A 57,671-nucleotide genomic window follows, 5' to 3' on the forward strand; every position below is an offset into this window, starting at 1 on the left:
CTTTGAAAAGCGAAATGTCGCTTAGCTAAGTGTCCAGTCTGACTGGAGCAGATCATACATCGATATGTTACTTATGTCTAGAATTAGGCCTGATTATCAATATTAGTGAGCAGAATCTGTTTCATTCGACATTAGTCAACAAGATAGCTATTACTCAAAGCCCGTATGCATAAGAGCTTTGTATCCAATTAAAGCTAGAAGCACCTAAAGGATCAACAAGTGTAGGTCATTTTTATTGGTTTTTAAGCTAGATAAATGAATTAAGATACTAAGAACTATGATTTTCTTTAGAGGGAAATACAGTGTTGTATTGGTAATGAGCTACATTTAAGTAACGCGGAGAAATACCGTGTCAATGCTGTATGAAGACTATCGGAGGAGGAACTAGTTATTGTTAGAACCAACAATCAGTGAACAAATACAATGGCCATGTGATTTACCACAAGACTTTATAGACAGCCTACTCGAAATCGCTGTTTTAAAGACGGGCATACATAGCCTAGAAATTACGAAAAAATTTCAAAACCTACCGGGCGTTTTCTATATTCTTAAGGGCTCAGCAGGTATCTGCTTTTCAACTGAAAACATGAAAAGCTTATCTGGTGGTGTTATTGGAAGGGGAGATTGGATGGGTGCTTTGTCTATACATGCTGACTACAACCTCTTTGCAGTGGCAGAAGAAGTCGAGCCTATCACTATGGTACTTTTTCCTGCAAGTAAGGTATTAGAGCTCGCAGAGCGGAAGTGCATGGTTTACAAATGGCTACTTCACTGTGGAACCAAAGCGCAATCTATTTGGATGCAGGCTTACTTATCCTCGATTCATGAAAAAGAGCAGAAAACCATTTACGTCTTGTTGGAACTTGCGGCACGCCAGACCAATATCGCGGGGGCAACCGTCAGCATTAATATTTCACAAATTCAACTGAGTTCGATAACAGGCATATCAAGACCTAGGCTAAACGAAGTTCTTAAAGGGATAGAGCAACAAGGCTTGGTTAAGATACAAAGAGGAAAGGTGTTTATCACCGATGTTAAGGGCTTGTATGAGCATATTTCACCGATGAATTTGATGATACGAAATCCTGTCACTGAGATTAAGTCCTAACATGTGTATAACAAGAGCGAACTGAGTCGAACTTTTCTCTCATTATTGTTAAATTTACCAACACTTAATGGGTATTTCACAACAAAATTAGCTTCTGTGTTCTTTTGGGAACATACATTGTTTTTCCATATCTATAACTTCCTCGCTAGATTTATAAATTGAAATAAAGCGGAATAGAATTGTTATGAAAATGGCTGTATTGGAATATAAAGTATTGGGGCTTGGTGATTGGATTAAAACAAGAGTTTCTAGCCGCTGTGCGCACTTACTGGCAGCAGAATACAAAGCGCTAGGATGGCCAACAAAAGTAGATGGAAAAGTGTTATCGACTGAGTCGGCTTAATCAATATAAGCCTAAATCATCTAGATGAAGACAAAAAAGAAGCTGGCAGTGTGCCAGCTTTTTTCATTTTTAAATTCAGACCATTGAGCTACTTGTTCACGTAATCTTTGAATTTCTGCTTGGTTTCAGCATCGGCTTTTTCGTACCAGAAATACAGCATTTCTTCAGCAGTATTCGCCGCATTCGCATCAATCTTTGCTGGTAGAGTGACTGGTTGTACTACAGTCGCAGCTGTGCCTGTACTAGCTCCTAGTGTTAGTGCAGCGACACCTCCTTTCTGGTTGTATTCCTTTGCTTCTTGAGGAAATTTACGACCAATCTGCATACCATCTTTCAATAGCTTGTCTTGCTTAACACTGATTGTATTTTGGTTCTCATCAACTAATTTCCAATCTAGGTTCTCAAAGCCTTTCTTTGCTTCAGCGGTATTACGGTATTTAGGCATATCAAACGTTAATACGGCGTTTGTCGTGCTAAAGGTTGCAATAATAGCATCGCTATCAACAAACTCGCGGTCGTTACCTTTATCAAAAGCAAGTTGATATTGGAATACGATTTGGTTTTGGCCATCTGGAACGGTGAGGGTTTTATGAGATGAAAATAAGCTGCCATCTAGGTCAGGCTTGGCTTCATTTACTGCCAGAATATCAACACTTGATGGAACTTTGATTTCAACGTCAGCTAATACTGCTGGTGCAGCAACGATAGTTGAAAGTAGGGCAATGCTTTGGATTGTCTTCATAATCATACAGTTGTTATGGTTAGTTAAATTACAATCGCACGGTAAGAACTCCAATTCAAGTCGTGTCATAAGGATTTGAAAAAATTTGCGAAATCTTAACGCAACAGTCATATATCAAGGTTCATATTGACTAGTGTGAGTTCTTATTTTTGAAAAATGAGCGGATAGCTTTGATATGAATTGTATTAGTTGACGGTTAGCGCCTATATGTTCTTTGTATTGGATACTAAAAAGCCGAGATAACGTTTGAGCTATCACGGCTTTGTTTGGCTTTACTTGGAGAGGGAGCGTTAGCTAGTTATTACTTAGCTTGTGCTGCTGCCGCTTCTAGTTGCTTAAGTTTACCTTGAAGCATGTAAGCATTCTGGTTGAAGTTACCAGGGTTCAACACTTGGCTTTGCTGCATAGGGTAGTCAGGTAGCGTGTTCATGAACTCTTGCACTTTGCCGCCTACAGGTACGAATAGCCACATGTTGTCTGCCATCCAACGTAGGTACATGCCAGATTCGTGTGGTGCTTTTTCGAATGGGTCAGCACGTAGGTGAACTACTTGAGGCCAGTTTGGTTGGAAACGCACAGCATCAACGATGTTACCATCCATAACAGCGAATGAAATCTTGAAGTCGTTCCAACGTACAGCATTTAGTTCAGCGTTAGCAGAGAAGTAAAGCATGCTGTCACGAGGGCCTTTCTCTTCTTTACCTTGGAAGTAAGGTAGGAAGTTGTAACCATCTAGGTGTACACGCCAGTTTTTACCGTTGTAAGTTGCACCTTTGTCAGACGCTAGCTTCTCAACCACTTTATCATCACCAGCAGCTGCTAGTAGCGTTGGAATCCAGTCTTGGTGACCCATGATGTCGTTGATCTTAGTTCCCGGTTTGATAGTGCCAGGCCAGCGAACTAGCTGAGGAACACGCATACCACCTTCGTAAGTTGTACCTTTCTCACCGTGGAAGTAAGTAGCACCACCATCAGGCCAAGATACTGTCTCTGCACCGTTATCGGTAGAGTAGATTACGATTGTGTTGTCTGCGATTTTAAGCTCATCAAGCTTGTCTAGAAGGATACCTACTTGGTCATCGTGCTCTAACATGCCGTCAGCGTAAATGCTGATACCTGATGCGCCTTGGTATTTTTCTTGTAGACGAGTCCACACGTGCATACGTGTTGTGTTGTGCCAGATGAAGAATGGTTTGTCAGCTTTCACTGCTTTTTCCATAAAGGCTAGAGATTCTTCTAGGAACTCTTCATCCGCGTGCTCCATACGCTTACGCGTCATAGGACCTGTATCTTCAATCTTACCGTCAGCAGTAGACTTGATTACACCACGAGGTCCGAAGTTCTTACGGAACTCAGGGTCTTTAGGGTAGTAGTATGTCTCTGGCTCTTCTTCTGCATTCAGGTGGTATAGGTTACCGAAGAACTGGTCAAAACCGTGGTTCGTTGGAAGGTGTTTATCTTGATCACCCATGTGGTTCTTACCGAACTGAGCAGTCATGTAGCCTTGTTCTTTAAGAAGGTCAGCGATAGTTGGAGCCCAATCTGGGATACCGTGATCAGAGCCTGGCATACCGATAGTTAGTAGACCTGTACGGAAAGGTTCTTGACCCGTTAGGAATGCAGCACGACCAGCAGTACACGATTGCTGACCGTAGTGGTCAGTAAATAGTGCGCCTTCGTTAGCAATACGGTCGATGTTAGGTGTTTCATAACCCATCATACCGTTGTTGTATGCACTGATGTTGAATACACCAATGTCATCACCCCAGATAGCAAGAATGTTTGGTTTTTCTGCTGCTGTTGCCGCTGAAGAAGCTGCTAATAAGCCAACACCTAATGCTAGTTTATTAATTTTAGTACCCATAAGGACTCCGATTCACTTTAAAGATTAATGCGTTAGAGCAACACATCGTTGGGCAAACATTAATCTCTAAAATCGGTCGTGTCTTTTTATAGTGGTTATAACTAATTGTTATGGGGTTATTGTAACCTTTTGATTTTTAGGGTTTTGGTGCTGTTTACTCATTTTGCCCTCTAACGTCATGTGTGATCCTTATCATGTTTATATACGTAAGTTCCATCGTCTAGTTGTGCGCGTCGCTGTGAAGAAAAATGACAAATAGATTAATAGTTTAGTGAATCTCGCGATCGTTCAAAAAATGGACTATACGTTGTAGGGCAGGATGCAAATAACTAACGAAGAGGTTTCTATGACAGCGAAATATGGCGTCAAACGTCGATTAGCGATTTTGGGTACTGCGATGATGGCGGCTTCCACCACCACATTCGCGGCAGAAAAACCGAATATTCTCGTCATTTGGGGTGACGACATTGGTCAATCTAATGTCAGTGCGTACACCTTTGGCTTAATGGGGTATCAAACTCCGAACATTGATAGCATCGCCAAAGAAGGCATGATGTTTACCGATTACTACGCAGAGCAATCTTGTACCGCAGGTCGCTCTACGTTCATTACAGGTCAAAGTGTACTGAGAACAGGCTTAAGTAAAGTAGGCTTGCCAGGTGCAGATATTGGTCTTCAAGCAGAAGATGCAACCATTGCTGAACTGCTTAAACCTATGGGTTACATGACTGGTCAATTTGGTAAAAACCACCTTGGCGATAAAGATGAATTTCTTCCAACAGCACACGGGTTTGACGAATTTTTTGGCAACCTTTATCACCTAAATGCTGAAGAAGAGCCTGAAAATGAAGATTACCCAACCGACCCAGAGTTTCGTAAGAAATTCGGCCCGCGTGGTGTTATCAAATCATTTGCTGACGGCAAGATTGAAGATACGGGCCCATTAACACGTAAGCGTATGGAAACCGTTGATGAAGAAACACTCGATGCCGCACTCGATTTCATGGATCGCGCTGTGAAAGCTGATAAGCCATTCTTCGTTTGGTGGAACGCAACACGTATGCACTTCAGAACGCACGTGAAAGCGGACAGTAAAGGTGTGACTGGTGTCGGTAACTACGCTGATGGTATGGTTGAGCACGATCGACACGTTGGGCAACTATTGAAGCAAGTGGATGAGTTGGGAATCAAAGACAACACGATTGTTTTTTACTCAACGGATAATGGCCCACACATGAACTCTTGGCCTGATGCGGGGACAACCCCGTTCCGTGGTGAGAAAAACACTAACTGGGAAGGCGCATACCGTGTACCAGCAATGGTCCGTTGGCCTGGTAAGATTGAACCAGGAACAGTATCCAATGAAATCATGCACCACATGGACTGGATGCCAACCTTCGTTGCCGCTGCTGGTGATGACCAAATCAAAGAGAAACTACTTAAAGGTCATACTGCTGGTGATAAAACGTTTAAGGTTCACTTAGATGGTTATAACTTCCTTCCTTACCTAACGGGTGAAGAAGAAAAAGGCCGTCGTTCAGAGATATTTTACTTTACCGATGATGGCGATTTAGCGGCGCTTCGTTACAACCAATGGAAAGCGGTGTTCATGGAGCAACGTGCAACGGGTACCATGCAGATTTGGTCAGAACCGTTCGTGACGTTACGTCTTCCTAAGCTGTTTAACCTGCGTATGGACCCATACGAAAACGCAGATATTACTTCGAATACTTATTATGACTGGTTGTTAGACCATGCTTATATGTTTGTCCCTGCGCAAGCGTATGTAGGCGAGTTCTTAGAAACGTTTGCCGAATACCCACCACGCCAAAAAGCAGCAAGCTTTAGCTTGGATCAGGTTATGGAGAAACTTCAAGAGAACCATAATAAGTAAGCTTTGGTTTATTGAAACTGATAGTTTGATGAAATTGCTAACATGAAAGAGCTCTTCGGAGCTCTTTTTTTATGCGCATATCGATGAGTCAATCCAGGTCGTGAATATGAATCACAACTATCGAGTCAACGGCCACTAAATAATTGTAATTTCATTGTTTTTACGTCTACCTTATTAAGCATAAGGATGTATAAAAACAAGGAATGTTATGTCTGCATGGTTGTGCTCGCTAGTGAACGGATTGAAACACCAGCGAGTTGCAGTATTATCCGCAATGTTGTCTTTACCTATGTTATCGATGCTGAGTGTCAATGTGTATGCAAATGAACAAGCTCCGACGACGACTGAAGCTTCGCTTAGTGGTTCAGAAATTTTAGATGCTGACTCTTCCAAGGCTACGTATGTCGGTTCTGAAGCATGTGTTGACTGTCACAGCGAAGAAGTGGAAGCGTGGCAAGGCTCTCATCATGATATGGCGATGAAACACGCGACTGATGAGTCCGTTTTGGGTGATTTCAACGATCAAACTGTGACTCATAAAGGAAAGCCCAACCGTTTTTTTCGCAAGGGTAATGAGTTTTGGGTCAACATCGAAGGGCCGGACGGTCAATTCAAAGATTACAAAATCAGCTATACCTTTGCCTTTGAGCCTCTACAACAGTACATGGTTGAGTTTGAAGACGGACGCGTACAGTTGATTCCTTTCGCTTGGGATTCTCGCACCGAGGACGAAGGCGGCCAACGCTGGTTTCACCTTTACCCTGATACCACCAACACCGATGAATTCTACTGGACCAATAGCGGTCAAAACTGGAACTTCATGTGTGCTGATTGCCATTCAACGAACCTAGAGAAAAACTACGACAGCGCGAGTAATACCTACAACACTACTTGGTCTGAGATTAATGTCGGTTGTGAAGCGTGTCATGGCCCTGCGAGTGAGCACGTTGAAAAGGCTCAGCTAGCAAAAGCTAACGGTGGAAAGGATGCTCCAGTCTCGGCGCATTATGGTTTTGACCGCGACTTGTCGAAGTCGGTCAAAGAGTGGATCTATCAAGAGGGTAATTCAACCCTGCAACCAAAAGACATCATCCATACCAATCAAGTTCAAACCTGTGCTCAATGCCACAGCCGTCGTACTCAGTTAAATGAAACGGGTGATCACGTTAACGGGTCTTTCTTTGATAAGTATCGCTTGAGCTTGATTACCCCAGAGCTTTACCATAACGATGGTCAAATCTACGATGAAGATTACGTTTACGGATCTTTCTTGCAATCAGTGATGGCTGAAAAAGGCGTCACATGTACTAACTGTCACGATCCACATACTGCAGAACTGAAAATTGCCGAAGAAGCGGTGTGTAGCCAATGTCACATTGCATCAGAGTACACGCCTGAAAAGCACACCTTCCACGAGGCGAATACCGAAGCTTCACAATGTACGACTTGTCACATGCCAGAGACGACTTACATGGAGGTCGACCCAAGACGCGACCACAGTTGGCATATCCCGCGTCCTGATATTAGCCAACACATTAAAACGCCGAACGTGTGTACTAGCTGTCATGAAGATCAAACCGACCAGTGGGCAGATAAGCAAATCGGTGAGTGGTTCCCAGATTCTAAGTATCGTAATCAGCAGCATTTTGCCGTTGCCTTTTATGCTGACTCAATAGGGCACAGAGGGGCAGAGGATGCGTTGGCATACTCGGCTCAGGACTCCAGCTTAAGCAATATCATTCGTGCATCGAGCTTAGAACGTTTGGGCGGCAATACGGGTAAGAATACGCTTATCTCGCTAGCAAGAGCGGTGAAACATGATGATGAAATGATCCGTTTGGGCGTTGTGCAAGGCTCGTCTGGTTTCCCATTCACTGACCGTTGGCAAATTCTAGAGCCGCTACTGAAAGACCCTGTATTGTCGATTCGTTCAGAAACCGCAGGTGCATTGGTACGTTATTGGGGAGAAATGAACCCTCTGCAGAAAGATCAAATCAAGCCTGCATTGGAAGAGTACATTGAGATACAGCAATTTAATGCCGATAGAGGATTTGGACGAACTAACCTAGGCAACGTTTACCGCGATCTAGGTCAGCACGATAAAGCGATTGAGTTCTATCAAGGTGCTATCGAGATTGAGCATTACTTCGAAAACAGCTACGCCAACTTGGCGGATTTGTATCGAGCGCAAGGTAACGAAGCAAAAGCGTTGTCGACGTTGAAGCAAGGTATTGAAGCTCAGCCGAAATCGAGTGTATTGCCATACAGCACAGGGTTATCTCTGCTTCGAGTGAAAGATTACGAACAAGCAACGGACTACCTTAAACAAGCCGCTGAAACTGCGCAAACCGACCCACAATATTGGTATGTGTACGGATTGGCTTTGGAGAAATCTGATGTGCTTGCAGCAAGTCAATCACTGCACAAGGCTTACCAATTTAGCCGTAACCCACAGCACTTGTATGCCCAGTGTGAAGTGTTGGCGCGAAACAGCCTTATACCGGGCGTACCAAAGGCGTTTGAGCAATGTATTTCATCACTGAGCAAGGTGGCACCGCCGGAGGCCATTAACCAATTGAAAGCTAAGTTTAAATAAAGCGATGAGGTGAGCTTGGCTATCGTGCTTGCTGCTTATTCCGCTTGTAATTAATTGTCTCGCTTATGAGCAATTATCACGTTTATAACTTATCGCGCTGATGAACAATTATCACGTGTATAACTAATAGTTATGGGGCTTGTGAGTAGGATGTACGCAGCCAGATTGAATTAAGGGAAGACCTATGAACCATGCGCAACAAGCAATAAACCAACTGATTGAACAAACAGAGAAAAGTGTTATCGGTCAGAGCCACGTCGTTCGGGCTCTGGTGATAGGGTTATTGACTAATGGGCATGTGCTTTTAGAGGGACTTCCCGGTACAGCGAAAACTCGTTCAGTGAAATCGCTGGCGAACCTACTGAACACCAGTTTTGGTCGAATTCAGTTTACGCCTGACCTGCTGCCATCAGATGTAACCGGTACAGAAGTGTATCAAGAGCTTGATGGAAAGCCTCAGTTGCACTTTCAACCGGGTCCTATTTTCAACTGTATTGTTTTAGCCGATGAAGTGAACCGTGCTCCTGCAAAGGTACAAGCGGCTCTGCTTGAAGCCATGGCGGAAGGAACGATTACGGTGGGTGGTCAAACTCATATCCTACCTGATCTATTCATGGTGCTCGCTACGCAAAACCCAGTTGAGCAAGAAGGTACGTATCCACTGCCTGAAGCACAGATGGACCGTTTCATTATGAAAGTCACGGTCGACTATCCAGAAGATGAAGCTGAACGCGACATCATTCGACTTGTGCGCAGTGAGGAACTCGGTAGCGAGACGAGTTCGGAATTAGTCACGCCACAGCATATTGAACCTGAATTGGTGCTTGAAGCGCGCCGCCAACTTCCAGACATTACCGTTTCCGATTTAGTTGAGAACTACATCGTGGCTTTGGTAATGGCTACACGAAAACCTGAGCGTTATCCAGAATCAGACTTATCGAAATGGATTGAAATTGGTTCAAGTCCTCGCGCTTCTATTTCATTGGATAAATGTGCTCGCGCTTATGCGTGGCTGCAAGGGCGTGACCACGTCACGTTAGACGATGTGCGTGCCATGTTGCCAACCGTATTAGGCCACCGATTCTCGTTGTCTTACGATGCATTGGCCGATGGTGTTGACCATCAAAGAGTGGTTGAAGAACTGCTTGATAATGTTGAGATTGGATAACTAGGGGGCGTCATGGCGAAGCCAACACAAGCTCCCAAACCGCAAGGCCTTGATCCTCGACTGTACTGTGACTATTCAAGGTTAGTGCGAATTCAGGCTCAAGCTGAGTCATTTTCACTGTTACCTCATTTAAAAGCGGGCAGCGTACTTTCGGGCAGACATAACTCTTTGTTCCGTGGTCGTGGTTTGAACTTCGAAGAATTACGTCATTACCAATTGGGTGATGATATCCGTAATCTCGATTGGAAAGTTACCATGCGAACGGGTAAGCCTCATGTTCGTAGCTATACCGAAGAGAAAGACCGTAATGTGATGATCTGTGTCGATCAGCGCAGTTCGATGTTCTTTGCCTCTCAAAACACCATGAAATCTGTTGTGGCTGCTGAAGTGGCGGCACTGTGTGGGTGGCGAGTGCTAAAAGATGGTGACCGTGTCGGCTTCGTTTTAGCCTCACACCAAAAACTGTTTCATACCAAAGCGCAGCGTTCACAGTCTGATTTACTGGCTCAGTTAAAGCATCTTACCAAGGCTAATCAAAGCTTAGACGTGAGTGTGAGTGACAGCGAGGGTGTTGGTTTTAGCCAGTGGATTGAACTGATCAAACGAATGAGACTCAAGCAATCAACCTTGATATTCATTAGTGACTGGCGAGACTGCCGAGAACAACATCTCGATCGACTAAAGCAGTTACAGCAACACAACGATATCTTGGCCATTATGGTCACCGACCCATTAGAACAGTCATTGCCTCAAGATCTTGCAAGCGCAAACTGGGTGGTGGGTGATGGTCGTTTTCAACTTAATCTGGATAGCCAATCTAAGGTAAACCTCGCGAGTGAAAGTCTTGCTCAGAAAGCGGCACTTCAGAAACAGTCCCTTGCTAAATTGATGGCGATGAAAAACCTCCCTTATATAGAATTAGACACGTCGGGCAATCACATATCACAGCTGCAGAAGCTAGTGGGAGGGCGCTAAATGGCTGTTGAACATACTCCTCCAAGTACCTATATCCTCCGCGAACTGCACGATGTAGCGATTCCTGACAGTGTGAGCTGGGCTCCTCAAACGATCGGCTGGAAGATCCTTGGCGTTATTCTGTTATTGGTCGCTATCTATCTGGCTTATCGTTTGGCGCAGAAATGGTGGAATAACCGTTATCGCAAAGAAGCGCTTCAAGAGCTCATGATATTGGATGCACGAGACAAAAATTCAACAGAACGAACCTTCAAAGTACTGAAAGTGGTACTTCGTTACCTAGACAGCAGTAATGCAAAGCTGTTTGGACAAGCCTATGTAAACCGTCTAAACGCTTATCTGCCTGGTCGCGCTAACACAAGTGAAAACAGCAATGCGTTCTTTGCCGATGAAGTTTCGGAATTATGGATGCAAAGCCTAATTGACCCTAATGTGCGTTTGAGCTTTGAACAGCGTTTAGAGGTAATTCAAACCGCGATGATGTGGCTAAAACTTCACAAGCCGAATGTACAGGTAACGGTTGAGGGGCAAGACAATGTTTGATGTTTTATCTGCCAGTTTTGAATTTGCGCATCCGCTGTGGTTTATTGCGCTGCCTTTACCGTTGTTGGTCTACTTTGCGGTGCCAGCTTATCGAACTAAGCAAATGGCGATTAAGGTGCCATTTTTTCGAGAATTGGTAGAAGCGATTGGGGAAGCACCGTCAGAAGGTGCAAGCCAGTTAACTCCAAGCTGGTGGCAACGAACCACGCTCATTATTACTTGGGTATTGGTCGTGTGTGCGTTAGCGAAACCAACCATTCTTGGTGAGCCACAGGTTCGCGAACAATTGGGTCGTGATGTGATGGTGGTGGTCGATTTGTCTGGCTCAATGGCGGAGCAAGATTTCACTTCTAAACAAGGCGATAAAATCTCTCGTTTAGATGCGACCAAAGAGGTGCTGGCTGATTTTGCGAAAACCAGAAAAGGTGACCGACTCGGTTTGATCTTGTTTGGTGATGCAGCGTTTGTACAAACGCCATTTACCGCGGACCAAGATGTATGGCTTGAACTGCTTAATCAAACCGATGTCGCGATGGCAGGGCAAAGTACGCACTTGGGCGATGCAATTGGCTTGGCGATCAAGGTGTTTGAACAAAGTGAAAAGCAAAGTGCTGCCGTTCAAGATTCAAACGTCGACACCAACGAAAAAGAGAAAGTCGTGATCGTATTAACAGACGGTAATGATACAGGAAGTTTTGTTGAGCCTATCGATGCCGCAAAAGTCGCCAAGGCTAAAGGCGTTCGCATTCACGTTATTGCGATGGGCGATCCACAAACCGTTGGTGAAGTGGCTTTGGATATGGAAACCATCAAACGAGTGGCTCAAGAGTCTGGTGGCGAAGCCTTTGAGGCGCTTAACCGCGACGAACTGACCAAAGCCTACGCTCAGATTGGTGAGCTAGAACCACAATTATATGAAAGTACCACTTATCGCCCTAAACAGGGGCTGCACCACTATTTGATGGCGATTGTTGTAGTGATGTATTTGACCGCATTCAGCTTAGCAACGATACGCCGAAGATCGCTGCTCGCTTCTTCGGCTAAGAATTTGAAAGGAGAGAGTGATGCCTGATTCTCTCACGATACAACAGTTCTTTACCCAGTTTCATTTTATCCGACCTTTGTGGTTGTTGGCCTTTATTCCGATGTTCTTCCTGTTATGGGTTCGTTGGAGAGAAGAGACCAAACCAACGTGGAAAGACATTTTACCTACACATTTACGTGATGCATTGACGATTGGCGAAACAGGCTGGCGCAAGCAACTACCGTTGAAGCTATTGGTGGTGATTGTGACTATCGCCATCATTATCTGTTCTGGCCCAACATGGCAGCGTGAGGCTTCGCCTTTTGGTGAAGACAAAGCGTCGATGTTGGTTGTGCTTGATAATAGTGAATCTATGCTTGCTAAAGATTTGCCTCCAAGTCGCTTGGAACGATCTAAGCAGAAAATTAGAGACTTATTGGCAGCTCGCAAAGGCGGTAATACGGGCTTACTGGTTTATGCAGGCAGCGCACACGTGGCGATGCCCGTCACGCAAGACAGCAAGGTGTTTGAACCGTTTCTAGCGGCTATCACACCCGATATCATGCCTGTTTCAGGTAAGTCAGCAGAGGAAGCACTGCCACTGATTAATCAGCAACTGTCTGGTGAGTTAGGCTCTTCTGTACTGTTGGTATCAGATGGTGTAAACCCAAGCACCATTAGGGCGTACGAGAGTTTCTTTAACGACAATCCGTATCAGTTGCTCATTCTCGCCGCAGGAAACAGTAATGTGGTGAGCGATAACCCTGTCGACCTAGATTCACTGCGTAACTTAGCGAGTAAGACGGGTGGACGAGTGATTGAAGTGACCGTTGATGATTCGGATATCCAACAACTGAACAGAGCGGTTGAAAGAAACATGCAGCTCAACGGCGAATCTTCAATGCCTTGGAAAGACATGGGCTATGGACTGCTTATTCCAATGGCTTTCATTATGTTGCTATGGTTCAGAAAAGGGTGGTTGGTGCAGTGGTGTGTCGTTGGTTTGATGATCACAAGCAGCATGTATTCACCAGACACTTTGGCGAAAACAGTCAACTTAACCGCTGAGAAACCAGTTGTGGTGGAGTCGGTTACTACTTGGGACAAAACAGCTCAATGGTGGTGGGACTTATGGTTAACGCCCGATCAGCAAGGTCAACGCCTGTTGAATCAGAAAGAATATCTTCAAGCTGCCAAACATTTTACTGACCCAATGCGAAAGGGCGCGGCTTATTACTATGCTCGTGATTTTAAGCTCGCTCACAGTGCGTTTTTGCAAACCAAAACTGACCTTGGTTTGTACAATGCAGCGAGTGCGTTAGCTAGGCAGCGTGAATACCTTGCCGCACGAGACCTCTTGAAATCATTAAGTGAGAAAGAGGACCTGTCACCAGAACTAAGAACGGATGTGGAGAACAATCTTGCTGTGCTTAGTGGAATTGTCGAAGAGGTAAACCGAACCAGTGAAAGCCAGTCTGGAACCACAGATGGCCCTGAAGAATCTTTAGAACTCGAAGACGATCAGCCGCGAACGGGTGATGGCGCTGAAGAAGAAACGGTAGCGGAATTGATGCTTAAGGAAACACTTAACGCGAATGAGATTTTGGGCAGCCAAGAGCTTGCCGACAAGTGGTTAAAGCGAGTAGAAGCCGATCCTAAGTTCTTCTTGAAATCCAAATTCCAAATTCAGTTAAGAGATCCTGCGCCTTCCATCGAACAAGCGTCAAAACAGGAGCAAACGCAATGAGTCGATATGATTTAGCTCTTGAAGCGATTCAATCAAAGCGAGCGCGATTCACAGCCCGCACATGGTTGTTGTCGATGACTCTTATGTTGAGTTGGTTTTTTCCTGCTGTTGCTTCTGCTGCCGATATCTTCGATCTGCAAAAAAGTGGTGACGTTGAGCTTATCGCTTGGATTGGCGAGAAACCCAAGTCAGGCGACAAAATAACGCCGGGCAAAGTCAGCGTAAATGAGCAGGTCATTCTGAACATTGAGGTGGCGACACCGCGCTGGTTAACGGGCGGCACTCGAATCGGCAGTATCGAAATCCCTAACGTTATCGCTAAGCAGCGTAACCAACTCGCGACGAACTACACAGAAAGAGTCGGTGGTACTACATGGTCACGTCAGCGTTGGGAATTGACGCTTTATCCGATGACTTCCGGTGAGTTTGTTATTCCAACCGTACCGGTTCGTATCCAAGTTTCTGCTCCTGATGGTTCAAACGTGGGCGGTACGCTTTACACGCAGCCGATTAAGTTTGAAGCTTCGTTGCCTTCAGGTTTACTCGATAATGAAACGCCTTGGTTTTCTGCGACAGAAGTAGATATAGAGCAGCAATGGCAACGCTCAAGTGAAGAGCTAAAAGTTGGCGATGCTATTACTCGAACTATCACGATTAAGGCAAAAGACAGCTTTTCTGTGTTGCTGCCAGATGTGCTAACCAATAAGTCCACTAAGCAGTTCCAAGCTTACCCACAGCCCAACCGTTTAGATGACACTCAAGAACGTGGTGATTATCGCTCAAGCCGAGTTGAACAGACTGTATATGTGATTCAGCAGGGTGGTGAGTTTACGCTGCCAGAGTTTTCATTTCAGTGGTGGGACAGCAAAAATCAACGCCTTGAAAACGTGGTGATAAAAGGCGAAGTGTTTGAAGCCAAACACACAGTCCAATCTTTCATCAAGGCCTACATGTCGGTGTTTATTACTGTTGGTTTGGTGTTGTTAGTCTGCATTGCGTTGATTGTTTCGGTTAAGCGTTACTACGCAAACCGCCCAACACCGAGTTGGCTGGTACTACGTCGTTTAGTTAAGCAAGGTAATTGGGCTGCATTAAGAACCTTTATCTACCGTCAATTGCGAAACCAAACCTCTCAGTTAGAACTGAATAAAGTGCAACTGGATAAAGCGCAACATGGTAAATCAAATGGACAAAAGCGTTGGCTAGAAGATAGCGAAGCCCTTCAACAAGGATGTGAAGATAAAAACGTATTCACTCGTTTATGGAAAGGGTTACGTAACTTGCCCAGTGACACATCAAACTCAAGCAATTCTCGTTCAATTGCCGCTCGCTTGAAAATCCCTAAAGCCTTGCCAAACTTAAAAGATAGAACTAAGTAGCAAACTTTAGTTATTCGCATCGAACATAATCGGCAGGTTCTCTACTATGGGGAACCTGCTTCTTTAATATGGAACTGTATGAAAAGTACCGAACTAAATCTAATTCCTATATTTGTTGCTATCTATGAAGAGCAGAACTTATCTAGAGCTGCTAATCGCATGGATATAAGCCAACCAGCAGTGAGTAAAGCACTTGCAAGGTTGAGAGATATCTATGATGAGCCACTGTTTCATCGCACCACATCAGGCGTAGAGCCAACCACATTCGCTATTGATATCTATCCTGCAATGGCCGCTGCACTTAAAAACTTTACTTCTACCTTATCCGCATCAAGAGACTTCGATCCTAAAACCTCAGGCCGCGTGTTTTCCATTGCCTGCGTCTCGGCGGCGAGCTACGAAATGATGCCAAAAGTCATGCGGTTAATCAGCCAAGTCGCACCAGGTATCGCGTTAGAGGTTCATCCTCTGTTTACCGAAGACTATGAGTCTGATTTAAGGCTGCAAAGACACGACGTGATTGTTGATATGACGCCTAAAGGAAGAACCATGCTTAAGCACGAGGTGATTTCTACAGAAGAGCTGGTGGTGGTGTGTAGTAGTGATCATCCTACGGTTGGCGATACCATCGATATGGAACAGTTCTTAGCACTCGAGCATGTGGTGGTCTCTAGGTGGCATGCGCGCAAAAGCTTATTAAGCTCTGAGCACTATAGTGACCTTGAGAAACGTAGAATCGTGTATCGCGCAGCGGGCGTTGTAGAGATGCTTCCTGTTATCGAAGGCTCTGAGTACATCGGAGTAATGCCTATTTCATCAGTGCGTTGTTTTGCTGAAAAGTACGCGGTAAAAACACTGCCATTGCCCTTCGAGTTGGAAGACCTCGATATGTGTATGATTTGGCATCCAAGCCGTACTAATGAACCAAGCCATAAGTGGTTACGAGCTAAGATCAAAGCGGCAGCAAAAGATGTAGCTAGTTAGTACGATAGAGGGCAGTGCAATGGAAAGTATTCGTGCGATTTTAAACGGAAAGAAAGCCAACACAGTGGCACTCTGACTATAGATAAAGGCTGCTTCACTGATGAGAACTTTGAGGTTGCTTTTTGTAACGGCAGCTTGGTCCGTGGGGGCAGCCCGAAGGCTACACTTGTTTCGTAAAAAATCGGTGAAGGAACTTAACTCACTGAAACTTTATTAATTTAAGGAACAGGCACTAAGCTTCTCTTTGGCTCTGCTCAGAGTTAAGCAAGAAGTATGACACCCAATCATCGATGGGCAAAGGTCGAGCAAAGAAATAGCCTTGAGCATATTTGCAGCCAATTTGGCGTAGAGTCTTTACATGATTTTGTGTTTCAAGGCCCTCTGCAATCACTGAAAAATCAAGTATTTGTGCAAGCTTGAGTACCGCGCAAGTAATCTCATAATCTACTTTCGAAGAATTTATGTCTTCAATAAAGCTTCGATCTAATTTGACGCAATCAGCAGAAAGATTTTTCAATACGGACAAAGATGAATAGCCTGTACCAAAATCGTCGATAGCGATTTTGTAACCTTTAGAATGAAGCAGCTCTATGGTTCTTGAGCAGGTTTCGAAATCTCGCATCATATCTCTTTCCGTGATTTCCAATAATAGCTGATGAGGCTGACAATCTGTTTCATCGAGTATCTCTTGCAGTTGTTCTGCTAGGTCAGTCATGTAGAACATTCTTGCTGAGAAGTTGATGGAGAAAATCACACCCTGAAGATTCATTCCCGCGCATTGCCACTCAGTGATCAGGTTTGCCACTTTCTTAAATACCCATTTATCGATGTCGATAATGAGGTCACTTTTTTCTGCTACTTCAAGGAAATCGACAGGGGGAAGCAGTCCCAATTTAGGGTGGCGCCAGCGAATAAGCGCTTCGGCACCAATGATTTCTTGAGAATTTAAGTCAACTTTTGGCTGGAAGTACACTTCCAGTTCGTCGTTGGTAATCGCTTGACGAAGTCCAATATTGGTTTCAATTATGTCATTAACTTCGTGAGTCATTTCATCTGCGTAGACTCGATATTGATCTCTACCATTTCGTTTCGCATGATACATAGCAGTGTCTGCGTTTCGAATTAAGGTTTCAAGGTTCGAACCATGGGTAGGATATTCACATACCCCTATACTTGCCGAAACAAAAATAGAAGTGTCATTGATGTAATAAGGCTTTCTTAATGCTTGATTTAAGCGTTCTGCAATGGGTTGTCCTTCTTCCAATCCTATATTCGAAAACACCACTAAAAACTCGTCACCGCCCATTCGCGCCACAAAACCTTTATCGCCCACTAAGTTGTTTAAGATGTGAGATACGTTAACTAACAAGTTGTCGCCCGAGGCATGCCCCAATGAATCGTTGATTGTCTTGAACTCATCTATATCGAGATAAAATAACAAGAAAGGTACGTTATGTTGACTGGATTGTTTGATCTCTTTGTCCAACTGCTTCGTTGCTAAAAGTCGATTAGCTAAGCTTGTCAGTGGGTCGTGATGAGCAAGGAAATCAAAGTTTTTCTTCTCTTCAGTGAGATCTAAATAAGCTTCTGAAAGCCTTGAAGCCATATCGTTGTATGCTTTTTCTAGGTGAGACCATTCGTCACGTCTGCCCAAATTGATTGGGTTTTTTAGGCTACCGGATTCTAAACGGTCGAAGCCATGTCTAAGCGCATTGAGTGGTTTTCTAATGTGGTGTCTAACAACGTGGCTAACCAGCAACATCGATAATACAAAGGCTGAAAAGCTGATAACAATTGCGTTAAGTCTTGATAAGCCAATCTCTTTTTCAAGTTGGTCTGTTAATTCTAAGGCTTGGCTTTGTACACGTGATTCCGTTTGTTCTACCATCTCCAACAAGTCACTTTGAGCAACTAACAGCGATGCCATCACCAACCAACGCTGTTCCAGATTTGCTCGAATGCGTTTTAAAGCCGCGTTGTATCGTTTCACTGTGCGGTGGATTCGTTTCTTCTCTGCGATAACCGCCGCCGTTCCAATATCAACGTTTTCTAAGTGGAGTAAAAATATGTCGAGCTCTTTCTCGACTTCGATAAGCAGAACTTTCTCCGTTTCTGGTGTGATACGGCTGTGAATGTCACCGACCATTTTACCCGAGGTGAGGAATGACTCTCGTAGCATGTTGATGAGGTCTAATTCATTGTTATAACGGATGAAATTAGGTTGGTCTAAGTGCTTTAGCTTGCTGTCGGCTATCGCAAATTCGAGTTGATCAAGTTGCTCGGCTAACGCAGCGTCGATTTGATTGGTCTGCTTGAGGATTCGATTTAATGCTAGCGAACTGCCTAAGAAACGATGGAAGTTATCGATAAAGGCGTCGATCTTCTGCGAGAACCCTTCGTTGGTCGAGAGATCTCTCAGCCGTTGCAGTTGGAAGTCAACATTGAACGCTTCTTCAGACAGTGTGGTTTCACTGAACAAAAAGGTCTGCTCCAGCAGCTTAACGCGAGAGGTTAAAGTGAATACGCGTCGGCTGATCTCTGAGTTAACAATCAAATCTGATACGTGTGTTGAGGTTTCCGTTTTGAGAGTCGACTCGACGTAATAGAGCGAGCGGATCACCATGATGACGGCAAGGCTCACAATCAATAGCGAAACCAGGTTCGAAATAATGAGCCGTTGGGTTATGTTTATCTGAGGTAGTTTCATTGTGGCTTCCAAATTTTCAGATATGCTTCACGGTAGCCATTTTTAGGGTCGTAGATTCCTTTGTCTGACTGGCTGATGAGTTCTTCAACATTATCGGGCGTGACGAGATGTACAGGGGCAGAGTAGCCACTTGGAGGCATCTGGTTGAATGCTCGGTTGAGCTCGTCGACAATTTGCCAACCTTGCAGATATAAGGGTTCAGGTACAGTAGCCAGTTGGAATTGACCGCTATTAATCCTTTTGTATGCGGCTTTGCTGCCGTCACCTGCCGAAATGTTTTGTGGTATTAGCCGATGCTCTTCGAGGTTAGATTCAAAAGAAGGGATAGCGTAATCAATGTACAGGTCGTTGATGGTTAAGATATGAGTGATTTTCTCGTCATACTTCTTATCAAGTTTCTTCAATGTCGCAGGCATCTGCTCGGCAATTTTATCGAGTGGTAAGTAGTTCAGCTCAAGTACATCACATGTACCGCAACGTTTGATGGTGTTGACCATCGCGTTAGCTTTTATCATCGCTATTTCATAGTTCGGGTCGGTAAACACAATGGTTTTTGCTCGCCCGTTTGAGTTTACGATCGCGAGTAGCGCTGCCACTTCCGCTACATCGAGAGGATCAGTGGTAATGTTGGTGTATAAACCTATTTCAGGATTGCCGCCGACAAGCTCGGTTGCGTGCCAACCAATGACAACAATTCCGAGATCTTCCGCTTGCTTCAAAATGGTTTTGTGTCGAACAGCATCAATACCGCCGAGAACAATGGCATCGGGTTCAAAGCTAATCGCTTTTCTGATAGCTGCACCTTGGCGTACTTCAGAGCCCAAACCATCAATGAACCTTAGATGCCAATTGATGTTTGAAATAGCCTCGGAGATGCCTTTACCCACCCCGTAAACACCACCATTACGTAAATCAGAGGCGACAAAAATAACGTTTTTTTCATGACGTACAGCAGGGCCTTGTATTGGACCATGCCAAGTGCTTTGGTTGGAAACCGCACGCATCACTTTTTCTTCAGCATATTTGAAGAAATCATCGTCATGATTACCCGCAAAACTCGGAGAGTAGCAAGTAGCAGCGAGCAACAAACTCGCAAAATTTAATCTCTTATTCATATGGCTTATAAAACGCTTTAACTTATAATCACCCTATATTTATAATATTGTTAATAAACATTCAAACATTTGGTAACAGTTATGCCGGGTCAAATTTATAAAAATGTTTTGCCAACCCTACTGACAGCGTGTTTTTGCCTCCCTTTGTACGTCAATGCTGATGGGGCAAGATCGGAAGCTGATGTAAAGAAACTTGAAAAATTTCAAGAGACTGTAAGTGGCGAGCCAATGTCATTAGCTCCGATGTCGGTAGAAAAACCGGTAAGAATTGCGCTGATTTATCCAAGTGCAGATATTTCTGACTTTTGGACAAGAAATTACACCGCATTGAAGGAAAGGCTCATTGCTTTGGAGCTGCCTTTTGAGATCAATGAGTTTACGTCCCGACAAATTGAGCACTCATTACAGACCCAATACACCGAGCAAGTCCTGAATTCTGAGATGCCTTATGACTTCGTCATTTTTGGTCCTTCTGAGCTTGGTATCCAAGCCGGTAACATTCAAAAACTGTCCGCTTCAAAAGATTTCAAAACCTTTATTTGGGCGTTCCACACACCAAATGAGAAATGGAAACATCAACCAGATAGTTGGTTCGATTTCTCGAGTGCGATGGGGGCTGAGGCTCTATGTGATCACGTAGTGAAAGAACTGGGAAGGGAGGTCGAATTTTCAGCAAATCGAGGTATCCCAGGAATAACAGATACTCAACGGTCACAAGGTTTCATTGATTGCGTAGAAGAAAAAGGCGATTGGTTAACGGTGTATGAGCACTTTGGGCAATATCAAAAAATCGGAGGTGCAGATGGGATTCGCCTGGTGCTAGGTAACTTCCCTGAGGTGACCATGGTTCATAATGCCAATACAGCGATGACCATGGGCGCGGTTGATGCGTTGAACCAAGCCGACATGTTGTCTGAAATCTATGTCACGGGTTGGGGCGGCACAGCGATAGAGATCGAGAAGATTCGTTCTGATGAGTTAGATGCCACACCAATGCGCATGAGTGATGACCTTGGCGTAGCAACTGCTGAAGCGATAAAGTTTCACTTAGAAGAGAGAGAAGCCGAAGTCCCGTTGGTTTACCTAGGCCGTATCACTGTTGTACATAATAAGATGAATAACGACCAACTAAATCAGCTAACCAAAGAAGCCTTTCGTTATTCGGGAAAAAATTAAGCTCGACTCAATCGGACCACCATTAATCAAAAGAGCCGCTTACCTGTTTCGACTGAGTCAGTCAGAAATGGATAAACGGCTCTTTTATTGGGTGGGTGCTGGATTTGAAATTTAAATGACGAAACCTTGGAGATTTAGTCTACTCAGTGATCTCTTGTAACACCTCTCCAATCGAGCCACTTGGTTGGGTGATCCCTAGCTTATTCGAAAGTGTTGGTGCAATGTCGTATGGCGTGATTGCTCGCGAGATCTTCTGAGCTTCAACATCGTAGCCTGCAAAAATAACCGGTACATGGGTGTCGTATTTCCACGGAGAACCATGAGTCGAGGCAATTTGAAGGCCTTCCATGTCGTTAATGTAGCTACGCGGTGCAAATACCACATACACGTCGCCAGAACGAGCTGGATGGTAGTTGTTTTTGATGAGCTGCATTACGTGCGTGTCCGGTACTCGGTTGGCTGCGATATCACTACTTGATACTGCAAATGCAACGCCTTTCACTTTTGCTATTTCATCCGCAATTACTTCTTGTACCTTAGCGAGGTCAAGCTTCTTCTCGGCGATTAAATCGTGATTCAGATAGATATAAGGCTGTGCATACAAACGAATCACATCTTTAGTTAAGCCGAATTCATCCTTCAATCGTTTCTCAACACCACTCGAGAGCAGTTTATCCTTATTAAAGTATTGAGCTTGATTGAAGCCAAGCGCATTTGCCGCAGGTGAAGATTCAGGAACACCGTGGTCGGCAGACAGCACAATTAATGTGTTCTCTAGCCCCACCTGGTTATCAACGGTTTTGAAAAGCTTAGCGAGAGTCTTATCAAGTCGGATTAGGTTGTCTTCTGTTTCTAGGCTTTCTGGGCCGTATAGGTGCACCACGTAGTCGTTTGACGAGAAACTCACAGATAAATAATCGGTTACGTCACCTTGTCCTAGCTTCTCTTGCATCAACAAGGTGCTTGCGAAGTTTTCTGTGATTTCATCACCAGCAGGGCTCACAGTAAGCGTAGTACTGAAGTACTTATAGCTTGCCGGGCCGTATGGGTGAGGGAAGGTGCGTTGGAAATCACCGAGTTTCACTTTGTGTTCGGTATTGTGTTCTTGCAGGGTGTACTGGTCACGCGGTAACGACAGTTCCCATCTCTGTTTTGAGTATTGAGCGGCAATGGCTTTTTCATTCCAGCGAGATACCCAAGCAGGATATTCGTCGTAGTAATAGTTGCTGGTCACAAACTCAGACTGTGCTTTAGAGAACCAAAAAGCTTTGCCACTGTGTCCTGCAAGCGAAATCGCGCCACGGTCTTTTACCGATACACCAAACACTTTCGATTTTCCGCTATTGGAAATCATAAGTTCGTCGCCAAAGGTGGTGGCGAGAATTGGCTCTGGAGAGCGGCCGTCACCTTGCGCTGTCTTTTGTGTTGGATCGATCTCGGTGGCTTTGTCGACACCCGCACCCGAAGTCAGCATGGCGTAGTTGCCATCTTCTACGTTATACACCAAACGTTCTTCGCTACGGTCATACCAAACATTACCTACCATGCCGTGTACGCTCGGTGGAGCGCCTGTTGCAAGCGACACATGTCCTACAATGGTTTCTGTGTTGCCGTGTTGGTAGTTAGCATTGGTGTAATAAGTACCGTCATCCATTAAGTAGCGAAAGCCACCTTCACCGAAGTTATGCTTATATCGCTCGATTAGGTCTGCGCGCAGGCCATCTACTGTGATTTGAAGGACTAGATCTGGCTTTTCCGCAGCCGAAGCAGGGAGGGCACAGAGTAACGCGAGTGTTAGTCCTGAAAGCTTGGTGTATTGCATAGAGTTTCCTTATTCACTGTTGCCGCAGAGTTCTAACGTTTGGCAGATTTCTAATGTTTGGCCAGATTTCTAACGTGTGTACAGTGCGAATCGTATTTTTAGTATTGTTGGTGAAGATTATTGAGTCATAACCATCGGCACCTTTAGCTGGTTCACATCTCTAGCTAGTTCACAGCTTTAGTTAGTTCGTATCCTTAACTAAACGCAAGCCCATGTCCGACATAGTGATCGATTGGCTTGCGAAGTCACGACGGTAACTTTCAGATTCATTTTTGTCATAAGCAAAGCTGCCACCGCGAACGGACTTATGCGATAAGCCTACGTCACTGTGTTTAGCGTTGTTTGGATTGTCTGTTGGACCAAATCGGTAGAAAGTGTCATCGAAGGCATCGATAACAAACTCCCCAACGTTTCCTGTCATGTCATATAAGCCTAGTTCATTTGGCTTTTTTAACCCGACAGGATGCGCGCTATTTTTTGAATTTGCTGAGTACCACGCAACTTCATCTAAGTTGTTGGAACCACTGTAAGTATAGCCTTTGCTTTTGTTGCCACCTTTCGCAGCAAACTCCCATTCAGCTTCAGTTGGTAGGCGGTACTCTTCGCCTGTTAGTTCATTCAACTGCTCAACGAAATAGTTCGCTTGTTGCCAGCTTAGGTTGTTGACCGGAACTTGCGGGTTTTGGAAATAACTGAGAGATGAACCCATCACCGATTCAAACAATTCTTGAGTCACCTCAAATTTCGCAATGTAGAAACTATCTACAGTTACATCACGGGCTGGTCGTTCTGCTTTGGTCGCCTCTGGGCTGTTTGAGCCCATGGTGAATGTTCCGCCTTCAACCAACACCATCTCTTGGTCAATTTTTTGAGCGATAGGGTGTGTAGGCACGCTTGCACAGCCGCTTAGATAAATAGTCATGGTGACGCCGCTAACTGCTGCTAAATGTTTGTAATTGATAAATTTCATCACGTGCCTCAAATGTTCGAAATAGGGCGTAATTCTAACGTTTTTGGTCATTCCTATTGGTTATAAAGGGTATAACATGCCACTGACTTAATTCGGAATTATGATGGGAACAAGACACTAAGATAGGTAGGTAAATCATGCACATTACTCAAGGTCCACAATATAACGGTAAAGCGTCTAAGCGCCTGCATGTTATGGCTAAGCCGATTGGCGCAGCGTGCAACATTGACTGTAAATATTGTTACTACCTAAGTAAGCAAGATTTGTTGGAGTACAAGAAAGGCAGTTCTCCAAGAATGGATGATGAGACGCTAGAGACTTACATCCGACAATACATTGAAGGTCAAAATACGCCAGAAATCATCTTCTCATGGCAGGGCGGTGAGCCGACCATGTTAGGTTTGGCTTATTTTGAGCGTGTGGTTGAGCTACAGAAAAAGTATCAGCCCGAAGGTGTGTTAATTTCAAATGACCTACAAACTAATGGCACATTACTGAATGACGATTGGGGTCGGTTCTTAGCAAAGAACAACTTCCTGATCGGTTTAAGTATTGATGGTCCTGAAATGCTACACAACGCTTACCGTACCAACCGAGCGGGTCGTGGCACATTCAAACAAGTGATGGCTGCTGTAGAGTTGCTGCACAAGCACCAAGTCAAATTCGCCACGCTTACCTGTGTGAATAATCTCACTAGTCAAAATGCACTCGAAGTGTATCGTTTCCTACGTGATGTGGTGAAGTCTCCACAAATGCAATTTATTCCTATCGTAGAACAAAAAACCTTTAGAACCGTTGCACCGCAAACATCTCAAGTGAGTGAGCAACTCAAGCAAGGTGACAAGCGTCTTATCCCGGGTCACAAAGATTCGATCATGGAATCATGGTGTGTATCGGACTTAGCGTGGGGCAACTTCCTAATTGCTGTGTTTGATGAGTGGGCGAAGTACGATATCGGTAAAGTGTTTGTTCAGTATTTCGAAGCGAGCTTAGAAACGTGGATTGGTCGCCCGAACCCGCTTTGTACCCTTAATGAGATCTGCGGTAAAGGCTTAGCGATGGAGCCAAACGGCGATGTGTTCTCTTGTGACCACTACGTTTACCCTGAATATAAAATTGGCAACATCCACCACGAGAAGCTTGATGACCTAGCATACAGTGCACCACAACAGAAATTTGGCTTCGCTAAATCACGTACGCTGACGAGCCAATGTCAGCAATGTGACTACAAGTTTGCTTGTCATGGCGAGTGTCCGAAAAATCGCTTTATCAAAACTCGTGCGGGTGAGCCGGGCTTGAACTATTTATGTGCGGGCTGGCACAAGTTCTTCTCTCATGTTGATAAATCGATGGCGTATATCGCGCGTGCGATGAGACACCCTGTTGCTCATGGTAAGTACAGTGATTCTGTGATGATGGCGCGTCGAGCAGAACTGGCAAAACAAACAACATTTGAGACTAAGTTTTAAGTCAAGTTCTAGGTTTAGAGTTATCGATCCTAACGAAATTTAATCAGATATGAGTCTAGGGACAGGCTAAGTTCTCCAGCTTAAGGTAATACTATGATCAAGAAGAGTTTAGCGACAGCGGTTGCTTTATTTATCTCAACGTCCGCATTGCTATCAACGTCAGCGATGGCAGCTAATAGCGTTCAACAAACCGTTGATGCACCAGCACAAAATATCAATCAAGTGCTTGAAATGACGGACACTCAAACCCGCATTCAACAGTTGTCTTACATGGCGCAAGATCAGAATCAGTCTATTGAAAACCGTACTGGTGCGCTGCAAGAATTGGCAGCTTACCCAAGCCAAAATGCGTTGGTGGCTGTTGCTAGAGGCTTGAAAGATAAAGACCCTGAAGTTCGCGAAGCGTCTGTGATTGGCTCTGAACCTTATCAACTCGAACATCGCTGGGCATTAGTCTCTCCGTTGCTTAAAGACAGCGATACCATGGTTCGCCACACGGCAACATCAAATCTAATTCGTGACTTTAATGCCTTAGATGAACAACAAAAAGCACAAATCGAACCACCAGTAAAAGAGCTGATCAGTTTTCTAGAAACGCAAGAATCTGAAAAATACCAACTGCTGTTTGCTGATGTACTTCGCTGGCACAACGAGTGGGATAAGGCGGAAACGGTTTATCTAGAACTGATCAATACGCATCCAAAAGAAGCGCAAGTTTGGTTAAGCTACGCTGATAATTTCCGAGCGCAGAAAAAAGACCAGCAAGCGGTCGATGTATTGGATCGCGGTTTGAAACATGTACCAGACAACGCAGCTCTGCATTACTCTAAATCTCTAACTTTGGTTCGCCTTGAAGACAAAACTGCGGCAGCCAAAGAGATTGAAGTGGCTGCGAAGCTAGCTAAAGATAACAGCTATTACTGGTACCTAAATGGGGTATTACAAGAAGAGTTGGATATCGACAAGTCGACTAAATCGTTCGAGAAAGCATATTTGATCTCTGGTTCTCCAGAGCAGCTATACGCGGTATGCGATATCTATGTGCGCTACGGCAATGAAAAGACAGATGATTGCTTGGGTGAGCTAGGTAAAGTGGCTCCTGATTATGTAATTGAGAAATTGAAAGAGAAGCGAGTAGCGCCAAGCTCATAATATCCAAATGAGTAAATAGCGAAGCCGATAATGAAAAGCCAGTCAAAATATTCGACTGGCTTTTCGCATCCATGAACTGCTTAGACAAGGTTCAAGCAACTAAAGACCAAAATAAGGGCAAGCCTGTTACTTGCCCATTTCGTTTTATTATTCACCCATAGAGCTTGATGCACGGCGTCTGTCGGTGGCGCCATAGATCTTGCCATCTTTGACTTCAATGGCATTCAAGCCACTGACGACGGGAATGACATGCACCTGATAACCGAGCTGCATGAACTCTGGTACTAGCATTTCAGCGTAGGTTTTCTTCTCGACCAACAAACCTGTTGGATCATAAGGTTTGGTTCGATCAATCTTAGTGCCATACTGAATATTCGGCAGGTCAATCGCTTCCTGCGCAGACAGATCCCAATCGAGAATGCCCACCACAGTTTTCAACACGTACCCCGGAATTTGTGAGCTACCAGGAGAACCTACCACTAAACGCAGGTCGTCTTTTTTATCCATAACCATTAGCGGGGTGATCGCTGAGCGAGGTCGCTTACCTGCTTCAATAGAGTTTTGAGTCGGTTTACCGTTTATTGTGGGTTTGGTGGAGAAATTTGCCATTTGGGCATTAAGAACAACGCCATCGACCATTAGCCCAGACCCCATGCCTGTGCCGACGGTGCTGGTCATTGCAATGGCATTACCGTCTTTGTCGATGATGGAGATGTGCCCGGTATCTTGGCTCTCAAAACCTTGATACTGAGCGTAATCAGTATCGGTTAGCTTGCCTGCTTTTGGTTTTGTTTTCGCAATGCCAGTCTCTGGAATGAGCTTACGTCGCCCATCGATGTAGGCTTTGTCGAGTAGGGCTGCAACTGGCGCTTCGATGTAATCTGGGTCACCGGCATAAGCGATGCGATCGGCTTTGGCGATTCTCATGGCTTCGGTCATCAAGCGCCAAGGTTCAACATCGGTTTTAGACATGTCGGCTAAGTTATAGGCTTCTAACATTTCAAGGCTTTGAGCAACCATCACGCCACCAGAGGCAGGGTAACCAAAGGATACGATCTTGTTACCACGATAGTCGCTCTCAATGACGTCACGCTTTTTGATTTGGTACTGTTCAAAGTCTTCAATGGATAATTTTGCGTGGTCTGAATCGATGCCACTGTTGACCGTTTCGACAATGTTCTTACCAAACTCTCCACCATAAAGATATTTGTCACCTTGTTGCGCAATATTGGTCAACGTATTGGCAAGCTTTGGATTGGTCATCAAGGTGCCCGTCGGTTTGATTTCGTCGTTATCCCAATAGAGCGCTTTGATTTCTGGATCTTCAATTAAACGGTTTTGCTCACGAACCACAATGTCATAGGTGTAACTGTTCATTGCATAACCTTTACTGGCAAGCTCAATCGCAGGCTGCACCAACTCAGACCAAGGTAGCTTTCCGTATTCTTGATGAGAGCTATAGAGCAAACGAAGCGTACCCGGTACCGCGACAGATCTTGGCCCTAAAATCTCATTTCGACTGAGTGCCTTACCATCTTCCATAAACATATCTGGAGTCGCACTTGAGGGCGCTTCGTCACGCCCATCGATTGCGAGGAATTGGTCTTTGTCATGTTGATAAAACAAAGCAAACGTCCCGCCACCAATCCCCGTCATATCGGGCTCGACGACTGACATGGTCATTTGCATCGCCACCATGGCGTCGATGGCATTACCGCCTTGTTTCAGTATCGAATAGCCAGTGCTGCTGACATAGGGGTTTGTCGCACTAACCATGAATTTGTCACCTTCAGTATTCGGTATGATTGGGAAAGGGCTGGGCTCAGCAGCAAAACCCACCGCTGAAACCAAGCTTAAAGATAAAGTTGCTATACGCATGCGTTCTCCATTTAGAGGTTCAATTTAGTCGCTCCAAGGTTGACTGAATAAAAAAGAGTAAGTTCGTGAGCCTGCTACCTTCTTACACAAACCTGACGGTGTTGACAGAGTTATTAAATTGTAGGGCATGTGGAGAATTTAGTTATTGGGGGTGTTTGGATAAGCGTGTTTTTATATTTTTCAACTCGACATTAAGCCCATGGAATACGTGCATTGAAATATAGTGAGCGAGTATAAATCCTAATTAACATTAAGTTTTAAACAGGTTGGTAAGTTTGGAATTAAGCGATATTTAATAAAGTTAAAAATTAAAGCTTATGATTTATATGGTTAATTTTCAGGCTGGCACAATCTATAAACAATATTTACATATTTGTCACTATTTTTGTATTGACCGATTGAATAACTGGTCAGATCTGTTATTGTGCGAAAAAATAATAGTGCGGTTTGTCATACTGTTTAGCAAGGAAGCTTATGTTTACACTATCGATTAAGAATCGAATTTTGGCGTTATGTTTAGTTTCGTTAGTAGGGTTTATTAGTATTCTATTTGTCGGTGGGGATACACTGACTAGCAACACTAAGCAGGTTAATAGGATTGACCAAGTCACTTATCCCGTAATGAATGCGGCCTCTTTAAACAGTGTGTTGATCTCCCAGTTGGCGGAGCGTTTTAACTTAGCTGTAACGCTTGGCGATGAAGAAATTTTGGAAATGAACAAGCAAACTCTTGCTGCGATTCAAAGTAACTTCAATATTCAAATCACGCTGGATCCTTCTCTGCAGAGTGAATCGACACTTCTGCAAAATAAAACTAATCAATATTTTGAACTTGCTTACCAAATTGCCCAAGGAATGATCGATGAGGAGATCAGCCTTAGTGAGGCCGGTCGTTTGGCAAAAGAAAGTACAGCGATTTTGGATGAGCTAACCCTAGGCATGCTTGAGTTTGGTGCAGACCGACAGTCTGAGTTCGAGAATGCAGTGGAAGATTTAGAAGCCAATAACAAACAGGCTAACCAGATCATGAGCATTTCTGGCGCTGTGGCGATGCTTGCAATGTGTGTCTTCGGATGGTTAGTCGTAAGAGGAATTCGAGCGGATCTGGCAAACATTAGCGATAAGATGCACGATATCGCTGAGGGTGATGGAGATCTTACTGTGCGTCTTCAGCACGAGAAAAATGACGAACTTAAGCCTCTGGTGGAGTCATTTAATAGCTTCGTGTCTCACCTACAACAGAACGTAACTCACACTATAGACAATGTTACTCAATTGGACTCTATCTCTGGTTCTCTCGTTAAGTCGAGCCAAGTCACAAGTGAGCTTTCCACTAAGCAACACCTTTCAATTGAAGAAGTCTCAAGTTCATTAAACCAGCTGTTTCTTGCGGCTCGAGAGATTGCAACGAATGCAAATGATGCGTCGTCTTCTGCTTCTAGTGCAAGCGAACAAGCAAGCTTAGGGGAGCAGCAAGTTGAAAGCACGATTCTTGCGGTGAAAGAACTGACGAACGATGTCGGTAATGCATCAGAAGTTGTGAAGCAGTTGAACGACAACACTCAGAGTGCAGGCTCAATTTTAGAATCGATCAGTGCGATTGCAGAACAAACTAACCTCTTAGCACTTAATGCGGCAATTGAAGCTGCACGAGCAGGAGAACAAGGTCGAGGTTTCGCGGTTGTAGCTGACGAAGTCCGAACGTTAGCGTCAAGAACACAAACCTCTACCCAAGAAATTCAGTCGGTACTTTTACAGCTACAAGAGCAAGCGCAAACAGCCTCTACCATCATTTCTGAAAGCGTTGTTAAAGCTGAAGATTGTGTAGAGAAGTTCCTAGTCGCTGAAGGGTCGCTGCAAAGAATCACATCAGATGTCACCGAAATCAGCCAACGAAACGAAAGTATTGCTGCCGCGACGGAGCAGCAAGAACAAACCTCGACTCGTATAGAAACCTTTGTAGAAGAGATTCGAAAAATGGCGGAAGGTACTAGCAACAGTGTGAAACAGGTAGATGCTGTGGCTCATGATATCCAAGAAGTTACTCGTAATATATCTACATTAACTGGCCACTTTAAGGTGAGTTAAGCCCCCTAGAATCATTCTTTCTCTCTCTATGGCCATGCCTCAAGGAGGGCGGGAGTATGCCCAAAATTTGGGTTAATTACATAAAAACAAGAAACAACATAACAAATTGGAGTTAGTTATGAAGAAGACAGTGGTTGCTGCCCTAGTAAGTATGGCGTTTGGAGCAAATGCTGCAAATATGGATAATCTTCGTATTAGCGGGTTTGGTTCTGTAGGTATCGGTAAGTCAGATAACGCAATCGGTTATGCAGGCTACACGGATGAAAAATTAGATTGGGAGCAAGAAACACTAGCGGGCTTGCAGTTTGATTTTCAGGTTAACGAGCGAGCGAAGTTCGTGACGCAAATAGTCGCAAATAGCCGTTATGACTATGACCCAAAAATTGAAATGGCTTACGCCTCTTATGATTTTGATTCATTTACTGCTCGTGCAGGTAAGCTGCGTCTACCTCTGTTCTTCTATTCTGACTACACCGATCTTGGCTATGCGTATCCTATGATTCGACCTTCTCAAGAATTGTACGAAAACATTGTTTTGAAGGGCTATACGGGAGCTGACTTATTGATTCCGATTGAACTTGAAGATTCAAGTATTCTTCTTCAGCCATTGGTTGGTGTTGGCACGATTGACGAAGAGGATTCAATTGTTGGTGAAGTTAAACTGGATCAATTGTTTGGTTTGAGTGCGAACTGGAACGTCGATGATTTTACTTTCCGTGGTTCTTATTTGGTTGCGGAATCGAATCCATCTTGTGATTTCCAGAACCCACAATCTAGCCCTTACTGCCAGTTAGGTGCTTTACTTGACAGCCAAGACGGTCAGTTTATCTCTCTGGGTGCGCAATATGACAACGGTGATCTACTTGTTAACGTAGAAGCCGCTGACGTTCAAATTGAAGGTCAATTTTACGACTATCAATCGGTTTCTGGCTTGGTTGGTTACCGAATCAATGAGTTTACGCCTTACCTTTCGGTTAGCTGGGTTGAAACCACCGATAACGATGAACGTGAAAATATGACGATAACGGCAGTTAAAGAGTCGATGAATTACGAGCGTATCTCTTACTCTATCGGTAACCGCTGGGACTTTGCTAAGAATATGTCGTTAAAGGCTGACGTGACTTACGTAGATTACCGCGATACGAGTGGTGGTTTCCAAACCAATGTTGAGACGTCTGCCGTCAACCCATTTATGGCGACGGGGAATTACCTTGAAGACAGCTCAATTGTCTATTCAGCACGTCTTGATTTCGTATTCTAAGGAGGTCACATGAAAAGTTTACTGACAGCAATAACCATAGCGGTTCTTTCATTTAATGCTTCTGCAGGCATGGTCGTTATTGGTAACAATGCAGGTGTTGATTCATTATCAAAATCTGATGTTAAAAAACTCTTTATGGGTAAAAAGAGCAAGTTATCAAATGGTACGAAAGCACAAATCGTCGAACTGACTGATGGTTCTGAGGGGCGACTAGCCTTTCACGAGGTAGCAACAGGACGCAGTGAATCGCAGCTTCAATCTGCTTGGTCAAGGCTAGTCTTCACAGGTAAAGCAGAAGCTCCAATTCAAGTCGTAGATTATAGCGAAGCCATCACAACGGTAGCGTCAAAAACCAACGCCATTGGTTACGTTGATGAGTCTGCACTGACGGGGGATGTAAAAGTGCTGTTTAAGTACTAAATCAGCTTCTGATTGATGATAAAAAAGCCCAAGGCAAAGATGTTGCCTTGGGCTTTTCGTTTCACTGAGCATACGTTTTCGTGGTAGAGGTTAGAACACGAAACTCAGCATAATGGTATAGAGTACAGCATCTTTATCATCAAAGCCTGTCAGTGGATTGAAGTCCTCGATAAAGGCTCCATTTGACTTACGAGCTTCAAAGTATTGTACTTCACCATTGATAGAAACGTTCGGCAATACGTCGTAATCGATACCAATCAAATAGCTGTTGCCTGTAAGGTGTTCGTTTGAGTCAAATTCTGCACCGTAAACGACATAAGGCGTAAACGAATTCAATCTGTAGCCCAAACTTGCATACATTGATGAAGAGAAGTCACTGATTTGTCCTTCACTTGATAGTACCGCTTGACCAAATTCATACTCAGCACCCAAAGACCAAAGCTGGATGTGTTGGTTGTCTGCAGTAGGCAGCGCACCAACGTTTTTAATCTTTACAGTCTGATCAAAGTTGGAATCGAGGAATGACAAATTCCAACGATAGTTCTCTCCACTTAACTGAAGGTTGGCACCAAACATGCGGTTGGTTTCAAACTCCAGTTCTGTACTCGAATTAAAATCGACTTCGTTTTTGTCTTTTACGCCGAAGAAAGGGGAGAGTAACAGCGTTGCCTCATCACTCACATCGTGAGTCCAGCTGACTTTAATCCCGTTAAATGCGGTGATACCCAATACGGCGTTATATACTTCTGTCGGTGGCCTCGCTGTCATGTAGGCTTGGCCGACATAATAGTACTCAGAGGTAAGAAACAGTGGCAGTCTCAATCGACCGATGCTGACATCAAAGTCATTGAATTCATAGCCAAGGTAAGCCCACTCAAGCTGAGGGTCACTCCAATCGTATTGGGGGGCTTTCACCACTTGAACAGAGGCTTTGAATGAGTTGTAAAAGTAGTCTAATTGAACGCCAAATGTGGTATCACAGTCGTAGCAGCTCTCATCAGTAAAGCCTCGGTTAATGATGAGTGGATTATCATTGTCTGATTTCGCCCAAGATGTTGAACCAAAGCCACTTAATGACAAATTATCGGTAAGTTCAATAATCGCAAAAGCCGGAGAGGAAATCGAAGCACATAGCACTGACGTAATTATCTTTTTCATATTATTTCTCCGAACTTATAATGTAGAGAACGTTGGCATTTTGAGGAACCGAAGAGAGTGGGGAGTAACCAATACGGTTTGGTTTGTCATCCAGCCAGTCCACTAAGCTATCGGTTGATGCCGTTTTGATTTCTCTTGGATAACGCGCTTTTCCTGAAAAAGATAAACCAGCCCAGTGTGCATTCATTTGAGCGGCATTTTTTCCAAGCAAAAGCTGATAAAAGTCCTCTCTTTCGGCACTGTTCTCAGGCCAATCAGACAGTTCAACACGTTTGCCATTGAGGCGTTTAGTTTTCCCTCTATAGAGCTTTCGCGCTTTGTTTATTGATATCTCTTCAAAACCGGAGTCTAAAGAAAATATGGCATAATCTTCAGCGGCGTGAGCAGGGCTGAGAAGAAGCAAGCTTCCTAATAGCCCTACCGCGACTGGCAACATGACTCTGCGGGGAAGTGTTTTTATTGTTCTAATCCAATCCATGGGTATCTCCTAACAAGTCGCACTTTCTATTTGATGGAATAGCTTTTCTTTTCTTACGGGCTTCGCTACATATCCATCCATGCCTGAATCAAAGCACTTTTGAATATCATCGTCGATAACACTGGCGGTTAACGCGATGATAGGAGTTTTGCTTAAGCCTAGGTTTTTCTCATGCTCTCTGATCTCTTTGGTCGCAGTGAAGCCGTCCATAACGGGCATCATGCAATCCATTAAAATAATGTCGAAGCTACTGTCGTTTTGGTACATGTCGACGGCGATTTGTCCGTTGTCGGCGATTTCAAACGCGTAGCCGGCCTTTGTTAACATCACAGAAGCGACTTTTTGGTTCACTCGATTGTCTTCGACGAGCAGTATTCTTTCAGATTTACTCGGCACCGTGTTTTGCACTCTTTCTTCTGGCAATGTTCGCTTAGCTGCAGCATTAAGAATCGGCGTTACGGTCGCGGGTTTTTTCGTAGATTTAGTTTTGTAGGCAGCAGGAAGTGGCATCGCTTCAACGGCGGCAAGTACTTTTTCTTTTAGCATTTCAAATTTGAATGGTTTTGGTACATAGTCATCCATACCTACGTCGAAACACTTTTGAATATCATCATCAATCACACTGGCGGTTAAGGCGATGATAGGGATACGGCGTGTGGCGTTGGTCTCTTTTTCAACGCGTCGAATGTTGCTTGTCGCTTCAAAGCCATCCATGACGGGCATCATACAGTCCATCAGTATCACTGCGTAATGAGGGTTTGCGGTGAACATGTCCACAGCTTCTTGGCCGTTATTCGCAAACTCAAATTCAAATCCACTTTTTCCAACATGAAGCCCAGCAATCTTCTGGTTGATCTTGTTGTCTTCAACGATGAGGATTTTGTGTTGAATCTCTACTGGTGGCCGGCTTGCCTCTGATAGTTCCGCCAAACCTCGCGTATCACAAAGCTCAATAGCTTTAATTAGACGCAAGCCGAGTAGGGGCTGTGCGACTTGTGCTGTAACGCTGTCACCAAGATCCGCTGGCTCACTTAAGAAGGAACGTATCAAACAGATAGTGATGCCGTTTTGGTGCAGCTTTTCTAAGTTATCTGCGTGGGTATTAGCTAGGAATGCGTCATCTTCGGCGAAAACAACAGTAATAGGTTTAGTGTGTTTTTGAGTGGCGAGTTGTGATGTAATTACAGCAGTGTCGTTCGTTCGCTGAGTCACTTTTAAGCCATAAAGGTTAAGATCCCATTCTATTCGTTTAGTCAGTATGTTTTCGTTACCCAGCACATAAATATCAGACGTTGCTGTACTTGGTTTCGGTAGCATAATATCGACGGGCAATTCTAAGTCGAAGTAGAAACAGCTGCCTTCGCCCTTGACGGAGTCGAGCTGAATCTGGCCACCCATAAGTTCAACCAACTGTGTGCTGATGGCTAGGCCAAGACCAGTACCTCCGAATTGGCGTGTGGTTGAATCATCTTCTTGAGCAAAGGGTTCGAATATTTGTTTCTGTTGTTGTTTGTCGATCCCAATACCGGTGTCTCGTACACCAAATCTAAGGGTGACACTGTTTTCTGACTTGTTGAACGTTTGGATTGATAGGGTGACGCCGCCTTCTGCAGTAAACTTCACTGCATTCGACATAAAGTTCATCAAGATCTGTCTTAAACGGTGATCGTCTATCATCACGCGTGCCGGTGTGTCTGGGCTGATATCAACATTAATTTCTATTTTTTGTTCTTTCGCTTTTGGCGCCACAATCGAGGCTATGTCGTATATCGATTCTCTGACGGATGCGGAATGCGGGCTGATTAATAGCATGCCAGATTCAATCTTAGAGAAGTCTAAAATGTCGTTGATAAGGCTTAGAAGCAGTTGAGATGAGGTCTCAATGGTATCGACGTAATCTCGTTGGGTTGGTGTGAGCGGTGTATCTGACAGGATTTCTGAGATGCCGATAACCCCATTCAATGGGGTACGAATTTCGTGTGACATGTTAGCCAAGAAGCTACTTTTGGCCTTACTGGCTTGTATCGCGTGGTCCTTCGCTTCTTCCGCGTCTTCTTTGGCGCGCTCTGCGTCTTCTTTAGCAAGCGTTAACCTTTCCTTAGCGTGTTCTCTTTCAATGGTTAGCCGTTCAACTTGTTGAGCAAATAGGCTGAGTTCGTCTTTACCCTGAATGAGCTTGTCTAAAGAAGGGCGTGTTTCATCGTTTTCACTCTTCAAGAACTTAAGTATCAAGCCTAGGTTGTTGGTTACTTGTCTCGCTAAGCTTAGGGTTAACCCCATGACAATGGTAGCGAGTAGGGCAACGATGGAGATAAACAGTGTACGTTGTACTTGCGCGTCTGAGATCGCTTGCTCAACTTCTTGTTGGAACTCTTGCTTGATAACAGTGCCGAGGCTTTGTAATAAGCTGAGACGAGCACTCATCGCTTCCAAGCCAACAGAAACTTCTTGTGGTGTTAATTGGCTGATTGCGTTTAGGTCGAGTAATGCGTTTCTGATCTCTTGGCTTTGAGCAAACACATCGCTTCTGAAGACTTCAACCATCAGCGACACTTGATGTTCGTTGGCATTCAATGAAACAAAACGTTCTAGAAACAATTGCTGTCTTTCGCTCAAGGTTTTGATTTGTTCAGCAAGTTCGGGGTCGTACTCTTGGCTAGTTTGGAATATTTCAATCAGAGAGGTACCCAGCTTAAATTCTTCGTTTGACCAGAACATCAGCCATTCCAGTTGCTGCAATGCGGTGAGGTGTTGTTGAATTTCCCGCTTGGTGTTTTCGAATGGGACTTTTTCTATTTCGAGCAGTAACTGCTTGTATAAGTCGCTCTGCCACTCAAGGGCATCCAATTTATCGTAACTGTCAGTGGCTTGCATTGTCGATAAGGTTGCTTCGCTGAAGTCGGCAACCAGTTGATTCATTTCATCAGAAGCATCCCAAAAAATGATTGGAGACAGGTTTTTTAATTCAGCTTTTACTTGATTGCTTTGATTTTCAAACTCCTCAGGGCTAGAGGCCAGAGTGCTTCTATAAAGAACCGAGATATCTTGAAGGTACACAGATAACTGATTGGTTCGTTCAAAATCGGTCAACTGAGTCGTTAAAATATAAGCCTGTCTACCTGCAAGGAAGAGTAATAATGAAATGGGAAGTAGAACTAAGCCAAAGAGTTTATGTTTGACTGAAAGGTTATTCCAGACCGTAATCGCCATATAAGGATCCATCCAACTGTTTTTATATAAAAACAGTAGAATAAAAATGCCGATATGGAAACTTTGAAACCGCAAATTTAATAGAAGTGTGGGAGGGGTATAAGTTCTTGTGATTCCAGAGCTTATTTTGATATACGTTCTTTTATTAGTAATTTATAGCGTTTGGCAGTTTGTTTAATTTTATGCTTATTGATGAATAACTTAAAAAGCGTACTAATGAGGACGATTGTTATCGAGGCTTAATTCGAAAAGAAGTTGCTTTAAAACCGTTTTTGCAGAGGGTTCTAATGCCCAAATACCGAGCATTCTGTTCAACGCGGCACGATATGCTCTGTTTTTGAGTAGGAAGGCGAGCGTGCTCGTATCGTTGCTCAAAACATGCATTTGTACGACTGTGAGCTCAGCTTTGTTTTCGATATCAATTTTCTGAAGATTGAAAGCAGGCAGGAATGAACATTCGTACCAAATCTCAATGATCTCTCGAAGTTCGATTTCTTCTTCAGGCACGTCACAGCCCTGAAATATATGATTCTCAGGAATTGCGGATAAGTAAGCAACATCAAGCTTGTCTGCAACGAATGTGTACATTTGTTTCCTTGTTACCTGTGGTATTGGATCGAATCATCTCTCTCACTTATGGTTTTGTCAATTACATCCATCTCGCGAAATGACGAATTGTGAGTAAGCGTTATGATTTAGCTCAAACTGTTTAAGTATTTGTCTGTTAAGCCAAAATATTTCAAGTTTCCATCTGGCTCTAGAACCAAACTCATGTTGGATGTGGCGATTAAGCCGGGATCATTGGTCGAAAAAATGACTGTCTTATTCAGCAACTTATCGCTGAACAAACGGTTAAAGTATTGCGCGTTTTCCTGCTCGGCACCGTTGAAGGGCTCATCAATGATTATCAGAGATTGCTCACAGTTACCTAAGCCAAGGGCCAAACGAAGTTTTTGCTGAATTCCATTTGGAAGACCTTTGCACTTATCGACACTCAATTGAGTGGCTAAGCCTTCTGGTAGCCATTCGTCCAGTTCGAAGAAGCTCACCATCTCTTGCATCTTCTCTGTTGGAATGAGTCCGTTATGCAGAATGAAGTTGGTTTCTAGTGAGCCTTCAAAAATATGCAGGTTAAAAGGGATGTAGTTAATTGAGGTGCGATAACGGTAGCTATTGAACTGCTTGATGTTGTAGCCGTCAACGGATACTGCGCCTTGATAACGATCCTCTAAGCCAGCAATGATTGAGATGAGTGTTGTTTTCCCACAACCGGTAGGGCCACAAATGACGACTTTTGCACTGGGTGGTATCTTAAAACCAAGGTTGGTTAAGCCGGTCGCCGCACCTGTGTAACGATGACTGACACCACTGCCAACAATACTACCTTGGAACAAGCGAATAGGCGGGCTCTTCTCTAAGGTCAGTTTATCGTCATTCATCGACATTAAGTTATTGATCTGTGCTGATGAAGCCTTAATCGACTGGAATTTAGAAATTGAGTTGTAGATACCCATGATCGGACCTAACGCCTTCCAAACCAATATCACTGTCGCGAGCATTGCACCAGCATCAGAAGTACCTTCCATCACTCCGATTACTGCGGTCACGATACTTGCGGTACCAATTACCTGAATCAAACTGCCGCCAGCGGCCTGAATCTTACTGTTAGTCACGGCAACGTTCTCGGCATCACTGGTGCTTTGCATATGTGAAGCACTGAATCGAGATTGAACGACACGAAGTAAAGGCAGGCCTTGGATAGTTTTGATACCACGAAGGATTTCATTCCATTGATACGAGACCATCGCATTGGCGCGCGAGCTTTTGGATGTGGCTTGCGAGTAGATATAGCGAGAATACACACAGAACACCAACATCAAGATTAAGCCACCCATCACTACAAGCGCTGCCGTACCCGACATCAGGGCAATCGCGATGATAAATACAATCACAAATGGCATATCAAAATAGCTAAGCGTTGATTCTGCGGTCACTAAGCGTCGGAAGGTATCGATATCTTTCAAACGAGCCAACTGCGACGAAACCCCAGCGGTTGATGTCATCGCATAAGGTAGCCAGAGAAGTTTCGATATTACGGCTTGCGAGATGTGCACGGCGAGATCTTTACCGGACGTGGCAATGATGTTGACCCGCATCTTTTTGAAGAAATACTCCGAGAAGCCAACAATAATGGCAAATAAGGTTAACCAATAGAGTGTTGCTTGAGAACTCGAAGTGAGCGCGAAGTTATACACACTCATAATAAAGAATGGCTGCAATGCACCGAGAATACTGATGACGAAGCTGAGAATGATCAGGCTTTTAAGTTCATTGTTGTAACGATAGAAAGCGTATTTTATCCAATTGCTTCTGTCTTGCGATTCCGGCGGTGGTTCGCGGAATAGACGAGAATATTCGCTAATCGAAATCAGCAAACAGGGCTTTTTACACATTGGGTATTCAATGGTGTTGTTGTTCGTGTAATCAAACAGGAGTAACTTTCCATCCTTAGTACCTAAGAAAATGGCGCTAAGGTTCTCTATCTCAATAAAGCATGGGTGAGGGTACTGATCGATATTCTCGAGAGTCTTTAGCTTGGTCACATCACAGCGGTATCCAAGACGCTCTATGGTCGCAGTAAAACTGTCACTGTCTTTTTGTTTGGGAATAAAAGCGTCACTGAGAATAGACGGCGTGCCTTCCCATTCCAGTGCAATTAAGGTGTAAGCTAAGCCACGAATCAGCGGTGACTGACTGTAGCGTTCATCATAACCACTTGCTTCAAAGTCCAACACCCGCTGCGGAACATTGTTGAAATCAACTAGGATGCTCATTGATCACCTCCGGTAAGTTTTACGCGTTTGAGGCGGTGGTTTAGTTTGTCCATCTTATTACTGGCGATGATTAGGATTTTGTCATTGGCACGATAGGCGGTACTGGTCAGCACCACTCGTGCAAATTCCTCATCATAGACACAATCGATATCATCAAATATCAATACACGCTTACTGGCGAGCAGGGTGCGAACCAATAATAAGGCGTAACCTACTTGGCGTGAGAATGGATTGCGCATGTGGCCTTTGAGTTCTGTGTAAAAACCAGCAGGAAGCCCATCGATTTGTGCCTTGATGTTCATGGTCTCGCAAAGTGCAAACGCCGTATTATTCAAACTTGGTCGGAAGCAGGTTAGATTATCAATAATGGTTCCTTCCACGAACGAGCTTGTTTTATCGACCATCAGCACGCTGTTGCGCCAAACGTTGTAGTTAACGTCATCGAGAGGCGTGTCGTTAATCATGATGTCCAGTTTGTTATCGCTGTTCTGGCGAGTAATGCAGTTGGCAAGGTGGGTTTTGCCTGAGCCACTTTTCCCTGTAAGTAAATAGGCTTGCCCAAGTTCGAACTCGATACGCTGTTTTTCAGAATACTTAACCGAAATACGTTCAACCTCTGTTGTCTCATGCTGATGTTCAACCGAAGCCGCCAGCTCAAGCAGTTCGGCGATACGTTGTATGTGGAGTTTGTTTAACTCCCAACGGCTCGCGGTGCGCATCACTTGTTGGTAAGGCGCAAAATAACGGTTGGTTAGCATGATGATCGCGGCCATGATGCCTTGGCTAGATTCCATATTGATAACGGCCGTTGCCAGTACCACAACAACACAAGCTATAGAGAGTTGTTGGATGAGCGCCAATATTAGGCTGAAGTTCGATTCAATCTGTTCGTATTTGATGTTCTCAACTTCGCGCTCTTCAACCATTTGTGTCATCAGGCTTTCAACTCGGTATTCCATATTTCGAGCTTTGATATCAAGCGGGCTAGAGATGATCTCGATGATTTTGGAGGTGGTTAACCCTTCGATGTCTGACTTATTCTGCAAACTACCAATCTTTTGTTTGGAAAGGCTCCACGCGAAAATAGCCAAGATGACAGAGGCAATCAGAAGTGTAATACCAGCCCATATGTTGATGAGTCCTATGATAAGGATGGTAATCAAACTGACAGCAAGGTTGATCAGTGCTCGAACCGATTCTCCGCCAAAGAAGGTTTTCAGTTCTGGAATGGTCGAAATGCGCTCCAAATATTCACCGGGCTCTAAACGGCGAAATTTGGATATCTCAGCCAAGCATATGGATTGAAATACTTTGTTGGTTAAGTTGGTCTCAAACTGCCTCATGATGACGGAAGATATCTTCTCTTCCTGATTTTTCAGATGATAGTCGAGGAAGATGGAAATCAAGATAATCGCGAACAACAAGAACAGAGTATCTTGTGCTTGGTTGGGTAACACTCGGTCAAAAATGATCAGAATGGAGAAGGGTAGTACCAAGCCAAACAGGGTCGATATTATCGTTGAGAAAGTCAGATAACACTTATCTGCCATATTTATCTTTTGCGAAAATTGCTCAGTTTGCATTACGACCTCTTTTTCTCAATGACTCCGTTGAGAGAAGGTGTTTAGGCACCAATTCTTGATTGTTTCGCCCTTCAATATCGCTCATTAATTGCATGATGCTCTCTATCGATTGAATAGAGAGTATGCCCTTAATTTGCTCAAGCTTGATGGTCTCGATGATGTAGTCGTATCGTGCGCTTTCATAGTCTCTCAAAGCGCTGAACAGTTTGCTTTCCGCCGCAAGCAAGTCGGTGATGGTACGCGTGCCTAATTGGTAGGCTCTTTGGATCCCTTTATAAGAGGCGTAGTTGGCGCGAATGATATTTTCGTAACTGCTTATAGACTGCGAGAAATCGTTAATGTTGAGCACTGAGGTATTCACGCTGTTACGTGTGGTATAAAGCGAATCTTGGTAAAGCAGCTCAGTACGTTCGATGGCCGTCGATGATTTTTGATAGCCATAGTAATCAGAACCACCCGACAAGATAGGCACGGCGAGGTTTAAGCCAACACTGGTTGAGTTACTTTCGCCTGTTGCTGTAATGTCGGTTTTATCGTAGTTATTGGCGTCATCATGTCGATAGCTGGCTGAAAGCGAAACGGTCGGTAAGAAGTTCGAACCGCTCTCTTTTAAGCTTCTGCGGCTTCTCTCTACGTTTTTCTTTGCCACCAACAAGTCGTTATTCAGCTTTAACGCCTGATCCATGATCGTGCGTTGCTCGGTTTCGTTGATCTCTTTTAAAGGCACGCTTTCGTATATGTCTTGCGACGGAGTGATAGGGTACTGAATTTGAATAGAGAGCCCGTTGAGAATGACACGACGATCTTTTTGCAAGGTTCTTAAACGGTTCGAAACACCTTCTTTCTGAGCAATCACTTCGTACAGCTCACTGGCTGCGGTGTTACCTAGCTCTACATTGCGTCGCATTTGATGTTCACGCGTTTCAGACGATTTAAGCTCAACCTTGGTCGCTTTTATCTGTGCGTTGTTTTTCAAATACTCAAAGTATTGAGAACCGATTTCCGAAATAGTGCTTTGGATTTTGTTCTCATGCTTCACTTCTTCGATATTGAAGTCGAGTTTTGCCGTTCCATATTTAAAAATGTCGCCAAGATTGAATATGGATTGGGAAAGAGAAAGGCTGTAGCTGTTTGAGTTATAGCTTGAGGTTTCATCAGGCACACTTGATAACAAGGTTTCATTCTCGTTCCATGTCGTATCGGCTGCACCATTGAGTGAAGGCAGAAACTTAGAGCGACTGATCCCTATGTTGTATTCGTTCTCTTCCACACCTTTATCACTGGCGCGAAGGGATAGGCTGTTTTGCAGGCCGAGTTCTACCGCTTCAAGCAGGGTAGTCGCCGATGCTGAAGGTGTCGTGCTGAATGCGAGTGCAGCTATGATGCTGCTAGTTAAGTTTCTGTACCGCCACATACTTGTTGATCACCTTGATTATTTGGTCACTTTTATAAGGTTTGCTGATCACGTAATCCATTCCGGCTTCGATACAAGCCTGGTGTTCGTTACTGCTGGTCAATGCGGTTGCACCTATGATGGTACAAGGGTTCTTCTCGTTTTCTTGTTCAAACTGGCGAATACGTTTTGTGGCTTCAATGCCGCCCATACCCGGCATGATGCAATCCATGAAGATGATGTCAGAACGCTTATTCATGAAGTGCTTCACTGCGTCAGCGCCATCGCCAACCATGTCTGGTTCATATTCTTGCTTGGTAAGGATTCGTTTAAGTAAAATCTGCTGAACTCGGTCATCTTCTACGATTAGGAACGAACTGTTCTCCATCTGTTCTTCTGATGCTTCTGCTTCCATAATGGTGAGCAAGTTAGGAATAAACTCATAAGGAATCGCAGGGGAGTTGATGATCTTATCGACGAAGCTGTGACACTCTTGCGCATGCTGAGTGTTGGTTACCGATAACAGCAACTTGGTATTTGGGTGGTTCTTAAGTTGAGATTTCACCGTTTTACTCAGTGACGGTAACTTGTTGGGTTCAAAGGTATCGGTGAGCATAATCGCATCGTAATCACCAAAGGTCTTCGCCGCTGAAAATAACTCATTGGCAGTGCGAATCTCGGTGATGTCCAGCCCCAAATTACTGAGCATTTTCTTCATCACATCGATGCGAACTTGAGTGTTGGCGCACAGAAGTAAACGCTTGCCGTCGAAGCGAGTCTTTTCTGTGTGGAAATTTTTCGCCTTGAGATCAAGCTCAATCTGAAAACGTTCCTGCGTACCCGATTGGAACCAGTGACTTTCGTAATACCCGTAATCTTTTAATACGCTCTTTGCTAAGTCGTCTGTGCTTGCGGTGTGGTCCTTGTGACTGCTCCAATGGAGTTTATTGAGCTTGGCTACAGAGACATCTAACGTTGAAAGGAAGTTTAGATTGATGGTAACTCGGGTATTTTCCATGTCTGAAGCCGCCCCAGATTCAATCGTCACAAATAGTTTCTTATTTGATTTGAGTTGAATGGCATTGGAAAGCTGCAGGAACAATATCCAGAACAAGCTGGTGGATTGGCCTTCTACGCGATTGGGTAAGTTGTCGGAAATAAAGCAGTCCAGTTGGCTTTCATTACGTTGTACTTTGGCACTGATATGAATCATTAATTCAGATAACACGCTCAATAACGAGAACTCTTTCGACTTGCTTTCCGTACCCTGTGAAATCAATCGATTATAGTTTTCTGCTAGCTCAGATAGGGTGCTACATGCAGACGTAATATCCTTCGCCATCAACACGCCGTTTTCATCGGTTTCTTGAACGAGGTATTGGACACCACCATTAATGGTGTTGGTGATCCCACGAATCTCATAGCCGATGAGTGCATACAACTGTTTGTAGAGATCGTTATTGCGCTTTTGGTCTTCCAATTTACTGAAGATCAGTTTGAGATGAGAGTAGATCTGACGCTGTTTGGGATTGATGCTCACTTCATTAAGAAGCTCTTCAAGCCTTTGTAAATCTAACTGTTTTAGTTCTTGATACAGAGCATCGAACTCATAGTCGATTTCGCGTTCGTTAGAGCTGGATTTCTTCAGTTTCAACATGGCGACAGCGTTAGATAGAACCGTTATCACGACCAGTATTACGACCACCATAAACAACCAAACGAAGAACTCGTTTTTCTCAGACATCAAATCGCTCGCATGGTTGTTGAACATGGTGCGGTAGTTGTCATCCATCTGCAGATAGTTGTTGGTCAGTGAGAGATATAAATCGAGTATATCGGCACGTGCTTTAGCGCTATCGGAGAAACGGTTAATCGCTAATTCCAGTTGCGTGTATTCAGTTGCTCCAACCAAGCTGAACTCTGTTTTGTTCAAAGAGGCTAGCGACCTAAATTCATCTATTTCACGCTTCAAGTTAACTAGATTGAATTCGTTAGTACCACAAGTGTCGTTACTTAAGCACTGCTGCAGAGTTTGAATATCTTGTTCGATGGTCTGATTAAGCTTCTGAGCTTGTATGAGCAGTGGGGCACTTTGCACTTGCGCGACTGAATCTACTTTCGACCAAGAAAAGTATAAATAGAAAGCGATCGCAGCCAGTACGATGCTAAACAATATGCTCAGTCGCAGGGCGGGTACAGAAATATTGTACGAAGGTTTTCCGCTCATTGATTACCTCTCATCGAAAGCATCTTCGATGGCTGACATCACCGGCTTCGCTGCGTATTCGATCACGCGACGCGAACCTGTTTTTACATCGGCGGTAAATTCCATATAAGGTGATAATTTGTATTGAGTGCCTCCTCGTTCAAGAAAGTTTCGATCAATTTCAATCTCTGCTAAATAGAATTCGGCGTCTTCTTCTTCATAAGACGAGCGGCTGATTGAGGCGATGGTTCCCTCAACAAATCCATATTTAGCGAAGTTATAGGTATCCATTTTTACCTTCACAGCCTGTCCGATTTCTACAAATCCCATGTCTTTACGTGGAATCTTTGCTTCGCCGTGTAGCGAATTATTTATTGGAGCAATATCGGCGATACTTTCACCTGGCGGAATCACAGCTGAACGGAAATTGAAGTGCAGTTTGTCGACCACGCCATCGACTGGTGAGTAGACAACCAGTCGATCAACCTTGTCGGAATGTTGTGGTTGTAAGATACGTTTTAGCTTGAGATCTTTATTCGCTTGAATGATTTGTGCTTGGTACTCGGAGTTTCGATTTTCAACCAAGTCACGGTGTTGTTTTTCCAGTTTGTCGAGCTGAAAACGTTCGTTCATGACCGACTCATCAAGGTTCTCAATCTCACGTACCATATTGGATTCTTGTACTTTCATGTTGAGGACGTCGACATAAGACGCCATCTCTTCTTTATAAAGCGTATTTTTGATGTTGAGTTGTTTGCGAATGAGCGATAGTTGGTTCTCTGAACTTTTACGACGCTTAAGCATTGATTTAATCAGGGAGTTTTTGTGTTTAATATCGTGGGTAATGAGCTCTTCATTTGAACGGTTTTTAGAGAACTCTTGTCGCCATGTATTCATGTTGACCTGAACTTGTTCTGGAAATTTTTCGATATAAGAAGCGAAGTTGGGTTCTACCATGTCGCGTAAGCTTTCATAACGAATCTTATCGAGCTCTATCTGAATAATTTCAGTATTCACGGTATCAAGTTGAGTGTTGCGGTCTAGTGAGCGTATTCGTGCGATCGGCTGTCCTTCATAAACGACTTCTCCTTTTCGGACTAACATCTCTTCCAATATGCCGCCTTCTAGGTGTTGAACCTTCTCAACGTCAGATTCCAACAACAGCTCACCACGTACAGAAACGACGATGTCGATACGCGCTTGTGATGCCACGGCGATAGCGACTAAAGCGAGTAGGAATATGATGAGCAACGTTTTGTGAACACTGGTCATGGCACTTGCAAGCACAATGGTGTCATCAGCTGTGACCTTAGAAGCCTCATTATTAGAAACGAGCGCTTTTCTTAAGTGATGTTCTATTTGGTTATTGCTCATGACTACCTCGATGACTTGTCATCTATTACTTCCTTAATGTCCAACAAGTGATTGATTTGTCGATTGACGTTGTGCAATTCAGTTTTTACATCCTCTAAAAGATCTTCTGGTGCAGGGAATTCGTGCTTACTCAAATGTTCCAATTTGGCCATTTTGGGTGGCAAGTCTTGATCGCACAGTAAAGTTAAGATGGTCTTTAATCTCTTTGAGTAGTTGTTGAGCTCATCAAAACGGTCACTTTTATGGAGCGTCTCTATGTTGTTCGCTGCGTCTGAAAAGTCCTTATAAAAATCGCCTAATAGCAATTGAAGCCCTTTGTGGTTGTTGTCGATTGAACGCAGCAAACTCGTCATGTCTATCATCATTCCACCGCCGTAATTGCTTTAATCACAATAACTAAGGATGTTTAAAGGTAGTTTTCAAATTTTTTTTGATTCTTTATGCATAAAAAGAAAAATATGAAAAATGTTGTATAAAAACTTGGTTTTTCAAAATGGTGTCCTTTAATGCCTCTAAATACGATCAGTTAGCTAGTAGCAACGGAGGCTGTAATGGCAGGCGAAAATAACCAAAACAACCAAAATGAAGATCTCAATGACGCGGTAGAACAAACGGACACGAACGACGCGGGTACGCCCTCCCAACAGCAGAATCAACAAAATCAACAAAATACGATTGCGTCGACAATAGCGACGGGTGCTGAAAACACGGATGCGGCCGACGAGGTTAATCAGGCTTTAGAAGACAATCCGAGTGGCGCAGGTAATGCTGAAGATGCGTCGGCTTCTGGTGCGGCTGTTCAAGAAGAGACGCCAGAAAGCGATGGAGATTCAGACGCAGCACAATCCAATGTAGTCGGTGGTGCGGCTTCGGAAGCTGGCTCGGACAATGCTGCTGGCAGTGGTGGTGGAGCAGGTGCTGGCGCTCAAGCAGTAGGTGGCGATAACGCAGAGGCCGCGACAGGTGGCGCAGACGCTGAAGGTAATGAAGAACAAGGCCAAGCTGCGCGTACTTCAGCAGCGCCGAGTTCTACATCTTCTGAATCGGGTGAGCAACAAGTCGGTGACGACCTCGATTCACAAACAGTAGAAGAGACATTTGCCGTTGATGTTCAAGCTTCAGATGAAGAGACCATCAGTGAAGTAGAGGATGACTTTGATTCTGAAACAGTAAGCGAAACGTTCAAAATCAAAGTCGAAAGTGAAAATGATGCGCCAGAAGCTGAACAAGATCTGGCTTACATCATGGATGAAGATGGCTCCATAATATTCACTCAAGAACAATTACTCGAATACGCAAGTGATGTAGATGGGGACGAACTAGTTGCCTCTAACGTTCAAGTTGGTGCTGATGCAACCGTTCAAGACAATGGTGACGGTACTTTCACAGTAGTTCCTTCTGCTGACTTCAATGGTGAACTTGACCTTACTTTCGACATCAGTGACGGCCAAGAAACGATTAGCAGCGCAATTGATTTAACGGTACGTCCGATTAATGACGCGCCGGTTCCTGAAGATAAAACGTTTGAAATAGAGGAAGACGGCACGCTTGTCTTCACCGACGCTGATCTTCTTTCTGGTGCGACGGACATTGAAGGTGACAACCTTACTGTTGAAGGTGTGACTTACGATGGCGGCGACGGCATTCTTACCGACAACGGTAATGGTACCTATACATTCGCTCCAAATGAAAACTTCAATGGCGACGTCAACTTCAGCTTCGATGTGTCAGATGGCACTGATACGGTAGCTGCAAACATCGACGTAAGCGTTACGGCGGTTGATGATGCTCCGGTATCGGGTGACCTAGCGTACTCAATCGACGAAGATGGTTCAATTCGTCTAAGCCAAGAGCAGCTGCTTTCTCAAGCATCAGATGTGGAAGGCGATGACCTGACAGCGAGCGACCTAACGGTTGGTGGTGACGCGACGGTTGTAGCTAACGATGACGGCAGTTTCACCATCACGCCAGATGAGAACTTCAATGGCGACATCGATATCAGCTTTGATATCTCTGATGGCACTAATACAGTTCAAGCATCGGCTGACCTAACCGTTAACCCAGTTAATGACCTGCCAGTACCTCAAGATCAACAATTCAGCGTTGAAGAAGATGGCACGTTAATCTTCACCGATGCAGACTTGTTAACAGGTGCAACGGACATTGAAGGCGATAACCTTACGGTTGAAGGTGTGACCTACGATGGTGGCGACGGTATCCTTACTGATAACGGTAACGGCACGTACACCTTTGCTCCAAATGAAAACTTCAATGGTGATGTAAACTTCGGTTTCGATGTATCTGACGGTACCGATACAGTGTCAGCGAACATCGACGTAAGCGTAACTGCAGTTGATGATGCGCCTGTCTCGGGTGACCTAGCTTACTCAATCGATGAAGACGGTTCGATTCGTCTGAGCCAAGAGCAGCTTCTATCGCAAGCGTCTGACGTAGAAGGTGATGACCTGACAGCCAGCGGCCTAACGGTTGACGGTGATGCGACGGTTGTAGCCAATGATGACGGCAGCTTCACGATTACGCCAGATGAGAACTTCAATGGTGACATCGATATCAGCTTTGATATCTCAGATGGCACTAATACGGTTCAAGCATCGGCTGACCTGACGGTTAACCCAGTAAATGATTTACCAGTACCTCAAGATCAACAGTTCAGCGTGGAAGAAGACGGCACGTTAATCTTCACAGATGCAGACCTATTAACAGGCGCTACCGACATTGAAGGTGACAACCTAACGGTTGAAGGTGTGACCTACGATGGCGGCGACGGTATTCTTACTGATAACGGTAATGGTACGTACACCTTTGCGCCAAACGAAAACTTCAATGGCGACGTAAACTTCGGTTTCGATGTATCTGACGGTACCGATACAGTCTCTGCAAACATCGACGTAAGCGTAACTGCAGTTGATGATGCGCCAGTATCGGGCGACCTAGCGTACTCAGTCGACGAAGATGGTTCGATTTGCCTAAGCCAAGAGCAGTTGCTATCGCAAGCATCAGATGTGGAAGGCGATGACCTTACTGCCAGCGGCCTAACGGTTGGTGGTGATGCAACCGTTACTCAAAACGATGACGGCAGCTTCACGATTACGCCAGATGAGAACTTCAATGGCGACATCGATATCAGCTTTGATATCTCAGATGGCACCAATACCGTTCAAGCTTCAGCAGACCTGACGGTTAACCCAGTAAATGATTTACCAGCCCCTCAAGATCAACAGTTCAGCGTTGAAGAAGACGGTACACTTATCTTCACCGATGCCGACCTGTTAACAGGTGCGACTGACATCGAAGGTGACAACCTAACGGTTGAAGGTATCACTTATGAGGGCACTGATGGCGTACTGACTGACTTAGGTGAGGGCTCATATAGCTTTGCTCCAAACGAAAACTTCAATGGTGATGTGAGCTTTAGCTTCGATGTGTCAGATGGCACCGATACCGTGTCAGCAAACATTGATGTTAGCGTGACTCCTGAGAACGATCCGCCAGTTGCGGGTTCAACGTCCTACACGGTGAATGAAGACAATTCGATTACTATTTCTGATGCACAACTATTGGCAACATCTTCAGATATTGAAGGTGATGTATCGATAGACAGCGTGACTTACTCTGGTAGTGACGGTGTCCTTGAAATCAATGGTAACGGCACTTACACCTTCTCGCCAAATGAGAACTTCAGCGGTGAAATTGCACTTGATGTGGTTGTTGCTGATGAAGAGGGTGCGACCGATGCAACGACCGCGGGCATCAATGTTCTTGAAGTGAACGATCCGCCGGTTGCTGGCCCAACGTCTTATACCATTGATGAAGACTCAGTGTTGACCTTCAGTGAATCACAAGTGCTACTTAATGCCTCAGATGTAGAAGGGGATGTTGAGCTTGTTGGTATTAGCTACGATGGCCCTGAGGGTATCTTCTCAGTAAATGGTGATGGCACTTGTAGCTTCGCTCCGAATGAGAACTTTAATGGCCAAGTTCAGCTTGATGTCACCATTCGTGATGAAGATGGTGCAGAGGTTGAAACCGTCATCAATGTTGACGTATTGCCAATCAATGATGCGCCAGTATCCGGTGATTTGGCTTACAACGTTAACGAAGATGGTTCAATCACACTGAGCCAAGATCAGCTGTTGTCTCAAGCATCTGATGTTGAAGGTGAAGACCTAACCGCGAGCGACTTAACGGTTGGTGGTGATGCGACGGTTGTAGCTAACGATGACGGCAGTTTCACCATCACACCAGATGCGAACTTCAATGGTGACATTGATATTCAATTCAACATCACTGATGGTGCTGACACAGTTCAAGCAACCGCCGATCTTACTGTTAACCCAGTTAATGACTTGCCGGTTCCTCAAGACCAACAATTCAGTATTGCAGAAGACGGTACGCTGCAATTTACAGATGCCGACTTACTTACCGGTGCCACCGATATTGATGGCGACGACTTAACCGTTGAAGGTATTAGCTATACAGGTGGTGATGGCGTACTGACCGACCACGGTGATGGTACTTATACCTTTACGCCAAATGAAAATTTTAATGGTGATGTGAACTTCAGTTTCGATGTGTCTGATGGCACAGAAACGGTCAGCGCTAACATTGATGTCAGTGTGACTCCTGAGAACGATCCGCCAGTTGCGGGTTCAACCTCGTACATGGTCAACGAAGACAATGCCATCACAATTTCTGATGAGCAGTTGCTAGTAAACTCTTCTGACGTTGAAGGTGCAGTGTCGGTTGACAGCGTCACTTACAGCGGCACAGATGGTGTGTTCCAAGATAATGGTGACGGCAGTTACACCTTCCTTCCTAATGAAAACTTCAGTGGCGATATCAGCCTTGACGTTATTGTTGCCGATGAAGACGGTTCGATTGATGAAACCACTGCGGGCATCACCGTTCTAGAAGTGAATGATCCACCGGTTGCGGGTCCAACGTCATACACCATTGACGAAGATTCGGTTCTGACGTTCAGTGAATCTCAGATTCTTGTGAATGCTTCGGATATCGAAGGCGATGTAGAACTTGTTGGCATTAACTACGATGGCTCTGACGGTATCTTCACTGTAAATGGTGATGGTACATGCAGCTTTGCACCCAACGAAAACTTCAATGGTCAGGTTCAACTGGGTGTGACCATTCAAGATGAAGATGGCGCAACGGTTGAAACACACATTAACGTTGATGTATTGCCAATCAATGATGCGCCAGTATCGGGCGATTTGGCTTACACCATCAATGAAGATAGCTCCATCACGCTAAGCCAAGAGCAATTGCTAGCAAGAGCAGGTGATATCGATAGCGATAACTTAGAAGCTATCAATCTATCTACTGATGAAAATGCGACCATCCAACACAATGATGATGGCAGCTACACCATCACACCGAACGCAGATTACAACGGTGACCTAGATCTGAACTTCGATATCATCGATAACGATGGTGGTTCAGTTCAAGTTGGCCTAGACATTACCGTGAATCCGGTTAATGACTTGCCACAAGCGCAAGATCAACAGTTCACGATTGAAGAAGACGGTACGTTACTCTTCACCGATGCTGACCTGCTTGCAGGTGCGTCGGATATTGATGGTGATGAACTGTCGATTGAAAACGTACTTTACACAGGTGCAGATGGTGTTCTTAGCGATAATGGCGACGGCACATATAGCTTTGCTCCAAACGAGAACTTCAATGGTGATGTTCAATTCTCATTCGATGTCTCTGACGGTACTGATTCAACATCAGCTGTTATTGATGTCAGCGTAACGCCTGAGAATGATCCACCAGTAGCGGGCTCAACATCGTACACAGTTCAAGAAGATGGCCAAATCACGATCAGTGATGAGCAATTATTGGCAAACTCTTCCGATGTAGAAGGTGATGTTTCACTGTCTGGAGTATCGTACTCCGGTGATGACGGCTCTTTTGTTGATAATGGCAATGGTACTTACACCTTTACGCCAAATGAAAACTTCGATGGTGATATTTCACTAGACGTTGTTGTCGTTGACGAAGACGGTGCAACCGCAACCACAACCGCTGGCATCGATGTTATCGCTGTGAATGACGGACCTGAAACTTCGGGCATTCAGGCTGAAGTCGATGAAGATAATTCAATCACCATTACTCAAGAGCAGTTACTCGCTAATGCGACCGATGTTGAAGGTGATGAGTTAACGGCATCTAACCTACAAACCAACGATCCAGATGCGACAATTGTTACTAATGACGATGGTTCATTCACTATTACGCACACAGAAAACTTCAATGGCGAGTTGGACTTCACATACAGCATCAGTGATGGTGAGAATGAAGTTCTGACGACACTCGACTTGACGGTTAACCCTGTCAACGATGCGCCAGAAGCGGGCGATGAAATCTTCATCCAAGCGCAAGAAGACCAAACAGTTGGTGTGACACTTCGTGAAGAACCAGCACTACGTTTAGACCAAGCGCCAGAAAACGGCATCATTGAAGCAAATGTGAATGACGAATGGGTGGTACTGGAAGTAGGACAAGAAGTTCCTGCAGATACCGAAGTGCGCTTTGTTCCAAGTGAAGATGCTCTTGCTGAAGGTACACACACCACACAAATCGGTACGTTTGACGATAACGCGAGTGTGGATGATTGGGGTACAGAAGTTGACCCTTATACGCGTGAGTTCTCAGATGGTGACTTAACGGTAACTGTTCAAAGTAACGATGACCCTCTTGGTGCCTGGAATGGCAACACCCACATTGGTCATGGTATCGGTGATACTGACCGCCAAGGCTTAAGTGGTGATGAGAAACTGACGGTTTCAGTTGAAGGTCAAGACATCAATGAAATCAGTTTCCACCTAGATGGTTTGGGTGGCTGGTTCATGGAAGAGTCTCGTCACTTTACAGAAGTAGAAATCAAAGCGTTCAATGAGGATGGCGACCTAATTGACTCGATGACTTACCACAAAGAAGACCGTGGTACTTTCGAGACAGATTACACGCTAACGGTTGATCAACCAGTGTCCTACTTTGAGCTCGGTACCGTGCAAGGTAATGGTACTTACGTCGTTCAAAACATGACAGTGTCACAAACTTGTCATGATGAAGCGGTGTTTACATCGATTGGTGTAGATGGCTCAGAGATTACTGAAACGGTTGAGTTGAATATCCATGCGGGTGACAACGAAATCGAGTTAACGGCTGATCTTCCGAATATTACTGTCGATACCGATGGTTCTGCCCAGTTTGCTTCGGTTGTGATTACCGAAGAGCAACTACTGGCGCAAGCATCTGATATTGATGGCGACGACCTTGATATTGAAAATCTAGAGCTAGTGGGTGAAAACTCAGAGCATGCAACACTCACCGATAATGGTGATGGCACTTGGACGGTAACACCGGATGAAAACTTCCATGGTGAAATCGAACTTGGTTACCAAGTTACCGATGGTGAGCTGACAGACAGCAATATCATCAATATCAATTTCGAATCAGTAAATGATGCGCCAATCGTTTCTGGCCCGATTGTTCTATCGACAGATGAAGATGAAGGTATCACGTTCAGTGCCGATGACTTGCTAGCGAACACCACAGATGTGGAAGGCGATACGCTGTCTATTTCTGACATCACTTACGGTGGTGATAACGGTGAGCTAGTTGATAACGGCGATGGTACGTTTACCTTCATGCCGAATGAAAACTTCAATGGTGAAATCGACATCGACTACAAGGTGTTTGATGGAACTGATGAAGTTGCAACGCATCTAGACCTAACGGTCGTACCAGTCAATGATGTGCCGGTTCCGGGTGAACCATTGCACACCCAAATGCTTGAAAACGGCTCCATGATCATCGAAGCGAAAGACCTATTGTCTGGTGCTACCGATGTTGATGGCGACATTCTTCATGTCGAAAACCTATTACTTGCAGACCAAACGCAAGGTACGTTAACGGATAACGGTGATAATACCTTTACCTTCGAACCTGCAGAAGACTTCTACGGTGAAGTGAATCTGACTTTCGATATCAGTGATGGCCAAACAAGCGCACCAAGTACAGCAAGAGTTGACGTTGAAATTGTCAATGAAGGCCCAGAGGTTGGTGGTCCAATTGAAGCCGCTGTTGATGAAGATGGTTCAATCACTATCACTCAAGAGGATCTGTTAGCGAATGCGACGGATGTCGATGGCGACAACCTTGAAGCCGTTAACTTAGCGACCAACGATCCAAATGCGGTTGTTGTAGAAAACCCAGACGGTAGCTTCACTATTACACCAAGTGCAGATTTCTTTGGTGAGATTGAGTTTACTTATGATGTCACTGACGCGATCGAAACTGTTGCGGCTGACCTCAACCTAACCGTAAACCCTATCAACGATGCTCCAGACGTGCCTGACATGTTTTTCACTACGGAAGACGGTCAAGCGATTACCATTACCGAAGCTGAACTATTAGCACAAGCGACAGACATTGAAGGCGACGAACTGTCAGTTGTGAATGTGACGAGTGCAAGCGACACGGTAGAAGTCACAGACAATGGCGATGGAACATACACATTAACACCAGAGCAGGGCTTCTTCGGTAACGTTGACTTAGCGTTTGATGTGAGCGATGGCACTGATGTGGTTGCCGCAAACATCGACCTAAAAGTTGAGTTCGTCAACGATGCGCCAGAAGCGACGCCAATGGTGGCAGATGTCGACGAAGATGGTTCAATCCTCGTTACACAAGAAATGTTGTTGGAGAACGCGAGCGACCAAGATGGCGATGAGTTGTTTGCAAGCGCGCTTGAAACTAACGATCCAAATGCCAGCATTGTAGACAATGGTGATGGCACGTACACAGTGACACCTTCAGAGAACTTCAATGGCGATATTGCATTCACTTATGAGGTGAGCGACGGTGAGCTGAGCACGTCTAATGATATGACATTGACCGTTAATCCGGTGAATGACATTCCAATTGTTGCTCCAGGAATGTACCACATCGAAGAGGATGGCAGCATCCTGTTCACTCAAGAAGATCTATTGAGTGCTGCAATTGATATTGATGGCGACGACCTAAGCGTTACCAGCATCAATTACTCTGGTGATGAAGGCACAGTAACCGACAACGGCGATGGCACGTTCAGCTTCGTTCCTGAAGAGCACTTCAGTGGTGATCTGCAGTTCAGCTTTACTGTGACAGACGGTACGGATGAAGTTGAACAAGACATTAATGTTCACATTGAAGCAGTTGCTGATGCGCCTGACTTAGTTATCACGGATGGTGATGGTGTTAACGTCGACGACCAGGCGATTTTGGTTGAGCCAGGCGGTATTGTTGAACTGAACATTGCTGCGGCACTTGTCGACCAAGACTTGTCTGAAACACTCACTGTTACAGTAGATGGTGTGCCAGAAGGTTCGGTTATTCAATACGATAACGAAGGCGTTCTGAATGACCAAGAGAACGGTATCACCAGTTACAACGACACTGAAATCACAGTAACGTTTGAAGGTGAGACGGCTGGCTACCAAAACGCTGCGGGTTACTACAAAGTAGACGAAGACGGCAACATCACAGGTGTTGAAGTTGTTTACGAAAACGCATCACAAGTTGGTGGTGGCGGCGACCTTGTTCCAGGGCAAGATCAATTCAGCTTCCAAGTCGAGGAAGGCGAAAGCTTTAACCTGTTCTTAATTCCAAACGGACATCAGCACAACGACTTTGATGCGATGCAAGACGGTCAGTACGAGTTCCGTGCTGAGGATGGTTCGCCTGCGAACATGGATACGGTTGATCCTCAACTTGTCTTTGTAGCTGCTGATGGAACCGAGACAGTGATTCAAGGCCAAAATGGTGACGCGATCTTCCATGGTGGTTCAAGCTCTCAGCTAAACCAAGATGGTATCGAACATACTCGTACTACGGTTAATGAAGACGGCGAGCTGGTTTACGGATTTGAAGATTTGTATGGCGGCGGTGATGCTGACTATTCTGACTTCAACTTCACAATCGATGTCGGTGAAGTGAACAGCCAAATCTACAGCGGTGAAGTAACGGTTGGCCCTGATGGTACGGTGAACTTACCAACAACGGCTATCGAAAATGCGTTACAAATCCAGTTACCAGAAGACTTCAATGAGCAGCTTGAAGTTCATGTAACCGCAACTGCGACAGAGTTATCGAATGATGATTCTGAAACGGTATCTCAAACCATCTACATTAACGCGACAGGCGCGCACATTGAGCACGCACCTGAAGCACTTCCGGTTTCTGCAACGGTTGAAGAAGATGGTTCAATCATCATTACGCAAGAAGACTTATTGGCTAATGCGCGTGATTTAGATGGCGATCAGTTGACGGCTCTGAATTTAGCAACCGATGATGAGAGCGTTACGATTACCGATAACGGTGATGGTACGTACACATTAACGCCAGATGCTGATTTCAATGGCGATGTGAGCTTTACGTTTGATGTGTCTGATGGTGATGATGTTGTCTCTACCAACCTTGAGTTAACAGTTTCACCAGTAAATGACGGTCCAGAAGCACAAGACCACGCATTCACAGTCGGCGAAGATGGCGTGTTAACGTTCAATGACCAAGACCTATTAACAGGTGTAACGGACATTGAAGGGGACGACCTAAGTGTTGAAGGTGTAACTTACACTGGCGCAGATGGTGTCCTAACCGATAATGGCGATGGCACCTACAGTTTCGCGCCGAATGAAAACTTCAATGGCGATGTGAACTTCTCGTTCAATGTATCAGATGGAACCGATACGGTAACCGCTAACATTGATGTGAGCGTGACGCCAGAGAATGATCCTCCGGTTGCGGGTAGTACGTCTTACACGGTTCATGAAGACAACTCTATTACGATCAGTAACGAACAATTGCTAGCGAACTCTTCGGATATCGAAGGCGAAGTCGCAATTGATAACGTGACTTACAGTGGTAGCGACGGTGTTCTGGAAATCAACGGTGACGGTACATACACCTTCTCGCCAAACGAGA

35 protein-coding genes (1 of these 35 running past the window's edge) are annotated in these 57,671 nt (G+C 44.6%); 18 read left to right on the forward strand and 17 right to left on the reverse strand.

The window, feature by feature from the left end; all coding sequences use genetic code 11:
- The first annotated feature begins 391 nt into the window (after positions 1 to 391).
- On the forward strand, positions 392 to 1,108 hold the full coding sequence (locus ACED45_RS04975; RefSeq protein ID WP_371713416.1) for a Crp/Fnr family transcriptional regulator: 717 nt from the start codon (positions 392 to 394) through the stop codon (positions 1,106 to 1,108).
- A gap of 184 nt (positions 1,109 to 1,292) precedes the next feature.
- Positions 1,293 to 1,451 carry a hypothetical protein gene (locus tag ACED45_RS04980; protein ID WP_017070406.1) on the forward strand — a complete coding sequence of 53 codons (159 nt, stop codon included), beginning with the start codon at positions 1,293 to 1,295 and terminating at the stop codon, positions 1,449 to 1,451.
- Positions 1,452 to 1,539: 88 nt separating this feature from the next.
- Here the strand turns inward: ACED45_RS04980 and ACED45_RS04985 are convergent, their stop codons facing one another.
- A complete protein-coding gene (locus ACED45_RS04985) occupies positions 1,540 to 2,193 on the reverse strand; it encodes a DUF2057 family protein (protein WP_285954584.1) in 654 nt (217 codons plus the stop codon).
- A 301-nt stretch (positions 2,194 to 2,494) separates the two neighbouring features.
- The gene (locus ACED45_RS04990) at positions 2,495 to 4,057 is read right to left on the reverse strand and encodes an arylsulfatase (protein ID WP_146490187.1); all 1,563 of its coding nucleotides are present in this window, start codon (positions 4,055 to 4,057) and stop codon (positions 2,495 to 2,497) included.
- 346 nt (positions 4,058 to 4,403) lie between these two features.
- Between ACED45_RS04990 and ACED45_RS04995 the strand changes: the two genes are divergently transcribed.
- The 9 genes from ACED45_RS04995 to ACED45_RS05035 all read left to right on the forward strand — a co-directional run bounded on the left by ACED45_RS04995 (position 4,404) and on the right by ACED45_RS05035 (position 16,367).
- The gene (locus tag ACED45_RS04995) at positions 4,404 to 5,951 is read left to right on the forward strand and encodes an arylsulfatase (RefSeq protein WP_146490206.1); all 1,548 of its coding nucleotides are present in this window, start codon (positions 4,404 to 4,406) and stop codon (positions 5,949 to 5,951) included.
- Positions 5,952 to 6,159: 208 nt separating this feature from the next.
- Positions 6,160 to 8,547 (forward strand): tetratricopeptide repeat protein, encoded by a 2,388-nt coding sequence (locus ACED45_RS05000; protein WP_371713417.1) that lies wholly within the window; start codon positions 6,160 to 6,162, stop codon positions 8,545 to 8,547.
- A 184-nt stretch (positions 8,548 to 8,731) separates the two neighbouring features.
- Positions 8,732 to 9,715: an AAA family ATPase gene (locus ACED45_RS05005; protein WP_017082359.1), complete on the forward strand. Its 984-nt coding sequence runs from the start codon at positions 8,732 to 8,734 to the stop codon at positions 9,713 to 9,715.
- Positions 9,716 to 9,727: 12 nt separating this feature from the next.
- On the forward strand, positions 9,728 to 10,690 hold the full coding sequence (locus tag ACED45_RS05010; protein ID WP_017080116.1) for a DUF58 domain-containing protein: 963 nt from the start codon (positions 9,728 to 9,730) through the stop codon (positions 10,688 to 10,690).
- On the forward strand, positions 10,691 to 11,233 hold the full coding sequence (locus tag ACED45_RS05015; protein ID WP_371713418.1) for a DUF4381 domain-containing protein: 543 nt from the start codon (positions 10,691 to 10,693) through the stop codon (positions 11,231 to 11,233).
- The gene (locus ACED45_RS05020; RefSeq protein WP_050621573.1) at positions 11,226 to 12,305 is read left to right on the forward strand and encodes a vWA domain-containing protein; all 1,080 of its coding nucleotides are present in this window, start codon (positions 11,226 to 11,228) and stop codon (positions 12,303 to 12,305) included. The genes ACED45_RS05015 and ACED45_RS05020 overlap by 8 nt, the downstream gene beginning before the upstream one ends.
- On the forward strand, positions 12,298 to 14,004 hold the full coding sequence (locus tag ACED45_RS05025) for a vWA domain-containing protein (protein WP_371713419.1): 1,707 nt from the start codon (positions 12,298 to 12,300) through the stop codon (positions 14,002 to 14,004). Before ACED45_RS05020 ends, ACED45_RS05025 begins: the two co-directional genes overlap by 8 nt.
- Positions 14,001 to 15,383: a BatD family protein gene (locus ACED45_RS05030; RefSeq protein WP_371713420.1), complete on the forward strand. Its 1,383-nt coding sequence runs from the start codon at positions 14,001 to 14,003 to the stop codon at positions 15,381 to 15,383. The genes ACED45_RS05025 and ACED45_RS05030 overlap by 4 nt, the downstream gene beginning before the upstream one ends.
- Positions 15,384 to 15,461: 78 nt before the next feature.
- The gene (locus ACED45_RS05035; protein ID WP_371713421.1) at positions 15,462 to 16,367 is read left to right on the forward strand and encodes a LysR family transcriptional regulator; all 906 of its coding nucleotides are present in this window, start codon (positions 15,462 to 15,464) and stop codon (positions 16,365 to 16,367) included.
- Between the two features lie 232 nt (positions 16,368 to 16,599).
- Here the strand turns inward: ACED45_RS05035 and ACED45_RS05040 are convergent, their stop codons facing one another.
- Together ACED45_RS05040 and ACED45_RS05045 are read right to left on the reverse strand one after the other, a co-directional pair.
- Entirely contained in the window at positions 16,600 to 19,074 is a 2,475-nt protein-coding gene (locus tag ACED45_RS05040; protein WP_371713422.1) for a putative bifunctional diguanylate cyclase/phosphodiesterase, read from the reverse strand.
- Complete coding sequence (locus ACED45_RS05045) at positions 19,071 to 20,189, reverse strand: substrate-binding domain-containing protein (protein ID WP_285954576.1); 1,119 nt, start codon at positions 20,187 to 20,189, stop codon at positions 19,071 to 19,073. Before ACED45_RS05045 ends, ACED45_RS05040 begins: the two co-directional genes overlap by 4 nt.
- A gap of 81 nt (positions 20,190 to 20,270) precedes the next feature.
- Between ACED45_RS05045 and ACED45_RS05050 the strand changes: the two genes are divergently transcribed.
- On the forward strand, positions 20,271 to 21,365 hold the full coding sequence (locus ACED45_RS05050) for a substrate-binding domain-containing protein (RefSeq protein ID WP_371713423.1): 1,095 nt from the start codon (positions 20,271 to 20,273) through the stop codon (positions 21,363 to 21,365).
- Positions 21,366 to 21,504: 139 nt separating this feature from the next.
- On the opposite strand, the gene ACED45_RS05055 is transcribed toward ACED45_RS05050, so the two are convergent.
- Both ACED45_RS05055 and ACED45_RS05060 read right to left on the reverse strand, forming a co-directional pair.
- Positions 21,505 to 23,187: an alkaline phosphatase family protein gene (locus tag ACED45_RS05055; protein WP_285954574.1), complete on the reverse strand. Its 1,683-nt coding sequence runs from the start codon at positions 23,185 to 23,187 to the stop codon at positions 21,505 to 21,507.
- 181 nt (positions 23,188 to 23,368) lie between these two features.
- Positions 23,369 to 24,157: a formylglycine-generating enzyme family protein gene (locus tag ACED45_RS05060; RefSeq protein WP_285954573.1), complete on the reverse strand. Its 789-nt coding sequence runs from the start codon at positions 24,155 to 24,157 to the stop codon at positions 23,369 to 23,371.
- Between the two features lie 137 nt (positions 24,158 to 24,294).
- On the opposite strand from ACED45_RS05060, the gene ACED45_RS05065 reads away from it, so the two are divergent.
- Positions 24,295 to 25,626 carry an anaerobic sulfatase maturase gene (locus ACED45_RS05065; RefSeq protein WP_371713424.1) on the forward strand — a complete coding sequence of 444 codons (1,332 nt, stop codon included), beginning with the start codon at positions 24,295 to 24,297 and terminating at the stop codon, positions 25,624 to 25,626.
- A 93-nt stretch (positions 25,627 to 25,719) separates the two neighbouring features.
- The gene (locus ACED45_RS05070; RefSeq protein WP_371713425.1) at positions 25,720 to 26,778 is read left to right on the forward strand and encodes a hypothetical protein; all 1,059 of its coding nucleotides are present in this window, start codon (positions 25,720 to 25,722) and stop codon (positions 26,776 to 26,778) included.
- Positions 26,779 to 26,925: 147 nt separating this feature from the next.
- Here ACED45_RS05070 and ggt read toward each other — a convergent pair whose 3' ends face one another.
- Positions 26,926 to 28,656: a gamma-glutamyltransferase gene (gene ggt / locus ACED45_RS05075; RefSeq protein ID WP_371713426.1), complete on the reverse strand. Its 1,731-nt coding sequence runs from the start codon at positions 28,654 to 28,656 to the stop codon at positions 26,926 to 26,928.
- A 621-nt stretch (positions 28,657 to 29,277) separates the two neighbouring features.
- Here ggt and ACED45_RS05080 point away from each other — a divergent pair.
- From ACED45_RS05080 to ACED45_RS05090, 3 genes are all read left to right on the forward strand, one after another.
- On the forward strand, positions 29,278 to 30,744 hold the full coding sequence (locus ACED45_RS05080) for a methyl-accepting chemotaxis protein (protein ID WP_146491681.1): 1,467 nt from the start codon (positions 29,278 to 29,280) through the stop codon (positions 30,742 to 30,744).
- Between the two features lie 118 nt (positions 30,745 to 30,862).
- Positions 30,863 to 32,005 carry a porin gene (locus ACED45_RS05085; protein WP_146491678.1) on the forward strand — a complete coding sequence of 381 codons (1,143 nt, stop codon included), beginning with the start codon at positions 30,863 to 30,865 and terminating at the stop codon, positions 32,003 to 32,005.
- Positions 32,006 to 32,014: 9 nt separating this feature from the next.
- Complete coding sequence (locus ACED45_RS05090; protein ID WP_086713848.1) at positions 32,015 to 32,425, forward strand: phosphate ABC transporter substrate-binding protein; 411 nt, start codon at positions 32,015 to 32,017, stop codon at positions 32,423 to 32,425.
- 90 nt (positions 32,426 to 32,515) lie between these two features.
- On the opposite strand, the gene ACED45_RS05095 is transcribed toward ACED45_RS05090, so the two are convergent.
- The 10 genes from ACED45_RS05095 to ACED45_RS05140 form a co-directional block, all read right to left on the reverse strand.
- Positions 32,516 to 33,583 carry a sulfate ABC transporter permease gene (locus tag ACED45_RS05095; protein WP_371713427.1) on the reverse strand — a complete coding sequence of 356 codons (1,068 nt, stop codon included), beginning with the start codon at positions 33,581 to 33,583 and terminating at the stop codon, positions 32,516 to 32,518.
- A 1-nt stretch (position 33,584) separates the two neighbouring features.
- Positions 33,585 to 34,061, reverse strand: coding sequence for a hypothetical protein (locus tag ACED45_RS05100; protein WP_371713428.1), 477 nt, complete (start codon positions 34,059 to 34,061; stop codon positions 33,585 to 33,587).
- Positions 34,062 to 34,070: 9 nt separating this feature from the next.
- On the reverse strand, positions 34,071 to 37,271 hold the full coding sequence (locus ACED45_RS05105; RefSeq protein ID WP_371713429.1) for a response regulator: 3,201 nt from the start codon (positions 37,269 to 37,271) through the stop codon (positions 34,071 to 34,073).
- A gap of 213 nt (positions 37,272 to 37,484) precedes the next feature.
- Positions 37,485 to 37,859, reverse strand: a complete 375-nt coding sequence (locus ACED45_RS05110) for a hypothetical protein (protein WP_017092935.1) — start codon at positions 37,857 to 37,859, stop codon at positions 37,485 to 37,487.
- Positions 37,860 to 37,966: 107 nt separating this feature from the next.
- Positions 37,967 to 40,105 carry an ATP-binding cassette domain-containing protein gene (locus tag ACED45_RS05115; protein WP_065607293.1) on the reverse strand — a complete coding sequence of 713 codons (2,139 nt, stop codon included), beginning with the start codon at positions 40,103 to 40,105 and terminating at the stop codon, positions 37,967 to 37,969.
- A complete protein-coding gene (locus ACED45_RS05120) occupies positions 40,102 to 41,688 on the reverse strand; it encodes an ABC transporter transmembrane domain-containing protein (protein ID WP_371713430.1) in 1,587 nt (528 codons plus the stop codon). Before ACED45_RS05120 ends, ACED45_RS05115 begins: the two co-directional genes overlap by 4 nt.
- Entirely contained in the window at positions 41,678 to 43,102 is a 1,425-nt protein-coding gene (locus tag ACED45_RS05125; RefSeq protein WP_371713431.1) for a TolC family protein, read from the reverse strand. The genes ACED45_RS05120 and ACED45_RS05125 overlap by 11 nt, the downstream gene beginning before the upstream one ends.
- The gene (locus ACED45_RS05130; protein WP_371713432.1) at positions 43,077 to 45,308 is read right to left on the reverse strand and encodes an ATP-binding response regulator; all 2,232 of its coding nucleotides are present in this window, start codon (positions 45,306 to 45,308) and stop codon (positions 43,077 to 43,079) included. Before ACED45_RS05130 ends, ACED45_RS05125 begins: the two co-directional genes overlap by 26 nt.
- A 3-nt stretch (positions 45,309 to 45,311) precedes the next feature.
- Positions 45,312 to 46,661, reverse strand: coding sequence for an HlyD family type I secretion periplasmic adaptor subunit (locus ACED45_RS05135; protein WP_004730526.1), 1,350 nt, complete (start codon positions 46,659 to 46,661; stop codon positions 45,312 to 45,314).
- A 2-nt stretch (positions 46,662 to 46,663) separates the two neighbouring features.
- The gene (locus ACED45_RS05140; RefSeq protein WP_004730527.1) at positions 46,664 to 47,026 is read right to left on the reverse strand and encodes a hypothetical protein; all 363 of its coding nucleotides are present in this window, start codon (positions 47,024 to 47,026) and stop codon (positions 46,664 to 46,666) included.
- A gap of 186 nt (positions 47,027 to 47,212) precedes the next feature.
- Here ACED45_RS05140 and ACED45_RS05145 point away from each other — a divergent pair, with 186 nt between their 5' ends.
- A protein-coding gene (locus ACED45_RS05145; protein WP_371713433.1) for a tandem-95 repeat protein crosses the window boundary here: on the forward strand, positions 47,213 to 57,671 show its 5' end (the start). It continues 11,060 nt past the right edge of the window; only the first 10,459 of its 21,519 coding nucleotides appear in the window; its start codon is at positions 47,213 to 47,215; its stop codon lies off the right edge, out of view.

The organism is Vibrio crassostreae, assembly GCF_041439375.1.
GTDB classification, from domain to species: Bacteria; Pseudomonadota; Gammaproteobacteria; order Enterobacterales; family Vibrionaceae; genus Vibrio; species Vibrio crassostreae_D.

Bases quoted from the DNA above. Each gene is read 5' to 3' on its own strand.
- ACED45_RS04980 (WP_017070406.1), top strand. From the start codon at position 1,293: ATGAAAATGGCTGTATTGGAATATAAAGTATTGGGGCTTGGTGATTGG.
- ACED45_RS04985 (WP_285954584.1), bottom strand. From the start codon at position 2,193: ATGAAGACAATCCAAAGCATTGCCCTACTTTCAACTATCGTTGCTGCA.
- ACED45_RS04990 (WP_146490187.1), bottom strand. From the start codon at position 4,057: ATGGGTACTAAAATTAATAAACTAGCATTAGGTGTTGGCTTATTAGCA.
- ACED45_RS04995 (WP_146490206.1), top strand. From the start codon at position 4,404: ATGACAGCGAAATATGGCGTCAAACGTCGATTAGCGATTTTGGGTACT.
- ACED45_RS05000 (WP_371713417.1), top strand. From the start codon at position 6,160: ATGTCTGCATGGTTGTGCTCGCTAGTGAACGGATTGAAACACCAGCGA.
- ACED45_RS05005 (WP_017082359.1), top strand. From the start codon at position 8,732: ATGAACCATGCGCAACAAGCAATAAACCAACTGATTGAACAAACAGAG.
- ACED45_RS05010 (WP_017080116.1), top strand. From the start codon at position 9,728: ATGGCGAAGCCAACACAAGCTCCCAAACCGCAAGGCCTTGATCCTCGA.
- ACED45_RS05015 (WP_371713418.1), top strand. From the start codon at position 10,691: ATGGCTGTTGAACATACTCCTCCAAGTACCTATATCCTCCGCGAACTG.
- ACED45_RS05020 (WP_050621573.1), top strand. From the start codon at position 11,226: ATGTTTGATGTTTTATCTGCCAGTTTTGAATTTGCGCATCCGCTGTGG.
- ACED45_RS05025 (WP_371713419.1), top strand. From the start codon at position 12,298: ATGCCTGATTCTCTCACGATACAACAGTTCTTTACCCAGTTTCATTTT.
- ACED45_RS05030 (WP_371713420.1), top strand. From the start codon at position 14,001: ATGAGTCGATATGATTTAGCTCTTGAAGCGATTCAATCAAAGCGAGCG.
- ACED45_RS05035 (WP_371713421.1), top strand. From the start codon at position 15,462: ATGAAAAGTACCGAACTAAATCTAATTCCTATATTTGTTGCTATCTAT.
- ACED45_RS05040 (WP_371713422.1), bottom strand. From the start codon at position 19,074: ATGAAACTACCTCAGATAAACATAACCCAACGGCTCATTATTTCGAAC.
- ACED45_RS05045 (WP_285954576.1), bottom strand. From the start codon at position 20,189: ATGAATAAGAGATTAAATTTTGCGAGTTTGTTGCTCGCTGCTACTTGC.
- ACED45_RS05050 (WP_371713423.1), top strand. From the start codon at position 20,271: ATGCCGGGTCAAATTTATAAAAATGTTTTGCCAACCCTACTGACAGCG.
- ACED45_RS05055 (WP_285954574.1), bottom strand. From the start codon at position 23,187: ATGCAATACACCAAGCTTTCAGGACTAACACTCGCGTTACTCTGTGCC.
- ACED45_RS05060 (WP_285954573.1), bottom strand. From the start codon at position 24,157: ATGAAATTTATCAATTACAAACATTTAGCAGCAGTTAGCGGCGTCACC.
- ACED45_RS05065 (WP_371713424.1), top strand. From the start codon at position 24,295: ATGCACATTACTCAAGGTCCACAATATAACGGTAAAGCGTCTAAGCGC.
- ACED45_RS05070 (WP_371713425.1), top strand. From the start codon at position 25,720: ATGATCAAGAAGAGTTTAGCGACAGCGGTTGCTTTATTTATCTCAACG.
- ggt (WP_371713426.1), bottom strand. From the start codon at position 28,656: ATGCGTATAGCAACTTTATCTTTAAGCTTGGTTTCAGCGGTGGGTTTT.
- ACED45_RS05080 (WP_146491681.1), top strand. From the start codon at position 29,278: ATGAATGCGGCCTCTTTAAACAGTGTGTTGATCTCCCAGTTGGCGGAG.
- ACED45_RS05085 (WP_146491678.1), top strand. From the start codon at position 30,863: ATGAAGAAGACAGTGGTTGCTGCCCTAGTAAGTATGGCGTTTGGAGCA.
- ACED45_RS05090 (WP_086713848.1), top strand. From the start codon at position 32,015: ATGAAAAGTTTACTGACAGCAATAACCATAGCGGTTCTTTCATTTAAT.
- ACED45_RS05095 (WP_371713427.1), bottom strand. From the start codon at position 33,583: ATGAAAAAGATAATTACGTCAGTGCTATGTGCTTCGATTTCCTCTCCG.
- ACED45_RS05100 (WP_371713428.1), bottom strand. From the start codon at position 34,061: ATGGATTGGATTAGAACAATAAAAACACTTCCCCGCAGAGTCATGTTG.
- ACED45_RS05105 (WP_371713429.1), bottom strand. From the start codon at position 37,271: ATGGCGATTACGGTCTGGAATAACCTTTCAGTCAAACATAAACTCTTT.
- ACED45_RS05110 (WP_017092935.1), bottom strand. From the start codon at position 37,859: ATGTACACATTCGTTGCAGACAAGCTTGATGTTGCTTACTTATCCGCA.
- ACED45_RS05115 (WP_065607293.1), bottom strand. From the start codon at position 40,105: ATGAGCATCCTAGTTGATTTCAACAATGTTCCGCAGCGGGTGTTGGAC.
- ACED45_RS05120 (WP_371713430.1), bottom strand. From the start codon at position 41,688: ATGCAAACTGAGCAATTTTCGCAAAAGATAAATATGGCAGATAAGTGT.
- ACED45_RS05125 (WP_371713431.1), bottom strand. From the start codon at position 43,102: ATGTGGCGGTACAGAAACTTAACTAGCAGCATCATAGCTGCACTCGCA.
- ACED45_RS05130 (WP_371713432.1), bottom strand. From the start codon at position 45,308: ATGAGCGGAAAACCTTCGTACAATATTTCTGTACCCGCCCTGCGACTG.
- ACED45_RS05135 (WP_004730526.1), bottom strand. From the start codon at position 46,661: ATGAGCAATAACCAAATAGAACATCACTTAAGAAAAGCGCTCGTTTCT.
- ACED45_RS05140 (WP_004730527.1), bottom strand. From the start codon at position 47,026: ATGATGATAGACATGACGAGTTTGCTGCGTTCAATCGACAACAACCAC.